The sequence below is a fragment of the Metabacillus herbersteinensis genome (genome assembly GCF_042433335.1).
Lineage (GTDB): Bacteria > Bacillota > Bacilli > Bacillales > Bacillaceae > Metabacillus > Metabacillus herbersteinensis.
Window position 1 is genome coordinate 1 of the sequence record NZ_JBHLVO010000018.1, and the last position, 57,671, is coordinate 57,671.

The following is a 57,671-nucleotide window of genomic DNA, read 5'->3' on the forward strand; positions in this document are numbered from 1 at the left end:
ATATTGGAAGGTTATTTGGCATGCCTAAATTTAGTTTAGCATGAAATACTTTAAGTTTTTATTGAAAAATGTTGACAAACTATTAGCTGGTTTAGTTTAAGTACATTTATTCACAATACAAAGTCTAAATAAGGGCTTATAATTTTAGAAACTTCATTGCTTGAATTAAAGTGTGACAATAATCGGACCTTTTTTAGTAAGGATAATCGTATGTTCTAATTGAGCTACATAGCTTTTTTCTGTAGCATAGGTCCAACCGTCTTCTTTTTGGAATACTTCTTCTTCAAAGGTTGAGATAAATGGTTCGAATGCGATAACCATCCCTTCCTTTAATATTTCATTATCCCATGGATCATTATAATTTAAAATATAGTCAGGTGCTTCGTGTATTCTACGTCCAACACCATGTCCTGTAAGGTTTTTGATAACAGTGAATCCATGCTGTCTCGCTGTTTCGAATACTGCTTTTCCGATTCTACTTTTTTTGGAACCGGGTTTTGCTTTCTTTAGACCTGCTTCAAATGCCTTTTTAGCAACGTCGCATATTCTCGTTAATACTTCTTCTCCTTCTCCTACTACAAATGAAATTCCTGTATCTGCGAAATAACCGTTCTTTGAAGCAGATACATCTATATTTACTAGATCCCCTTCATGAATAACCCGATGACCCGGAATACCATGTGCCACTTCTTCATTAAGACTAATGCAAGTATAGCCAGGAAAATCATATTCACCTTTTGGAGCTGAAACTGCACCTGATTTTTCTAAAAGTTCTCCGGCTATATCATCAAGTTCTTTGGTCGTTATGCCAGGAATTGTTCTTTGTGCCAATTCATCTCTAATGGAGGCAATAATTTTGCCAATTTCCTTCAAACCATTAAAATCTTCTTCTGTTTTTGCAATCATTTTTTTCCTACCTCATTATCTTTTATCATCAATAAACTATATAAGTATTAATTGTACCTTTACTTTTTCGAAAAATAAAACAAAGTAAATTATTTGGTACAATACCCCTCAGCTGAATTTTTCTTCGATCAAGAAAAAGACCGGCGTTGGCCGAATTTGAACGAGAAATTATTCACGAAAGAACACAAGCTGGATTATATGCTGCTTATGAATTGTTTCGCCGTGTTCTTGTCCACCTCCAGGGAAAAGATAAAAATATCCCTCATTATCTTGATTTTTTGTTAATAAAATCTAATCTCCACTAATTATAATAGCTTTTGCTGAGTTTCTAATACTCATATGTATCCCTCCTATATATCTCCTACATTTTACTATAAAATAACTTAAATCTTATTTAATTATCTGGCCCGTTCATAAAGAAAGACGCCGTTCTAATTAAAGAAAAGCGCCCGATTTGCGTAATATTGAAAATACAAAAGACTTCAAAAATAACTCCTCGAATATTTTCCAGGTTCCTATTTCCCCACTTCAATAATGCCCATTTGCTTTAAAGTTTCGAGTGTTATATTTTTTGCTTCGGTCCCAGAGCCGTTGATATTCACTGCAAATACCCAGGTATCCTTTTTTATATCAATAAATCCAACGTACCATCCCAGCCCAAGATCCGAAAGCCTTGTCCCTGTTTTTCCATGAAGCGTGTAGTCATCCTGTTCATTCTGTATCATCATCCGTTTGACCGTTTTTTGATGTTTTTCTTCAAAAGGTAGCTCTTCCTTTACTAACTTTTCCATAAAGTTTATTTGCTCAAGAGCTGAAATTTTCAGACTGCTGTCCAGCCAAAAGGATTGGATTCCCCCCGTTATATCCTGATTTCCATATTCCAGCATTCTAATCTTCTCTTGCATCCTTGTTTCCCCAATGTCTTTTGCCATATCCTGATAAAACCACATAGCAGACTCCCTCATAGCAGAAGCTAATGAGTGGTCACGGTTCCAGCTATCGAACTCTCTTACCACTCCATCCCAGCGCTTGACTTCATACTCATCCCTGACAGCTGATGTTTGCAGCCCAATTAATGCATTCGGTACTTTGAAGGTAGATTCAGGAGTGAACCTTTTTGAGACTCTTTCTTTGTTATATTCATAAACTTTATCGTTTTTGAGACTTTTAAGCACCATCGTGCCCTCTTTTCCATTAAATAGCTCATCAATTTCCAATTCCTTTGTTTGCTCCTGTTTTGCTTCTGTCACCGTGGTCGATCCTATGGAAGTCAGCATGACTGAGAATAATAAAATTACAGCAGCCTTAATCATCTTCATTTTTACATCCTCCTTTTTTAAAAAACTTTCAGTCTCAAGGTAAGTACCTCACAAATTTGTGTTTAATGATTACCCAAATAAGGTGAGCAGATCGTGACATAATAGCCCTCCAGATCACAACACTGTGAATTCGTTGTGTCCTGCTATAGGATTGAGATGAGGTTCTTCCACAATTGTCATTTTTAGCCCACGCTTAGTCCAGGTCGTTAATGCGAAAAAAGAGCAAGAGTCCGTTCCCTATTTCGCCCCTATTGGGCTCCATTAACGAAGGATGATTATGATTACCCCATTGAGGAAACAAAGTAGGACTTTTCAATCATTATCAATAAGTTGTTCAAAAACCTTACCACTTTCGTGTGTATTCTCACACTCCAGTAACAACTGATACCATTTAGAACTGGCTTCTACATCCTTCACCGCAATAACATGTTATGTACGTATCATTTTTATTTATATTCTCCTTTCAACATAACTGACAGTTGTTTATAATCTCAAAAGCATAGTAATAACTTCGATTTCCTTCTCAAAATTCCTGCTATGCAACAATCTGGCCCAATAAAAGAAGACGCTTTCTTATTGAAGAAAAGCGCCCGATTGTGGCATATCGAAAAATATGAAGGAGCTGCAAAAATGGCTTCAGTTATTTTACTAAAACATCGAGATAGTTAGGATTTAAACGATAAAATAATATTTAACCTTTCAATTAGTCCTTTTACTTCAGTCTTATCTATATCGAAAACTTTTTAAATACCAACACGGCATTATGTCCGCCAAAACCAAAACCATTTGAAATGGCATAATTTATCTCACATTCAACTGAGTGGTTTGGTACATAATCTAAATCACATTCTTCATCGAAATGTTCATAATTAATTGTAGGAGGTGCAATATTTTCCAAGATACTTTTTATAGTAATGATTCCTTCCACCCCACCAGCAGCACCAAATAGATGACCTGTCATTGATTTTGTGGAACTAACCTTTAGATTATATGCATGATCACCAAATACACTCTTTATTGCTTTCGTTTCTGATTTGTCGCCTTCTGGAGTGCTGGTCCCATGAGCATTTATATAATCAACATCAGCAGGATTAATTTTAGCCATTTCTATTGCAAGATTCATTGCTCTAAATGCACCCTGAAAATCTGGTGAAGTAATATGAAAAGCATCAATTGTTGACCCATATCCGATAATTTCTCCAAGAATAGTTGCCCCTCTATTTTTTGCATGCTCATATTCTTCAAGTAGTAAAATTCCAGCTCCTTCAGACATTACGAAACCATCACGATTTTTATCAAAAGGTCTACTAGCTGCTGTCGGAAAAACATTATTTGTTGACATTGCTTGCATTCTTGAAAAACCTGAATAGGCTAAAGGATTAATTGGTGCTTCTGCTCCACCTGCTAAAATGGCATCTGAATAACCGTGACGTATGTTCAAAAACGCCTCTCCAATTGCATGATTTCCAGTTGCACATGCAGAAACAGGAGCAAAACTAGTTCCTTTGAATCCTGTTTTTATTGAAATGATTCCAACCGCCATATTACTAATCATCATAGGTACCATAAAAGGAGAAACTTTTCTTGGTCCTTTTTCTAGAAGTGTTTTATGATTCTCTAGTACAGTGTCAATACCACCAATACCCGAACCAATGAAAACTCCAAATCGATTCGCATCGAAATCACCAATTGTTAATTTTGATTGATCCAATGCTTGTTTTGATGCGGCATATGCATATTGTACAAATTTGTCATACTTTCCTAGCTCTTTTTTATCAAAATAATTTTCGGGAAAAAATCCTTCGACATAACCACCTATTTTAGAATTAATACCTTCATAGCCCTCAAATTCAACCTTTTTAATTCCTGATTTTGAAGCCTTTATATTATTCCATAAAGTTTCTACATCACTACCTAAACATGAAACGGTACCATATCCAGTTATCACAACTCTACGAGTCATTGAAATCCCTCCTAAAATAAAGATAAAGATAAAGATTATCTGTTCTTTGCATTTTTCCCTTTTAAAGTCATACAAGTAGAACTTGCTTTTGCAATTAATGACATATTTTCATCATAAATAGAGCAATCAATAAGACCGATGGAACTTCCTTTTTTTACTACAACAGCATGGGCTTTTAAGGTCGTCTTCCATATGGGTTTTAAGTAGTTGATTTTCAATTCGACTGTTGTGAACGTTTCATGCTCATTCAACAATGTAGCATATGCAACTCCCATTGCTGCATCTGCCAAATCACATAGAATACCTCCATGTACGGTTCCCATCGGATTGAAATGCGCTTCCTTTGTCTTTAATGTGAATACGGTCTCTCCATTCTTAACTTCTACTGGCTCAAATCCAATTAATTTTGCCACAGGTGGGACTGAAATTTCCTTGTTAGCATTTAGTTTAATCGTATTCTCCATCATTCATCTCCCTTTACTATGTGTGTTTTATGGTTCAAGTACAACCTTCTCCTTCTCACTTACAAAGGAAGTGATAAAAAGGGCAGTAACAAATATGAATACGGCAAAGACATACGCCTCTCGAACTCCCCCTAACTGCTCAATAATTGCTCCTGCCAGAAAGGGGCCAAGTAATTGACCCGTTGCAAAGAAAATGGTTACAAAGCCCAAGACGGCCGGTACTAGATAAGGAAGAGAGCGCTCTGCTGCCATGGCTTGGACGAGGACCATTAGACCCCCTATGGAAAAACCAAATAAAATAGCAGAAGCTATAAAACTAATTATGTGATCATTGACGACTGGAATTATCCCTCCCATGACGCAAAAAGCCAAGGCAACGAGTAGAGATTTTTTTCTCCCTACTTTATCTGAAACCATTCCCCAAATTGGACCACCAATAATAGTAAATAATCCAGATATTGAAAATAGACTTCCGGCCACTTTTTCACTGATCCCGGAGTGTATCATAAAAGATGTTTGAAAAAGGATTGGGATGAGATAAGCCACTCCAACTAAAAAGTAAATGATGCCTACCCTAACGATTTTTTGATTTTTGTAGACATGAGCGACTCTTAGATTCCTATCATCTTTGTTGGACGCTCTGTTTCCTGGTTCTTTCAATACGATCCATGAGAGAAATGTGACTATAATAGAGATAATGGCAAAAATTATCCAAATAGCCCTCCATTCCCATACTGGAAAGTACTGAATTAAATAGGTGGTCATTAGACCACTAAGAAGCATCCCTGAACCCACCCCGCTCAATAAAACCCCAAGCACTAATCCTTTTTCCTTTTGGAATTGGATCACTAGTAAAGACATAATCGGGGAAAATACAAAAGCACTTCCTGCCCCACAAAAAAACATGATAAGTGTGTATAGATAAAAGGAATTCGAGAATGAAAGTAAAATGAAGCTACCAGTGACGAGAAAGCCACCTGCCATTATGACTTTTTTCATTCCAAACTTCAGAGCTAAAACACCAGCTACAGGAGAAATTGCCAGAAACCCAAGCGAGATCGTTGTTGCTAATAATCCTGCTTGTGTGTAGTTCATATTTAAGTCGGCTTGCATAAAAGGCATTAACACACCATAAGCCAATCTTGCAAAGCCAGTAGTCGAAATAACCAATAAGAAACCCGACATAAGCTGAGTCCACATAGGCCATCTTTTATGTGCTAGAATATAAATCCCTCCATTAAAAGACCGAACGGTCTTTTTTTATTCAAAAAAATAATAAATAAAAGAATTAGAAAAGAATGGCTTTTATCTGAATGATGACCATGTCTAAATATCGCTTATCCTTATACAATCTGCTAAGGGCCAATGCACCTTCCATGGAAGAAATAATGAACACCGCCATCTGTTCAGAATCAACATGTTTGTCAATTTCATTTTGACTCTTTCCAAACTCAATTATGGCTTTAATCATCTTGATTAAGCCTGCAAAACCTTCCTTAATTGAATCTTCAATCAAAATTTTTGAATCATCTGCTTCAATGGCCGCATTCATTAAAGGACATCCACCTACTAAGATGTCATTGTGGAACAAAGTCATAAAAATATCAGTAAAAGCTTGAAATTGCTCGTTTGCATTTTCCTTGGATTTGATAGCTTGTAAATAGTTTTCTTTTAGTGTGATTAACGAGTATGAAAACGAAGCTTTGGCCAAATCCTCCTTACTATCAAAATGATAAAATATACCTCCTTTTTTTAATCCTGTGGCCTTCATTATTTCAGAGATAGAAGTGGATTTATAACCATTTGTGTTGAATAAAGACGATGATTGCTCAATAATAAATTTTTTCGTTCGCTCCCCTTTATTCATCTTTTCTAACCTCCTTTTTAAAAAAGAACAATTGGTCTTTTTTATTATTTAAAACCATTGGTACCGTTTATGTCAAGTAATGAACATGATAATAGAGCCGATTGCCAAGATATCTCCCCTTTTTGCCTATTTAGCTTTCTAAGAAATCATTATCTTATTAAACAATCCTGCTCCTTTAGCTGAATAAGCTCCTATACTTTTAATACCATAAAAAGAAAGTTATCCTTATCTTATTTAAAAGGAACAATCATTGCGAAAAGAGCGAATTAATAAGACTGTTAGAGGAATTAATAATTATTCTTCAACCATTTTATGTACTTCCTCTGTTCTTTTGTTGCATATTCAACAGTAATTATGTTCTGACTTAACCAATATTTAGCAAGTTCTATAACTAATGGATGAAGAATTCTATTATGAGAAACAAGCAGTACATGTTCCAATAATACATTTAAGACACCATTATTAAGACCTATTTCCTTCAATTCCTTTATCATTTTTAAATCAGACTCTGACACAATATGTCCATGATATGTGAGTAACTCTACAGGTGTTTTAGCTTCAATCCTTTGTTCATATTCCATTTTCCTTTTCTCATAACTTTTTTCTTGCAATTCTCCATCCCCCCGTTATTTAGACTATAAAATTCGAGTAACTACACATTTTCCCCTCTTTTCTAATTAAACTGCTCGATTTCTTAATACCAATTATTTCTAAATCAGGTGATTTTCTCAATCTTTTATTCCATTAAAAAGGGCACTTACCTTATTACAGATAAGCGCCCTTTCGTATTATAAGGTCAACCAGTAGTGATCTTCCACAATCTGGCCCTTTAATTGAACAATACAGCTGGAATTTAAGGGTCAAAAGAAAACCCTATATTAATACAGGGTTTATCAAACTTTGTTTTAAATTATCAATCTTTTTTATAAATTATCGAACTTTTTTACAAATTATCAAAATTTATTTTAAATCAACAACTGCTTTGTCTTGTTAAACTAAACGGGGGCTTTAGTTAAACAATCCAATCTAAAAAGTCGGTTCCTTAGTGTACAGGAATTTGACCATTTTTAGGTTGAATTTTACAATTCGTGTTTCTTTAATGCTATTTTTGATATCCTATAATTTGGAAATAAAAGTAATACTATGACCCGTTTTTACACGTGTCTCGGCTGAATCCACGGCAAATAAAATTGGTACCAATTGGTTGGATTCACCTAGTGGGAGAAAAACTTCCTAGTGTTGCCGACCAAAAGCCGTAATTTTATAAAAATAATTTTAATCTTTAATCAATATTTTTATTAGTTCTGTAAATTCAAATTATCCGCGGTGGCCTTTAACTGGTCAATAAACATACGTGTAGCAGCACTTAAATATTTATCTTTTCTATAGACCACCCCCACTTCCCGAGCAAGATTAGAATTTAAAATTGGAATGACCCTTATATTATCATTGTTAAGGTTCTCTAAATAAGGCTTAGGCAATATGGTCACTCCTGCTCCTTTTGCTACTATGTTAACTAAAGATTCCATGGTTGTTATTTCAAAGATTGGCTGGGGCAGAAATCCCAAGTCATTACAAAATTTATTGATAAGTTGTCTTACAAAGAAGTTTTCTGGAGGTAAAATGGAAGGTGTTGACCGCAACGCTTCTAAAGATATCCCATCTTGGTCCTCAAATGGATGCCCAATGGGTACCGCGAAGGCCATCTCCTCCCTGAGATAACGTACATCACTGCGGATGACACGCTCATATGCTTCGTCTACTTGATCAGCACGGATTACTTCAATCATAGGGGCAATGCCGTGTTGAGCTGCGAAATCGAGCATCTCCTGTTTTTCTCGGATTCCACCAACAAGTGAACCGGCAATGCTGCAGCGGCCCATGATTAATGAAAACACATGATACTGATCTGGCTCAGCTGGTGCACCCACATTAACAAGTGTTCCGTCTACGCGAAGCATAGATAAATATGCATTAACGTCAAGATTGGCAGACACTGTGTTTAAGATGAGGTCAAAACGGCCAGCCAACGCAGTGAATGTATCGGGATCACTGGTTGCAAAGTAGATCATTTATAACGGATTTTCCATATATTCCATGCTTTAATCCGATACCTCTTTTTATAGAACAACCATTTATTCTCCGATAATTAAATTAAATTCGCAGCGTTTAAATAGCCATTTCCTTGAACATTAGGTAGTTGTCCCAAATCTTCACATGCACTGATAAGCTGTTGTTTTACTTGGTCAGGGGTTAGTGATGGGTCTTTTTGAAGAAGTTGTGCAGCTACACCTGCACATATCGGTGTGGCCATTGAGGTTCCTGATAAAGAAACATAGTTTGTATCAACAATTGCGCCTGAATTGATTTTATCAAGGAAAGATCCTGGGGAGCGTAATGAAATGATATTCACACCCGGTGTTACAAGGTCAGGCTTTACTAGTCCATCAATTGTTGGACCGCGACTTGAAAAATCGGCTACTGAATCATCGGAACGATCAACAGTATTCGTATCATCGGCAGCCCCAACAGTAATTACTTTAGGGCTTATTCCAGGGCTAGCAATGGTTTCCTCCGATGGACCAGAGTTACCTGCTGCTACACAAACAACCAATCCATTATCCCATGCCGTTTCAACAGCTCTTACGACGGGATCATCTGCGGCAGGTTGCGTTGCATCGGATCCTAGTGATAAAGAAAGAATGTCAATACCTAACTGTGATTGATTTTGGATACACCATTCAACACCAGATATTACGGTAGAAAGTGAACCAGACCCCTTTTTATCTAGAACTTTAACCCCGACTACGTTAGCCTCTGATGCAGGCCCTTGATATTTCCCATTGGACAATAACCCGTTGCCTGCTGCATCTCCTGCACAATGAGTCCCATGTCCATTATCATCATATGGATCAGTTCTGTTATTAACAAAATCCATAAAACCTGTGATCCGCCCTTGTAAATCTTGATGTGGATGGATGCCTGTATCAATAACAGCAATTGTTACATCTTTTCCTGTGAAGCCATTCTGTTTTAATTGATCAGAGTGGATCGCTGGAGTAGCTACATCGAGTAATGCCGTTACTTTTCGATCATAATAGATCTTTTTGATGTGACTGCAGTTTTCAAGTAATTGCTCGATTTTTCCTAATGATAATTTAGTAGAGCAACTAGAAATGGATGGAAACTCATTAAGTGTACGACATTTTGTATTCTTTATATCACTTAAGCCAGCCTCAAAAGCATCTTGTTCAAACTCAATGATTAATGGTAAGCTCTTTGTCTTTTTTCTTATATATTCTAAGGGACGATGCAAAAAGCATGGAACAGCACGAAAAGGGTAATAAGTTTGAACTAGTTCATGGCGCATGTCTTTATCAAGTTTATTTCCCATTCGACGAACCAACTGAATCATAGAAAAACCTAACATAGACTCTCATTCCTCTCTTATTTTTTTACGTAACAAGATATAGTACGTAAAATAGGAGAAGATGGAATGATTATTTCGTACAAAAACTAGCAAAAGGGTAAAAAAACTAGAGAAAGATAGAGGAAGAACCTTTTTTGAATAAGATTATCTACATTTACAACAGAACATTAGAAAATAAATAGAATCTCTAAGTTACTCAATAACAGGGTAGCTAAAATTAAAAAAGCTATTTGTGGGAAAAAGGAGAAAATCGTTATTGTATAGGTGGTTTTTTTGAAATGAAGTCCCCTTATATACAGGTATCAGCGACAGAAGATCGATAGAATGCACCTTTTATCTTCGTGTACAGTTTAGAGATAAGTGATTAAGGACTTATCATGGAGCCTCTGTGGATACGATTGGTCTTGAAAAGCTTAAGCAGTTGTTTCTTAAGGTAACCAAGCCAATCTTAGGTTTAATATGCTTTGATGAGTATATGTTTTATATAGTGGGGGAAATTTACTGCTTATCATCAGATGATCAACTTCCCTTGTATTAGGACCAATTACTACTATTACATAATCTAACAAACTATTATCCTTCTTTCTTAAAATAAAAAAAGCCCACCAAATTAATGAGGAGCAAAGAAAAAGTTGTAAAATTCCACCCCGAAACTTTACTTAGGGTTAGTGTATCCTCTAGCTTGATTACTATCTGAATAACCTTTAGTCGTTGGATCTTGAACAATTCCTAACGAGGAGAGAGCAACTAATATAGCATTAGCAAAACCTAAAACCCATCCGTTGATTTCATCTGTCCAAACAAAGTCGATAGCTCCTGTTTGATTTAAGCCTACAGCTAACATTTGAGCTATAATTAATAATTGAGATACAAATCCAATAACCCATTTAGTATTTTTAAAGCGCACTTTCCAGTTGATCATTTATCCTTCCTCCTTCCTCACCTCTTCCCATGTATGATATGTTTAGATACCAACTCTGAATAATAAATAAGCCTATACAAATTAAATTACATTTTCAAACAATTCACCTATATCAATTACTCGATTAATTTCTCTCTAATGTGACAACGAAGGTAAAAGGGAAAATAACAAATATAAAGAAGCTTTTTTGGCCAAAATCCCTTTATCCCCTGTCTAAGAAACAAAAATCTTTTCTGAATAATATAGTTTACCACAATTTTTTTTCGTAGCTTTATTTTAAAAGGACGCTTCATTCGAAGCGTTCTTTTTTTGTCACGCCTAAATTAAATTCAATTGGACGATTAACCATTTCTCGCGCGCCCGATTGTTGAATATTAATTTTCTATTGCATAGTATCGTTGTACTGTGCAACAATAACATTTTTGTATTTTCGTTATACTTATTCAACGTAAATGCCCGATTGTTGAACAGGGATTTTATAGCTAAAATTAGTTATGAACTTTTAGCCCATTTAATTAACAAATTCTCAAGTATATCTTCTGAGCTTAACTTACTTTTAATACCTTGTAGATAAAATTTCTTTTCATCTGCTGGAAAATTACTACAAGCTATTAAAAAAGCTCTCTGACTCCATACATCTAATCTTGGGTGGTCTTCTTTTAACTCTCTTAACCAGTCTGTTTGCTTCGAGACATTAGCACAAAGTATAACTTCTCTTTTTATATTTTCGGATGAAGTATTATACTTGGAAATAATTTTTTGAATATGATTAAAGTGAACTGTATTTGCAAATAGACTTAAAATAGATATTTGAAAAAAATCATTAACTTTAAAAATATCTGTATCCATTAATTTAATAAGTTCTTCTCCAACATCATACATTTTTTTGTTTTGTTTATTTGCTACTGAAATGAAGTACCTAGAAATATCACTGATAGCTGGAATAAGATTATCAAAATTCCTTGAGACATATCCAATAGCATTAGGAGTGCCAATTAGTGAAATTCTTCTAAATAACCATCTAATCCTACTATAATTGGGCTCATCTTGTTGTAGATATTTATTCAATAACTGTTCAATATTTTGCTCTGAGAACAGTTTCATCTTTTCATCTGGTATCATTTTAGCTCGAATTGCCCCATACCCACCAGCTGTATATTCTCTTAAGACCTCCGTTATTTCTTCTTCTAATTTATTGATCGGATTATCCTTTAGGTTTTTATCACAATGGGTAATAAAATCTGCAGAGGAATAGATTTTTGTCTTTTGGTTTTGTAGGATTAATCTTTGTTGCTTATCTAATATGGTCGCTATCTCATATACTAGTTTTTTTGCACGTATAGGATCATCACAAAACATAACAATATCATCAGAGTAGCGGCAAAAATCAATACCTCTTGTTAACAAACTATTATCTACAGGTATTAAAGACATTTCAGCTAAGAGGTGAACTGAATGAGGACCAATTGGAATTCCTCTTGAAACACGTTGTGTAATCGATTCTAAAAGATTCATAATTGATTTCTTAGCAGGATTAGGTAATCCACAACTTATCAATTGATTTTCAATGGTATGATGATAAATTTGATTATAAAAATCCGCTATATCAACATATATTGCGAACTTATAAGTTTGTGCTTTCTCCCTACACGCGTTCCAAAACTGATTCCATGAATTATAATCATTGTAAAAATATCCATCTGAGCTTGGATTGAATCTATAATTAAATACCCTTTTGTCTTCTTTCGGTATTCTTTTAGCCTCTATTTCATTTCCGAACTGATACATTATTGATGCCATTAAAATACTATCCAGCGGGTCTAACTGAGTGGCTACTCTATAGGACAAATCAGTTTTAGGAATAATAAACCTTCTACAAGGTTTCCAAGAATAATTACTAATATCAATACTTGCTAGTTCATTCGCTATATTCTCTTTATCACTATAAATAATTTTAATTTCTTCTGGTTTAGGAAACAAATCTGTATCACTATCTTTAAAAATGTGCTCAATTCCCCATAGAATTGATTCCTTTTCTAGTTTCATAATTTCCTCCATCTGGTTATTAAAACCCAATTACGTTATAGGGATAGTTTACCATATAATAGAAAATTACCTTTAAAAAATATGTGCCTACATGTTTCCTCCACAATCTGGTCCTATTATTGAAAACCTACCAATAAAAAACTTCTTATTTTAAAGTACATTCTTTTATATACAAAGTTATTTATTGCGCAGGATTTAGTCAAATGAACAGCAGCTTACTGAATCAGATACTTTTTATGCTGCTCTCGCTTTCGCTCATGAGTAATCTTTGCATACCTTAGTGTCGTATCAGGTGAACTATGACCTAAGAGCTCTTGAATCGCAACCAATTCAGCACCATTATTTAACGTTAAAGTAGCAAAAGTGTGTCTTAAAACATGGGGACTTACTTTGTCTTGTCAACCTGCTTTTTGAGCGATTATATCTATTTCTCTTTGTATTCCTCGTTTAGATAATCTTCTATAAGGTCTTCTCTCTGTAACCATCAAGGCTTCACAATTGTCATTTCTTCCTTTTATATATTTACCTAAATGATACATTGCTCTAATTGAAAAATAGACTTCCCTTTGTTTATCACCTTTACCAATAACTAATGTGCTCATTTTTTGTAGATTGATATCAGCTTTATCTAATCCATGAACTTCAGACAATCTACAACCCGTTGCATACAATATTTCTAGAAAAGCACGCTGCCGGACTGTATCGCAGGATTCTCTTAACATTTCTAGTTCTTCGATTGATAATGATTTTGGAAGTCGGTATTCATCTTTTGGAGCTTTTAATTTGGTAGTTGGATCACGCTTAATATATTCTTCTGAAGCTAACCAACTAAAAAAACTCTTTAAAACAGATAATTTCTTTCTAATTGTGCTCATTTTTAAGGTCCCATCTTGACTTAAATACATTCGAACATCTGCTGTAGCTATGTCCTCAGCCTTCTTTTTTACAATATCAGCAAACATACTTAATTCCATGAGGTAGTTGTCTAGAGTAATAGAACTTAAACCTTCTAGTTTTTTTGCCGAGATGAACAATTGTATTTTATCCTCAAGGTCAGGATGTACCTCACCTAACTCAACTCTTTGAAAATAATACCCTGATAGAACAGTAGATAATTTATTCTTTGTACTTTCCACTTCAATATCAGGATACAAATCTTTTAAAGCAGCAACTAAATCTGATAATATTTGCTCACCTAGATTCATAATAATCAACTCTCCTTAGTTCTTATTAGTAACTAAGGATTACCTATACAAACAGCAAAAATACCAACTGAGTAAGTATGAACCGCTTTTTTGATCCTTTGAATAAGAAAGAGACGATTACTTTTGGGGTAATCGTCTCATAATGGTTGTTTATAGCTAGTATCGTTGTACTGTGCAGCAAAAGAACACTGTATTATTAATATCTCTTCTTCAGCATTATCCCCTATAGTTTTAGTAGATTTCTTCAAAAACTTACACCAAAAATTATACGAAAAAGAAGGGACCGTCAAATAACGACCCCTTCTTTAAAAATTAATTTGATTATTTCTCCCCCTTCTGATTCGTTTAATCTCCATCTTGGAGCACCTATAATACCTACACCAACAATTTAAGAGAATAAAGCATAGCCACTTGTTAAAATTCACTTAGTTTAGCTTGAAATCACTAAATTGCCATTACAGTTGTCTTGTTTTTATGCCAAATTACTTTGTTCTTTTTTTGATATCATTGTTCGCTTACCGATAAAAGTGACGAATCCTAAAATCAATAAAATAATCGATGGCATCGCTTCAACCATTTCCTCACCAGCATTAATATGCGAAATTGCCGCACCTGCCATAAGCAACACTGACCAAACGGAGGCATGGAAAGTAAATTGAGATTTCCCAAAACCTACTATAAACCCTATGGCTACTAAAATTTCAAATATGCCTGTTAAGTACATAAACCATAAGGAATAGCCAAAGGCTTCTGTAAACATCTGGACTTGTTGTTCATGTCCGATTAATTTCATGATTCCAGCAAGTGAAAAAACTATGGCAAGCAATCCTTGAATGATACGAAAAACCCATTTCATATAAATATCTCCACGCCTCTCCTTGTTTACTAGCTTAAACGCTCTCTTAAGAATTGTTTAATTAGATAAGCACTTGTTTCTACTTCTTCTTCTAAAGGAAAATGACCTGTATTTAGTAAATGAACATCACAATCTTTAAGGTCCTTATGAAAGGCTAATGCTCCTTCCGGTCCAAAGAACATGTCATTTTTCCCCCATATAACCAATGTAGAAGGTTGATAAGTTCTAAAAAACTCCTGCCAATCTGGATACTGTTTTACATTATTTCTATAATCATACATCAAAGCAAGTTGTATTTCTTCATTGCCAGGACGATCTAATGCAGTTTGATCGAGTTTCCAGGAGTCAGGACTAATTTTATTAGGATTACGTGTTCCATTCATATATTGATATTTAGTAAACTCAGCAGTTAATAATCCTTTTAGAGGGATCTTATTCTCTTCAATAGGATTTTCCCAATATGTACGAACAGGGTCCCAAGTAGATAACAGCCCTTCCTCATAGGCGTTTCCATTTTGAGTAATAATGGCTTGAATACGTTCAGGGTATTTCGTTGCCAATCGGAATCCAATTGGGGCACCGTAATCGTGAACATATAAACTAAATTTTTCTACTTTTAATTCTTCGATAAATTGATATATTAATAAAGCTAGGTTATCAAAAGTATATTCATATTCATCGATTCCGGGTTGATCGCTATTTCCGAATCCTGGATAGTCTGGCGCGACAATGTGGTAGTCATCCATAAGTTCATTTATTAAATTGCGAAACATATGAGAAGAAGATGGAAAGCCATGAAGTAATAAGATAGTAGGATTCTTCTTATCTCCAGCTTCACGATAGAAAATATTTATATTATTAATAGTTTTAGTGTTGTATTGTACTGACATATTTTCACCTCATATTCATTCTTTTTATTTTACAAAGCAATAATACGATATCATTTTGTATTTAGTTTTGTAACAGAGCATCCGAATTGGATTACTGGATGTACATCTCATAAATCTTTCCTAGCTTTTCCTCTAATATATTAAAGCGAACAAAACGATCCTCTCGTAAATATTCCTTTTGATCTATTATCAAAAGCATAATAGGAGCTGTTAATATTAAGAATTTTTCTGCTACTTCTTCTACCTTGGTAATATCTATGTGCCCCAGATGGATAAGCGGGTAATCATCCAGTAGTTCTCTTAACTTAGGTAATATAGCATGACACGTACTACACTCCGGTGTAGATACGTATAAGAAGCTCATTTCATGATTTTCAAGAAACTCTTCTACCATTTGCATTGCTGTTAGTTCATTTAGCTTTATCATCCTATTACTCCTTTAAAGGTTCTCTGAATTCACCATTTTGCTCCCCCGTTCTTTTCCTTCTGGGTTTTATAATCAAGGCCTGAAATATAACTGTCAACGCGTTTACGCTGACATGACTAATAATAATATAATTTATACCTTCCAGATTCGTTCTAGCACTAGCCTAGTTCGAACTTTTATACATGCAGTTACTAGATAATACCTTCCCCATAACCAACAGATACTTTACCTTCAATATTAATTTGCACATCTGCTTTTTTCAGCGTATTTCCGACTGCGCATCCTTTATCTGCAGCCACAATCGCACGATTAGCTGATTCAATTTGCTCTTCTGTTGCATCAGCAGACAAAACAATATTTGGATAATGTGTAATCTTGAATCCCTCTTCCTTTGAATTAGTTGCTTCGGAATTCATTGTAAGTCCTGTTACATTCAATTTTCTTGTTTCAAGCATAGCAACTAGAGTCATTGAATAACAAGATGCTGCAGAACTTACAAGTAATCCTTTAGGTTCTGCACCTTCCCCACTGCCACCCAATGATTCAGGGATTGCGATGTTTGTTTCAAATCCATTACCTTGAATTGTACCATTACCTTTTGTATTACCATGCCAAACAGTGTTTAAATTTACATTAGCCAATTGATTTCCTCCTCAATACCTTTTGTTATGTTATCTAGTTAACCAGTCATTTATATAATATTCAAAAATCAGTAGTAATGTCAACTATTTTTCTTATCTGTTGATCAAACTTATATTTAAGAACTTGATTTTTTACGTTACCTTCATTAAGCTAGACTTATCTAAAGGATTAGTTAACCCAGAAAGTTGGTTGTTTAAATATGGAACATTCAGGATTACTTTTTAAAATTGATTCCCACTCTCCCTTGCCCATCAACGTGCAAATTAAGGAGCAGATTAAATGGTTAATCGGAAAAGACTTACTCAAACCGGGAGATACTCTTCCTTCGACCAATCAGTTGGCGGATCAACTATCTATTAACCGAAATACGATTCAGGGAGTTTATTCTCAACTAAAAGAAGAAGGTCTTTTGCTTATACAAAAGGGACGGGGAACTAAAGTTGCTTGTGAGGATGAAATTGCGAGATTTAAACTACAAAATCCCTATTTTTCTTTTGTGGAACAAGCAATGAAGGATGCTTATGAGTTAGGTTTAAACATTGAAAACGTGTTGTTGTCCGGATTTGCCTACATGCAGCTGTTCGGACAACCTCTGAAACGGGAGATGCGCTATCTCTTTATTGAATGTAAGGTAAGTTCGTGCATCTTTTATTTAGATGAAATAAAACGTATTACATCCGCGCAAATTGATACAATCGATGTGTCGGAGTCGCTCGAGAGTATCATTATTGAGGCTATTCATAATGCAGATGTGATTGTGACACGATCCGATCTGGCGGAGAAGGTAAAGAAGTTTGCGGATGCAGCTCAAAAAACGGTCATCTCCGTTGGTTCCACGAAAGATGTGTCACTGTTACTCAACATGTTGAGGCCACAATGATATTTTCTAGGGACGTTAAAGTGGTAAGTCCAATACTGAAGAGAATTTGAGAAATGTACATTACCAATAAAGTGTAAAGAAGATAAATTCAACTTGAATTTGGACAGACTTCTCTATAAAAGAAAAATCTAATCCAATTGGAGACGGTACAAAATCTCCGATGGAAACGCAAATTATTAACAAAATAAATAACGTAAAGTTACCTTCCCGTTTTTACTTTGTCAGGGCTACTCTACAAACTTCTATGTTTGATAGGCGAAGATAGGAATAGTAACCATAATGCAAATACAAACGGAGAAAATTAAACGTAATAACACATGGCAAAGTTTCTTCAAACAAGCAATTAGATGTACATCCTGCTTCTCTAGTTTAGTTGCTTCTTGCTTTCATAAAAAAGTAGACGAGTTACCACGTCTACTTTTTTATTATTAAACAATAGATTTATTCTGTTTTTTTCAAACGGCATTAATTAAAGTGTTTTCTCTCCCCGTTCTCTTCATCGGAAACTAATCTCTTGTTCGCTTTTTCTTGATTAGTTGAGCGAATAAACAAAAGCGCCAATACAGCACCTGCAAAACCTACCATTCCAGACCAGAAAAATCCTTGTTGAAAGCCCTCATTCAAAGCAACAATCGAGTTTCCTACTGTACTAGAGGACGTTACTGCTGCAGCAATTACAACCATAATGGCTAGGCTAATTGCTGAGCCGATCTGGGAAGTAGTATTATATACTCCCGAAACCAACCCTGACTCTTCTGGCTTGGCACCCGATATAGCTGCCGTTTGAGCTGGGATATAGGCTACTGCCCTACCGAAAGAAGCCAATAGTAAAGGCGGTAGGACGTTAGCCAAATAATTCCCATCTACTGGTGTGTAAAAGGAAAGCAATAGATTTGAACCTCCAAGTGCGATAAATCCAACAATCAGAATCATTTTCAAACCAAATTTTTCAACTAATTTTCCAGTTATAAAAATCATCGTTATTGCCATCAGTACCGGTGCAGGAATTAAGAACACTCCAGCTGAAAATGGAGAATATTGCAATACCTGCTGCAAGTACAGAGTCATGAAATAAGTGAATGGAATCCACACACCATTAAGCATAACAAGCGCAACGTTACCCGCGGCCAAGTTGGAAATCTTAAAGATGCGCAGCGGCATAAGTGGCTCCTTCTTCTTGGCCTGAATAATAAGAAATATGATCAAGAACAAGGCCCCGATAGTCAATGTCCATATAGTAGAGGGTGAACCCCATCCATTATGTTCTGCGATCACGATGCCGTAGACCAACAGAACTATAGCAGCCGTAACGGAGATAGCGCCAGCGTAATCGATGCGGCCATTTCTTCGTATACCTTTTTGTAGAAGCCTTAGAGACAGAAACATAACCAGAATACCGATGGGAACGTAGATTAGAAACGTCCACCGCCAGCTCAACCACTCCGTAATAACACCTCCAAGGAATATGCCGGCCAATCCGCCCGCTGCCCCGGAAAGGCCCCAGAATGCGAGCGCCTTATTCATTTCCTTTGGGTTTGCGGCAAACAACGTCATTATATTAGCCATTGCTGCCGGCGTAATCAAGGCGGAACCTGCCCCCTGGAGTGCACGTGCAACGTTTAGCACCGAATCATTCCAAGCAAGTCCTGCAAGCAAAGACGCTAACGTTAGGATTGCAAATCCCCACATGAATATGCGCCGTTGTCCGAACAAATCACTCAACTTTCCTCCTAATAGCAAAAGTCCCCCGAAGAAAATAATATAGGCGTTCATCACCCATTGCAAATTCACCTGAGTATAGCCAAGCGCTTCTTTGATAACTGGCAGTGCAACCTGCATGATTGAGGTATCCATGATCGTTAAGAAACCCGCAATGCACAACAAAGCAAGTGCTTTCCAGCGCTTAGGGTCGGCTTGCGGAATCGTCTGTGAATGTGTTGTCATAATCCAATCTCCTCCAATTTCGGATTTATTTCCAGTTCATTAAATTACATGTGGCTCAGTAAAATTCGATTTAAAAATTCCCCTGAGTTTCCTTTGTAAATAGTACGGTTTTCAGAAATATTAATTTTGCACTCGACAACTTATATAATCGAGGTGAATGCTTTAACTTAACTACTTGATCACAACAATAAGATATAGAAATATATTAACTTATTAATTGATCTCTACCTATCCGTTTCACAAATTTATAGAACGTCTCCCGTTTTTTCCCCATCAGTGAATATACATCTATAATCTTTTCTACTATGTCGTATAATTCTTCTGGTGTTAGATTCTCCTTAAGCAAGGAACCCACCACAGCGTCTTTCCCTTTTGCTTTTCCTCCAACATATAAATTAAAATGATCTTTAAACTTCATAATACCGATGTCACTTAACATTGGCTCACCGCAACCAATAGGGCAACCTGTATAAGCAATCTTTAGGGTAAAAGGCACGGGTTTTCCTGCTACGCGGCGATTTACCTCTTTTGCTACCTGCATTCCTTCCTCTTCCTCCCCTTTGCAAAAATTACAGGTTCTCAAGCTCTTTACGAAGTTTCCAACCGGATAACAAGCTAAACCAACATCTTGGAATTCTTCTATAATTTCATCTTTTTTATCTTCTGGAATTTCTATATAAAGTTGTTGGAAGGTAGTTAACTCAAGTTCCTCATCTTCACTCATATATTTTGAAATGGTTAGCAGTTGTTTTAAGTTTAGTTTAGCTCCAAACCCAATTCCTCCATTTATGGCGACCTTAATTTTTTTATCATCATCATTCATATAAATTTTCCTCCTTTTTCAAACAATCTACCATACACCGGTACGGTATATGTTTTAGCGGAATTATACCTGCCACTAAATATAGCGACAGGTATATCAACTATTTATAGTTAATTTCCTTTCCTTATTTAAATTATATTTTATTCAGTAGAGGATTTCTCAAGAGATATCTCAACCTACATTATTGTATCCCTAATAATGGTCAACTTTTTTATCTTTATAATTTTACTCGTTGTAAACGCAATGCGTTTACAACGACCGACACAGAGCTAAACGCCATCGCTGCACCAGCTACCCATGGTGCAAGCAATCCTACTGCGGCAATTGGAATCCCAATAGTGTTATATGCAAATGCCCAGAATAAGTTTTGTTTAATGTTACGTATGGATTTACGACTCATTAAAATTGCATCAGCAATACTGTTAAGGTCACCGCGAATAAGAGTAATATCTGCTGCTTCCATTGCCACATCAGTACCTGTACCGATGGCCATACCGATATTAGCAGTAGCAAGTGCTGGCGCGTCGTTTATACCGTCACCGACCATTGCCACTTTTTTTCCTTGCTGTTGTTTTTGACTTCCTCTGCTTTCCCTTCAGGAAGGACTTCCGCAATAACCGAATCAACGCCTACCTCTTTACCAATCGCTTGGGCAGTACGTTCATTATCACCTGTCATCATGATTACGTTAATGCCCATTTCCTGTAATCGGCGTACAGCTTCCCGAGAGGTTTCTTTAATGGTATCCGCAACTGCAACGAGCCCTGCATATTTGCCATTAATTCCAGCTAACATCGCTGTTTTACCATTACTCTCAAGTTTTTCCATCGTTGGTAGAACGGATTGAATATCAATACCATACTGCTATGAGTTTTCGAGTGCCGATGACAACTCCTTGACCTGAAACTGTTGCTTGCACCCCATAACCTGGAATCGCTTCAAAGAATTGAACATTCCCAAGTTCAATGCCTTTTTCATGAATACCTTCAACGATTGCTTGTGCGAGTGGATGCTCAGATTGTTTTTCGGCTGCCCCAATTAGTGACAACAATGTCGCTTCATCTTGACCATCTGCTACTAAAACATCCGTTAGTACAGGTTTACCATGTGTGACCGTACCTGTTTTATCAACGACTACTGTATCAATCCCTTGGGTTTGTTCTAAATGTTCTCCACCTTTAAATAAAATCCCAAATTCAGCTGCACGACCGGAACCAGCCATAATGGAGGTCGGCGTTGCTAAACCAAGTGCACATGGACAAGCAATAACAAGGATTGCAATTAACACTTCAAGTGCTGGTGTAACCTCACCAGGTTGAATCCATATTATCCATACTAGGAAGGTAAGGATGGCAATCCCCACTACAATTGGAACAAAAATACCTGAAATTTGGTCCGCCATACGTTGGATCGGTGCTTTCGAGCCTTGTGCATCTTCTACAACTTTAATGATTTGGGCTAATGCTGTATCACGACCAACTTTTGTAGCTGTCATTTTGATGAAGCCATTTTTATTAATTGTTGAGCCATATAATATATCACCAGTTTTTTTATCGACTGGTAAACTTTCACCTGTTAACATCGATTCGTCAACAGCTGTTGTTCCTTCTAGTACCTCACCATCAACGGTTTTACTAAAAGAGTGTCGCCAATCATGACTTCTTCTAGCGGAACTTCTTTTTCAATTCCATCACGTAAAACAATCGCTGTCTTTGCTTGAAGCCCCATTAACTTTTTGATTGCTTCAGATGAACGACCTTTTGCTTTTGCTTCAAATAATTTTCCTAAAAGGATGAGTGTAATCAATACCGCACTTGTTTCAAAATACAAATGTGGTCCGTGGTGTGTTCCCACTGTAACAATCGATTGATAGACACTGTAAAAATAGGCCGCTGAAGTACCCATGGCAACGAGTACATCCATGTTTGCACTTCCATTTCGAAGTGCTTTATATGCACCAACATAAAACTGCTTCCCGATAATAAATTGTACCGGTGTTGCCAAGATCAGTTGGATCCAGGGATTCATTAAGAAGTCTGGTACATATAAAAAAGATGTAAAGGAAAAGTGACCTACCATCGTCCATAATAGCGGTAACGATAAAATCGCTGATATGATAAACTTTCGTTGTTGATCTTTAATGTGCTTTTCACGGTGGTCAACTTGTTCTTTATCCTCTTGCTTTTGATGTGCACCATAACCAAGCTTTTCTACCTTCGTAATAATGTCTGCGATTGTTACTTCCGAAGGGTTAAATTCAATCGTAGCTTTTTCAAGCGCTAAATTAACGTTTGCAGTTGCAACACCTTCCAACTTATTTAAGCCTTTCTCTATACGCGTTGCGCATGCGGCACAAGTCATTCCTGTAATATCAAATTCTGCTTTTTGTTTCACAACACCATAGCCAAGTGCTTGAATTTTCTTTTCAAAATCAGCTTCACTCAGTTTTGAAGCGTCATATTTGATAGATGACTTTTCAAGTGCTAAATTGACAGATGCCTGCTCGACACCTTCCAATTTATTTAGCCCTTTTTCAATCCGGGTCGCACACGCTGCACAAGTCATTCCTGTAATTTGAATACTCGCCTCTTTCACCTTACTTCCTGCTTTAGCGTCTGTACTCATGATTCTGTTACACCTTCCTATACCTATATAGGGTATAATTTGACGAAAATGAGAGAGTGCTATAGAAGCACTCTTATTCTACATCATATCCTTGATCTTCAATGGTTTCTTTAATTTTTTCGACGGACACTTGGGCTTCATTGAAGGCTACTTCAACCAAAGCTTCATCTAATTTGACACTAACTTGGTTAACACCTGCTAATTCACCAACACTGCCTTCTATAGCCTTCACACAATGTCCACATGACATTCCTTTTACGTTTATTGTTACATTTTTCATGTGTTCTCTCTCCTTTAAATGAAATTTTTTCTAGTTTAAAATACACCGGAAGGGTATATAAAAGATAAAGTTTTTTATTTTTTCATTAACTTTTGAAACGTCACTAGTAATTCGTCTAAGACCTCAACATCACCTTCTGAGAGGCGATCTACTACACAACCTTTTAGATGACCTTCCAAAAGAATTTTAGCAACACTGTTTAGTGCAGATTGTGTTGCAGAAATTTGTGTAATCACATCATCACAGTATACGTCTTTGTCTATCATTCCTTTGATTCCTCGAATTTGACCTTCAATACGATTTAATCTAGTTGTTAAATCCTTCTTTACACGCTCTGGATGATGACTTTTTCGACAAGAGGTACCATCTTCTGTATGGCAAGTTTCTACCTTCTCTGAGTTTTCCATAAACTCACCTCCCTAACTGATGATCAGTTTACCATACCCTAGCAAGGTATGCAAAGAGAAGAATCTTGATTTTTTTCAATACTTTAAATCTATATTTCAATAGTATTGAGCCTAATAATCAGTAATGTACTGATATTAAGATTCTCCTACTTTTGATGAAGTTGCCCTGGTTTAGGGGAGGCTCAACTTGGCCATCCTGCCGCCATCCACTGTATAGACCTGCCCTGTGATAAACCCAGCCTCATCGGCGGCGAGAAAGGCCACGAGCGCTGCCACCTCTCCAGGGGAGCCTGTGCGGGCCACAGGGTGGATGCGCCCTATGTCACGTCTGAACGACTCTGAATCAGGTGAGTTTTCGATGAAATCGAGGTTCAAATCAGTGTCAATCCAGCCAGGGGCCACCGCATTGCAGCGGATGCCTTCATGGCCATGGTCCACAGCCACCGAACGGGTCACAGCCCATGAAGCCCGGCCTTGGTGGCACAGTAGGCCGCATGCCCGGGGTTAGCGGCCAACCCCTCAATCGGGCCGGTATTGACGATACTGCCTCGCGTCTTGCGTAGGTAGGGTAGCGCAGCGCGGATCATTAGAAAGGGGCCCGTCAGGTTTACGTTGAGGTTGCGTTGCCAATCCTCAAGAGTCATTTCTTCAATCCTGGCTTCCTGCATCATACCCGCGTTGTTGACCAGCACATCAAGCTGCCCATGGCGGACGATAACTTCTTTAACAATCTGTTCCGGTGTATACGGATTGGAGAAATCAGCCGCGATTGATTCAAAATCCTCGTCTTCCCCGCGTTGCGCGGTGATCACGGTCGCTCCTTCATCGCGTAACCGGCGAGCAATGGCCCGTCCAATCCCCGAACGTCCTCCTGTCACTAGCGCCACCTTGTTTTCAAAACGCTTCATTTGATTTGTCATTATAATAACCTCCTTATTCAACAATCACTACCCTTATATACAATATCCCTTCAAAATTTTGATAAAGTGCACCCTTTATTGTTACCTTTATTGTTATTTTGTTCACTATTTACTATTAATAACAATTGATAATTTATAGCTTACATATTTACCTAAATCTTCCAAAAATTCTTCAAGTTTATCATTAGAGGGAAATTTACTTTCTAGAAGGTAGTAACTTTCTCCACTAACTATGTAGTTGTTTATCACATAATCTTTTTGTTTCTTTAAAAAGGATAGATAAGGTTGATGATGAGTATCCTTCATATAAATTTGTATAATTACGTGAATAGAAAAACCCATTTTTTCTTGATTAACTTTAATGGTGTACCCCTGAACAACTCCATTTTCTTCTAATTTCGCCACTCTAGCTGAAGTAGCTGGTCCAGTTAAATGGACTTTCTCGCCCAATTCTTTCATCGTAATCCGACTGTTTTTGGATAGTTCGTCTAAGATAAGAAGATCCGTTCTATCTAACTTGTTAACTCCTTTCATAAATAAAGTTAAATGGCCAAAAGACTTTATTTAATCTATGTATTCCTTATTGAGTCATAGTATAGAATATACATTGTTCGAAGCAATTTTTAAAGAAAAGGAGTTTTAATAGATGAATATACAACTGATTCGAAACGCAACACTTGTCGTTGAATACGCAGGAAAAAAGTTTTTAATCGACCCTATGTTAGCTGATAAAGGGACTTTGCCTGCTTTTGGACCTGCGGTAGGTTTACCTGAAGCACCAAGACAAGATCAGAACAATCCTTTGTTAAGCTTGCCAACATCCGTTGACAATATTATTCAAAATATTGATGCAGTCATTGTCACTCATCTGCATCCTGACCACTGGGATCCGGCAGCCATAGAAGTATTGCCAAAAGACATTAAACTTTTTTCCCAGAATGAAGAAGATACAACAGTTATACGCAACGCTGGTTTCCAAAATGTAGAAGTTTTACAAGAGGAATCCGTTTTTGAAGATGTTCAATTGATTAAAACAAAAGGAGAACACGGAAGAGGCGAAATTTTAAAAGCTGCTGGTCACGTTTGCGGAGTTGTTTTTAAACACTCCTCGGAGAAAACATTATATGTTGCTGGAGATACGGTTTGGTATGATGCAGTTCAGGAAGTAATTGACACACATAAGCCTGAAATTATTGTCGTAAACGCTGGTGATAATCAATTCTTAGTAGGCGGTTCTTTAGTAATGGGGAAAGATGATGTCTATGAAGTTTATAAGGCTGCTCCTAACGCAAAAATTATCACAGTCCACATGGAAGCTGTGAATCATTGGACATTATCAAGAGAAGAATTAAAAAGTTTTGCTAATGAAAAAGGAATCTCCCCTAATATTTTAGTACCAGCTGATGGTGAATCATACTCATTTTAAATATAATGAACTATATTAAGGAGAGATAATTTTGTCGGTTGAGGCTAATAAAGAATTAGTTCGTCGTTTTTATGAAACGATTGAACAAGAAAACTATGAGGAACTTAAGGATTTTTGCCATGAAAACTTTGTATTCTACCCGCAATTGGATACACCCTTTTCTGGTTTAAAAGGCCTAGTAGAATCAGAGAAGAAAAACTTTGATGCATTTCCAGGTTTTAGAATGCCTATTCATTCTATAATAGCTGAAGGTGATCAAGTAGCAGTATATCTCATTTTTGAAGGAACTCATACAGGTATCCCATTCTTTGGTGTTCCTGCTACTGGGAAAAGTGTTAGATTCTCTCTTATGATGAAGCTGCGGATTGCTGATGGTAAAATCATTGAGAAAAGATCACATGTTGATGTAAATGATATTCTTCGACAACTTAATGCTTAAGTATTTTTGATATAAATCAAATTTAATATTATCAAATTGACCCTTTTGGGGTCTTTTTCTTGTTTTAAAGTCGTCTACGTTTCCCTACACATTTTTGTTGCGCAGTATATGTCTAATACGTACTACAAGAGTTATTCCACAATCATGGCTAGACAAAAAAGATGCGATCCTTACCATAGGAAAGCGCCAAATTTTTGCATAACGTTAACTTTTTCAATTGTAGTTTCCATTTAGAACAATCTTATTTCCAATTACTTTGGCAATACCAGGGCAATACATAGAAGTGAATCATGGAGGACTATTCTAACTGATTAGTTCAAACTACCCAAAGCGCCTCTCCAAATTATTTATGTCATCTAACGAACGTTACGTTTGCGGTGACAGCTCACCCTCACTTAAGACATTATAATAGTCCCCGCACTTTTTTCGAAACAATTCTTCAATAATTGAACTCTTGATTTGTAAAATTACTCAGAATTTCTAGTCGTATTTTTCGTACAAAAATTGGTGCCAAGTTTGGTGCCCATTTCAAAAAATTTAGTGATACTGCGTAAGACTCTCTATCATAAAATCCTTATTACATAGCACCTTACAGCACTTAGTGATACTACAAAATACATACCACCAAGAACTTCAAAACCGCTTGGGAGGCGCGTGCCGTCTCCGGTAGGTTCGATTCCTACACAGTCCCGCCATATTAAGGTTTTTAACTATCTTACATATAAACGGGTACCACGGTTTCATTGTCGGTTTTGAGGGTGACCTCGGCAGACCGTTTGACGAGACCGTTATGGGAAAACGTCGTCTTTAGCCTTCTACTAATAAATAAGTAGGAGGTTATTTTTATTTATGTCCAAAAAACCTGATATGAGAAAATTCCGACGTGCTTCTACAAGTCGCAGTACACTTAAAAGAAATGATGTAACATTTTCACTCTCTGAAATGTTTGAACGGTTTATGTTGTACAAAGAAACGGAAGGTCTGACAAAGCGTACACTGGATGATTATTATACTCATTTCAACTATTTAATGGAGTATCTTGGTGAAGACATAGTTGCAGAACAATTAAATTCGGACTTATTTCGGGGTTATATAGGCTTCATGCTTCACGACAAGGAATCCATCACTAGTAACCGCTAACGTTCGAATTAGGACCATTCGTGCATTCCTACGCTATTGTTTTATTGAAGGGTGGATTGACGACCCTATTCATGAACGGTTTAAGCCTGTTAAAACAAAAGAAGACACACTAGAATCCTTTACACCTAATGACGTTAAGCAGCTCCTACAAGCAATTGATGATGCATCTTATAAGGGATTTCGTGATAAGGTTATTGTCTACGTATTACTGGACACCATGGTCCGCTGTTCTGAGTTGATTTAAATTAGAAGAGAGAATGTTGACTTAAAGGATGGTACGATTCAATTGGAGCCGCACGAGACCAAATCAAAACGAGCACGTATTGTTCCCCTCTCATCAAAAACACTACGCTTATTAAAAGAATATATGTCGATTACTGAAGATTTTGAAGCAGAGCATCTCTTTTTATCAATTCAAACCAAACCTCCGCATCCGAACGACGTTGAAACGCTACTAGCGGATTTTCATCATCCTTATCAATAAGGAGTACGTTTATCCTTTGCGTTCGTCCCCTTCATACATTCATTCATCCGGAAGTTTGTGCCCGCTTCCTCATATTACCGTCACCACTTACGGAGCTATATCCTTAAACCTCAATTGGCTTTCGGCCCACAATCTAACTGTCTACGCTTAAAAGAGTAGGTTACCTGACACCCTCCAAGACTTGCTACGAGTGAGTGGCTAGCTCTTTCTCGACGGGAATCCCACCCGCTATATATGATGACCTAAGCTTGGCCGCACGGTCAGGCACCTTTTCTTCAGTAAGGTACGTACTCTTTCCCTCCATCTATTTGCCATATATACACCGTATAATTGTTGTAGTCATCGGTTTTTAACTTCTTTTGCAGTTTTGTCCTCATACGTTGCCTCTTATATGATTTCTGTTGGTCAGACTAGAGGTTTGCCTCGGGCTTCCTTCAGATTCCACGTCGCCATGGACACCTTGCCTTTAGCTATGTACTCACACAAGGTCGTACTCGAGACTTTCACCCGTTAGTGTTCGCCCATGCTGGGCGAACAAAAAAACTGCACCTCCAGTTGAGGTGCAGTTCAAGTGTCAAAGTGTCTTTAACATCTATTTTTATTCTACTTTTCTAAAGCCCTTCTTAACGCTGATGCTACCTGCTCAATGCATTTTTTCCCTTGATCTAAAACACCTGGCATCCAGAATAAGCCATGGATCATCTCATCGTAACTCGATTCTTCAACTTCTACACCAGCTTCTTTTAATCGTTTGGCATAGGCTACCCCTTCATCACGTAATGGGTCATATCCAGCTGTAACAACCAAAGCAAGAGGCAATCCACTAAGGTCCTCAGCTTGTAGAGGGGAAGCATACGGATTTTTGCCATCTTCTTCATTTCGTAAATAATGATTCCAGAACCAAGCCATTGAATCCTTCGTTAACAAATAACCATTTGCATTTTCTGTATATGAAGGCGTCTCATAAGAATGGTTTGTTACTGGATAAATCAGCATTTGGGAAGAAATTGATCAAATTCTTCATTGGTTGAAAGTAGAGCCAGTTAACGAAAGAGTGAAACACGGGACTAAGTGGCTCAGTTTTCTTTTAATGAACGGAACATTAGTTTTATTGAGTATATAGAAACATTGATAAGAATACCTATTTAAAAGATATACCTGGCTTAGCAATATCAAAACCCATTATAAACATACTTTAGGATCTAAATGAAAAATTTTTTACAGGTAGATAACCTAACTTGCGCGCTTCAAACTCTAGTTCTTCACGGAATTTCGGATGAGCAATATTTATGAGTGCTTCTGTTCTTTCACGTATCGTCTTTCCTTTTAATTGAGCTACCCCATATTCCGTTACTACCATATCAACATCGTTTTTTGACGTTGTGGTCACAGCACCAACTGAGAGAGTCGGAACAATTTTTGAAATGGTATCATTTTTTGCAGTTGAATACAGACAGATGATCCCTTTACCGTTCTTTGTCAGGCGAGCCCCTTTTGCGAAGTCACCCTGTCCTCCTGTTGATGAATAGTAACTTCCTTTTACAGTTTCAGAGTTACATTGCCCTAAGAAATCTATTTCCACAGTTGAATTAATAGAAACAAGGTTATCAAACTTCGATATTGCACGCAAATCATTTGACTGATCACATGGTAGGAAGTAAAGATCTTCATTCTCATGCATAAACTCATAGAGTCTTTTTGTCCCAAAAGCAAAAGTCATTGTTGTTTTCTCTTTAAATAGAGGTTTATTTTTATTAGAAATAGCACCCGCTTCATACAAATCTATGATTTTGTCAGGAAGCATTTCAGTATAAATCCCTAAATCTCGATGATCAGTTAGAAATTCCATTACTGCATTAGGCATTGCACCAAAGCCTATTTGAAGTGTATCACCATTATTGATGATTCCAGCTATTATTCGCCCAATTTTCTCATCTTTACCTGATAAAATTGGATTAGGGACAGATGGAAGTTCTTTATTATTTTCTACTAAGGCTGTCACTTGACTAATATGGATTTTATTTTGTTCACCATATGTTCTTGGCATCATTTCATTCACTTCAACAATGATTTGTTTCGCATCTTCTATAAGAGGTGCCGTATACGATGGGCTTACTCCTAGAGAAAAATAACCCTCTTCATCCATTGGTGAAACAACAGCCATAATGACACGGTCAGTGGTAACTTGTTTTAATAATGCTGGGATGTCAGAAAAGTGATTGGGTAACAAGTCAACTTTTCCCTCATGAAATCCAGACCGATCCTGACCACTTAAGAACAATGACACTTGTTTGATACGATCTTCATCCACATTTAGGATTGGATAGGCAGGTAACATTCGATAAAGACGGTTTCCTCTTAGTTTTGTGTGCTGAGGAAGTGATTCCAGTAAAGCTGGTGGTTCACCCGCCATTATAGGCAGAATGATATCAGTATTTGGTTCGATGAACTGAACGGCCTCTTCTGGAGTTCTTAGTTTTTCTTTGTATTCAACTTGAAAACGCATAGAAATTTCCTCCTCCTAAACTATCTTTAGTTAAGTTGTTTATAAAGCTTCTACAATCGCTGCGATTCCTTGCCCACCGCCAATACACAACGCAGCTACTCCGTACTTCTTATTTCGTCGCCTTAATTCTATGATTAATGAATAAAGAATACGCGCTCCACTTGCTCCAACAGGATGGCCTAGAGCGATTGCTCCTCCATTAACGTTTGTAACTTCTCTATTTAAATCAAGTTCTTTTTCCACAGCCAAGTATTGAGCTGCGAAGGCCTCATTTATCTCGAATAAATCAATTTCGTGTATCGACATATTTGCTCGTTTTAAGGCTTGCTGAATCGCTGGAACTGGTCCTATTCCCATGATTTCTGGTTCAACTCCAGCAATTCCCCACGATACGATACGTGCTATGGGTTTTGAATTATTTTCGTTTATATACCTCTCACTCGATAATACAAGTGCAGCTGCCCCGTCATTTATTCCACTTGCATTACCTGCTGTTACGGTTCCGTCTTTTTTAAAAGCAGGCGTAAGACTTGATAAACTCTCTAAGGTTGTAGTGTCGCGAATGTGCTCATCAACTTTAATTACCTTTGAACCTTTTCTCGTTTTAATTTCAACAGGTACAATCTCCTCGGAAAAAATTCCTTCTTTTCTTGCTTTTGATGCCCTTTTATGACTTTCAGCAGCAAATTCATCTTGATTTGTTCTAGAAATCTCATACTTCTTTGCTAGGTTTTCAGCCGTTACACCCATGCCGAAACCACAATATTCATCTGTCAGTGTAGCCCAGAGCATATCGTCTATAACAGGAGAACTTAACTTTGTTCCAAACCGACTGCCTCTTAGGGAAAACGGCGATAAGCTCATATTTTCCGTCCCACAAGCAAGCCCAATCTGTCCCTCATTTAACTTAATCGACTGAGCCACAGACACAACTGCTTGAAGGCCTGATCCGCATAAGCGATTGATTGCTAAAGCCGGACTAGTAATAGGAACTCCTGACCTTAAGGCTATATGACGTGCTATATATGGTGAGTTTTTAGCTGAATCAATAACATTACCTGTTACTGAGAATTCGATCTCTTCTGCTTTTATCCCACTTCGCTTCAGGGCTTCCTTACTTGAAAGTATCCCTAACTCTGTAGGGGGAATATCTTTCAGTTCACCACCGAACGTCCCAAAGGGTGTTCTTGCCCCCTCTAAAATAAAAATATCACTCATTATGGTTCACCTCCATCCTACTTATTTAGCCTTAAATTGGGCCTTACGTTTATCTAAAAAGGCTGCCATTCCTTCTTTTTGGTCTTCCGTTGCAAACATCATTCCGAATGTTTCAGCCTCTAAAGATAGAGCACGCTGTATATCCATTTCGAAACCTTCATTTACAAGTTTTTTACTCGCTTGAATTCCAATAATCGAATTTGAAATCATCTTTCTTGCAATGGACTTTGCCTTATCTAGTAAGGCATCACTTTCCACAACATGATTAACTAAACCAATTTGATAAGCACGTTCTGCAGTGATCATCTCACCAGTCATTAAAAGTTCTTTCGCGATACTTGGACCCACAAGTCTAGGCAGTCTTTGTGAGCCGCCAAATCCTGCTACAATTCCAAGAGTTACCTCAGGCTGGCCCAATTTAGCATCTATACTCGCAATTCTTAAGTCACAGGCCAGAGCTAATTCACTTCCTCCCCCTAACGCATATCCATTAACTGCAGCAATAACTGGTTGGGGCAAATTTTCTATTTTAGACATCAATTCATTTCCTATTGTTGAAAATCCCTTTGCCTCAGGTGCTGTTTTTGATTGCATTTCACTAATGTCTGCTCCTGCTACAAATGCTTTCTCTCCAGATCCTGTGAGCACAACTGCTTGAATAGAAGCATTATTCTTAATGTGATCAAATAATTGAGTTAACTCTAATAGTAATTCCATATTGAGTGCATTTAACGCTTTAGGACGATTGATCGTTACTGTAGCAATCTGTTCCTCTACTGAAAATAGCAAATGTTTAAATTCCATGTTACTTACCTCCCTCATATATATAGAATCCTCTTCCAGTCTTTTTGCCGAGCCATCCAGCTTTTACGTACTGCTGCAGAAGAGGACATGGACGATATTTTGGATCGCCATACCCATCATGCAGGACTTCCATGATCGATAACACTGTATCAAGACCAATAAAATCAGCTAATTGAAGCGGCCCCATGGGATGATTCATCCCGAGCTTCATTACATTGTCAATTTCCTCAGATGTTGACACCCCTTCGTATATACAAAAGATGGCTTCATTAATCATTGGCACTAATATACGGTTAGCTGCAAATCCTGGAAAGTCTTTTACACCAACTGGTTCCTTTTCGATGGTTCTAGTTAAAGATTTGATCATTTCATAGGTTTTGTCAGATGTTGCTAATCCGCGGATGATTTCAACTAGTTTCATTACAGGGACCGGATTAAAAAAATGCATTCCAATCACGAGTTCTGGTCGTTTCGTTACAGCCGCAATCTCAGTTATCGAAATCGAAGAGGTGTTTGAGGCCAAAATGGCCCCATTTGGCACAATCTCATCTAAATATTTAAAGATTTGCTTTTTTACCTCTAATTTTTCTGTTGCAGCTTCAATTACAAACTGAACATCAGTAGCCTCTGATAGATTAGAAGAAAGCTGAATCCTCTCTAGAATTTCTTGCTTTTCTTCTTCTGTTTTTCTGCCTTTCTTAACATCACGTTGTAATTGGTTGTAAATTACACCCAACCCCTTTTGTACATGTTCATCACTTAGATCATTAAGAATGACATGTAGTCCCGATTGTGCCATCACTTGTGCAATACCGGTGCCCATTTGTCCAGCACCTATTACGACGACTTTTTCGATATTCATTGCAACCCCCTGATAAGTCTTTAGATATTACTAGAATTAGCTAGCCTTTTCTTCTTCTGGTTCTTGACCCTTAGTAGACTTGTTAAAAAAGCTAGTTTTTTCTATTAGGAAATATAAGACCACTCCCGCAATAAGGCCAAATGTTGCACCATGTACCGCTAAGACAACAGCCATTATTCCAGCAACTCCGCGCTCTGTTGTAGTATGAACCTGTTCAACACCAACACTAATACAAACATAGGCTGTTATAATTAACGTTAATGATAATGCAATTGGGAGAATTGGTTGGAATAAGCTAACAAGCGGCAAAATAAATAGTCCGAGAAATCCAGCAATCCAGAACGTCCCCATTCCACTATGAATTGAGTCCATTGCTTTACGACCATATTTATAACGTTCAACCATTGTTGCATGAACTGGTGTCCAAAGTGGTCCCGCTAACCCTGGGTATGGAGCAAAAAAAGCATGGATTAGGTTTCTTATTGCCGTAACAATGTGTACTCTATTTACATTTGTATCAATTGCTTCATCCTTTCGCACTTTATCCGCTCGCTGTAAAAGTGTCTTACCGACAATGATGTCACCAAATGCAATAATATAAGCGATTATTGCTGTGGGTACCGCTAATAAAAACACTTGAAGTGGAGGAAAACCAACAGTAAACGGTAGATAGCTCCACATTTCTATAAAAGCTGGTTGAGTGATTCCCCATTCAATATTTGCTAACGGATATTCACTAACGATCCAACCAATGATCATCGCAGTAACCATGGCTGGAACAAGACCATAATTCGCAATAATTTTTGCGATTTTGTGTTTCTCTACTAGGTGTTTAAATGATAAGGAGAATAAGATATAAAAGGCAACTAAACTACCAATTATTAAAGAGCTAGGAGTATTCATTAAACGACCACCATGTTGAATTTCTCCCATTAATGCAGCAAGCCCCGCACCAACTAAAATACCTGCCTTCAGAGAATTAGGGACAATTTCAACTAATTTATCACCTAATTTAGTTATTCCTAAAATAAAGAAGATGAGAAAAACAAGAAATTGTAATGCAAACAATGCTTGAATTGCTTCAGGGCCAGGTTGAAAATCACCTAAAAATAAGAGAACAACAGGGATTGCTGGTGTAATCCATCCTGGTACCATCGCTACTCCTAGCAAACTAGGAAGCATAAATCCAATTCCACCAATAAATACATAGGCCAATGCAACTTGATATGGTAAGCCTAAGTACTCGATTAATAGCGGAATCATCCCAAGAGGAACTACAAACATAATTAAAGCTTGAACAAATTCCGCTGACTCCCAGCGGTAGTGAATAAATGGCAACCTCACCTTAAATGGTCCTGCTGGCCAATATGGTTGTTCTTGACCCTCTTTACGCTTGTAAATTGGCATCCTACTCCCTCATCTCCAATAAATTTTTAAAGCGCTTTCAATTTTAATGAAAAATTTTGCACCTCCTAGTAGTAGAAGAATCACTTTCAACTGTTATGCTTATTTACATAGTACGAAACTTTAAGAAAGTCTAGTTTTAGATTCTTTTGACGTTCACTTATATTTTTTTGCTTTATTCATTTTTTTCGTTTAATTTTGAAAACAAATTTCTATAGACACTAGGAGTTACTCCCTCTATTTTTTTGAAAGTTGTTGAAAAATGAGCCGCACTAGAAAATCCACAATTACTAGATACCACTTCCATTGGCAACAACGTCATTTTTAATAACCTTTTTGCTTTTTCAATCCGAAACTTTATCAAATACTCTACAAAATTTAAACCCATTTCTTCTTTGAACATACGACTGAAATGCGAAGGACTTAGATAGACGAGATTAGAAAGCTCTTTTAAGGTTAGTGGTTCATGAGAATTTAGTTGTATATATTTAATTGCCGTTTCCATAGGGTTAGTTGGATCGGCTTCAAAGGATTTTCCAGCTGAGGTTGTACGTTCTAAGATTTCTTCACCTTTTAGAACAAAGCCTTTTGTTATTAAACGTTCGAACAGCGTTAGTACTTCACTTTTAAAAGTTGGCTTTAAAAGATATCCTGAAAAACCCGCATTAATACAGTTTTGAACAGTGTCAAACATTTTAAGATGTGTAAGAACCGCAACCGGTAAATGCGGATAAATTTCAAGAGATCTTTTCCCTAGCACAAACCCGTCCTCATCCGGAAGTGAGAGATCAAGTAACATAATTTGGGGCTGCTTTTGTTTTAAATAATTAATCGCTTTTTCAGCAGTTTCTACTTCATAGATTGATAAATAGTCAAATTGGTTTTCCGACACTACTGACCTAATTAATTGTTTAGTTTCAATATCATCATCTACAAATAAAATCTCACCCATTATCACTTTCACCTCTTCTCGATTTTATTTATCATTTATTAAATGACCTTTCCGAAGGGTATTCCGTAAAATTTTCCCTCCTGAACTTCTTGGAATAGTTTCTACGAATTCATACTTTCTTGGTCGTTTATAACTCGGGATTTCATGATTATATTTACAATACCGATCTAACTCATGAAAAGTTAGAGTTTGATCTTTAGATACGATATAAGCAACTACAATTTGCCCCATTCTCTCATCTAACTCTCCAATAATTGCTACTTCATTAACTTGCGGGTGTTCCATAAGAACCTTTTCAATTAATTCTGGATAGATATTCTCTCCACCAGATATAATCATATCATCTGCTCGTCCGACGATTGTTAAATCTCCGTCCTGATCAACGACACCTAGATCACCTGTAAAGTACCATCCATCAAATATATGATCTCTTGTTAGATCGGGACGGTTCCAGTATCCCTTAAATGCTTCTGGAGATTCCATGTTAACAACAATTTCACCAACTTCTCCTTGAGAAACAACGCCTTTCACTGGTGCTTCTTTATCGGAAGCAACGGGAATAAGTCTTATATTCTGGTGAAAACCGGGCTTCCCAGCACTTCCTGGTTTTTCTCTTACATCACGGCAATATGCGAATGTGTAGATCTCTGTACTTCCATACAGATTTATAAACCATTTCGGCCTTAACACTTCATCACATTTTTTTATTAACTCTTTTGACATCGGTGATCCAGAATAAACAATTGTATGTAAATGGGGAAAATCAACTTCTTTTGCTGTAGGATGAAAGACTAAATCGTGATACATCGTTGGTGTTAAAAATAGACAACTAATCTTTTCTTGGTCAATCATCTGTAATGATTCAAAGCTATCGAAATCTGCTAAGACTACAAATACGCCGTTTAATGCAGTCATTGCTTGTAATGAACGTAATCCAATAACGTGATATAAAGGAGCTGCTCCGAGAGTCTTATCAAAAGGTTGGGTACCAAATTGTATTACATGAGCAGTTGTTGCTGAGTACTCATTATTATGCGATCTTGGTACTCCTTTTGGTACACCCGTAGTACCAGATGTATAGTAAAGAATCGATATGTCCTGATCTGTAATGCTTTCTTCGCGATAAGATATTGATCCATAATTCACTAATTCATTGTAACCTACATCAGACAATTCACTTTTATTGGAAATTCCAATAAAAATCGGTCTTTCTATAAACGTTTCTTTCGTAATCAAATGCTCACTAGACTCTTCAAATATTACAATTTTAGGTTCAACATCATGGATACAATATTTTATGTTCTCTAAAGATAGCCGGAAATTAACCGGCGTAAAAATGGCCCCTAACTTTTGTACAGCCCAATATAAAACAACTGTTTCAATCCTATTTTTTAGTAGGACCATTACTCTCTCCTGTTTTCTTAACCCTAACTTTTGTAGTGCTGAAGCAACTCGGTTTACTTTCTCATTTAATTCAACATACGTTAACTGTTTATTCCTATCAATTACAGCTACCCTATCCGGGTTCCTCTCAACACAAAATTCAAAAAAAGTTCGTTGATTCATAATTCCCCTCCTACTACGATTGTTGATTTCGAATTTGTAATTTTCATATTTACAACTCGCTTTCTATTTTTATTTGTATTATTTGACAGAGCTAAGTGTATAATATCGGCAGGGTTTAAATACATAGATAAAATAATGTATTTTAGCGCTTTAACTTTATTTTCAAAGGAATTAACGTTCAAATAGACCAAACAGATAAAAAAATTATATACAAAAGCCCTAGCTGGTAAGTTTCACGTCCAAGCTAGGGCTTTATTATAGAAGATATGACCAAACATCTCCGTTTTATTAAGTAAACTATACACTAATAACAATCGACACTTTATAGTTTGCAAATTTATTTAAGTCTTTTAAGAATTGATCTAATACTTCATTAGAGGGGAATTTACATTCAAGCAAATAGCAACTGTCTCCACTAATTTTGTAATTGTTTATTACATAATCATCTTTTGTTTTTATAAAAGCTAAATAGGGTTGATGATCTATATTGTTGATATAAATATTAAGAAATGCATGTATAGCAAGTCCTAACTTCACATGATTCACTTCGATACTACATCCTGTTATTATACCGTTGTCTAATAACTTCATTGATTTCCACCGGTTATAAGCATTCTTAAACTCTTCTGTCACAGTAGCTTTAGGTCGGCCAAAAGCAACTCCATTTTGCAGAGCCACATCAATTCCTTCACGTTGTCGTTTTCGGATTCTCTCTCTCTTCTTCTGCCATCCAAGAAAGAATTTGCAGGACAAATCCTTTTTGAGCATGCTAAACGGATATTCGATATTTTAGTAAAGGTGATGAATCAGCGTACTTTAGAGAATCGATAATTGTTAAATACAAAAAAATTGTTTACTAAATCCTTTTCTTGTACAACCCGGTGTGACAGCCACAAAAATGAACCATCTCTGCCATGTTTTTCACCAGCAGTTTCCACGAAATTTATCACTTGCTGTCAACGTGTTTACCAACAGAAAAAAATCAAGGATTCTGAAATAAAAAAGCCTAATCCTCCTTTTTTACCGAGGAATTAGGCTTATTGTCTACCGCAATCGTGCCCGATTGTGGAAGATCATTTTCTATTGAGTAGTATCGTTGTACTGTTCAGCAATAAATGTTAATTTATCAACTTTTTCAGAATAGCACCCTACCCCTGTTGAAGATAATTCATTCACTTTTAAGCGAAAATGCACATAATGTTTAACTTTTTAAAATAACATTTCATAAGTAAAAAAGAGAACAATTATATGTCCTCTTTTTAGTGTTTACTTGGTATTGGAATATACTAGTTTCACTCATAAGCAAAATCTTTGTGCTACCTGCTTGTTTTCTCTAAATATTTCCACTACCCAAGCTCATTATAAGTAATTAACCTGTGTATATGTACTGCGAGATAGGCTAATTCCTCATTTGGAATATCTTTTCCATTAACTTGTTTTATATATTCTTTAATTTTAAATGCACCATCCATAGCTTGAGGATACAAGCTAGCTAATTGTTCGAATAATATATTATCCTTATCATCTAACATTTTATCAGAATAAAATCGTTCTACAAAAAATTTAACATGAGTGATAAATCGAGTATAGTGAATATTTTCTGTATCCATGTTGATATTGAAAGAATATCTTGTTAAATTCACGATACTTCCGATCATCTTAGCATACCTCATGCCCTCTCCAGACTCTTTCTGTTCTCCCTGAGCGTTAATAATGTGGAATGCAATGTTTGCTGCTTCTTCAATTGGTAAATCAATTTGAAACTTTTCGTTCATTAGTTTTAGCGCGTATACTCCAACCTCAAATTCTTCTGAATAATAATTTTTAATTTCCCAATATACTCTGTTTGTGATGTTAATATTTTTTTTATATCTTTCTACAGCAAAATTTAAATGATCCATTAACATAAAATAGATACTTGTATTTAGTTTCGTATTTAGTTTATTTTCAGTATAATTTACAATTTGCTGGGTCAGTTCAACATATTCAAGTGGTATACTATCCAATAGACCAATAAATTCTTTAACTTTAATATTTTCAACGGGTATAAACATTTGATCAGCTTGATTTTCTTTTATGATATTACCTACTTTTTGCCCAAAACCAATACCTTTACCTAATAGAATGAACTCTTCTTTTTGTTCATCTTCTGCCAATACCACGCTCGAATTTAGGACTTTTTTTATTTTAATCACAATATATGCTCCTTTCCTCTAACAAAGTTTTAGAAAATTTGTCCAAACTTACCAATAGTTCAAAAACATTCATAGACCTGTTTTTTGGTAATCTAAATTTCCTCTTTTACTTAGTCCTAATAGACACACTCATATGCATTTATGAAGGCATTTTGTTAGCTAATAACATTATGGGTAATTCGGTGTAAATGTAGCAGCGTGCACTCAAGTTTTGGGATTCCTTTTGCAAAGAAGATAGTTTTACTTTAATTTAACAAGCCAGTTTATTAATTTTTAGAATTACAGTTAATCTCTTTCATAGAAAAAAAAAATGTAGCTACTATTATTCCTTATAAATCCTCATACCGGACTAATAGCTACATAGATAATAGTATATCGAGCAAATTAATTAAATTTAATAGTTTTATTTAATCTAAATCTTCACCATTTGTTTCAATGACCTTTTTATACCAATAAAACGAATCTTTCTTTATACGATTAAATGTACCCTTTCCATTATCATCTACATCTACATAAATGAAGCCGTATCGTTTTTTCATTTCACCTGTACTAGCGGCAATGATATCCATTGGACCCCACATGGTATACCCCAAAACAGGAACACCATCGATCTCAATTGCTTTTTTCATCTCGTTAAGATGATCTCTTAAATAGTCAATACGATACGAATCATGAATACTTCCATCTTCTTCAACTTCATCAACTGCTCCAAGACCGTTTTCTACAATCATTAGTGGTATTTGATAGCGATCATATAATAGATTTAATGAATAACGGAGACCCATCGGATCAATTGTCCATCCCCAATCACTCGTCGGAAGGTAAGGATTTTTGTAACCTGTTTTCACACCGTTAAGTCCTTTAAATTCTAAATTTGTTTCTTTACCAACTACATGTGTTAAATAATAACTATATGAGAGGAAATCTACTTTCCCCTTCTTCAGTTCTTCTAGATCACCATCTTGAATAGGTAGTACGATTCCTTCACGTTCAAACTCTTTTAATTTATACGCTGGATAATATCCGCGGCATTGAACATCACAATAAAACAGCATTTTATGCATAAAATCAGCCGTTTTCTGTACATCTTCCGGGTCACAGCTATCGGAATAAGCAAAATGTCCGGCATACATCATTCCTACTTTATTATTAGAATCAATTTCATGAGCCATCTGCACAGCCTTAGCACTAGCTAAAAACTGATGAAAAGCGGCAGTCATTCTTGTCTGCTCATCATTTGAATCAATTCCAGCGGCCATCCATGGCTTTGTAGACATGACATTGATTTCGTTAAATGTAAGCCAATATTTCACTTTTCCTTTATATTTGTTAAATACAGTTTCACAATAGCGTAAATAAAAATCAATTACTTCACGATTTTCCCATGAACCATATTTTAGTAGACCAAGTGGTGTCTCAAAATGTGAAAGTGTTACGATTGGTTCAATACCGTATTGTAGACACGTATCAAACACTTCATCATAATGCTTTAAGCCTGCCTCGTTAGGTACCTTTTCATCACCATTTGGAAATATTCTTGACCAAGCAATGGACATACGGTAACTTTTAAATCCCATTTCAGCAAATAATGCAATATCTTCCTTAAATCGATGATAGTGGTCAACTGCATTGTGGCTAGGATAGTAGTTTCCTTCCACAACACCATCTGTAATTTCTCTAGGAACACCATGCACACCTGCTGTCATGACATCTGCTGTGCTTAATCCTTTTCCATCACTTAAATAGGCACCTTCAGCTTGATTAGCGGCGGTTGCACCGCCCCACAAAAAGTCCTCTGGAAATCCTTTCGTCATACCTAATCTCCTCCAATTTAGTTTCCTAACGCAGCTACAGTCATCAATGAATCATTATCAGCAGTTAAATCCGTCACTTTTACTGAAAATTTATCTTTATTCGTGACTACTGCAATTGTGACCGGATCATATCCTTCATCAACAATTTTTTGCAAATCAAATTTCACCAGTAAATCCCCAGACTTTACTTTGTCCCCAACCTTCACAAAAGATTCGAAGTATTTCCCCCCAAGGTTCACTGTATCTATACCGATATGGAATAATAATTCCGCTCCATTGGCTGTTTCTAATCCTAATGCATGGTTTGTATTAAACACCATTTTAATTTCCCCATCAGCTGGTGCGTAAAGTTCTCCTATTGAAGGAATAACTGCAATTCCGTCACCCATCACTTTTGTTGAAAACACATTATCATTTACTTCAGATAAAGGAATTACTTCACCTAGAACTGGTTGTTTGATTTGAACACTCTCATTAACCATTACGCCGCTATTAGCAGTTTGACCAACAACTGTTTGTTCAATATTTTCTTTATCTTCTTTCCACAAAATAAGTGTAATGATAAAAGCTGATACAAAAGAAATAACTAAACCTAAAAGAGCGAAAATAATATTTTTTCCGTTAGTTGGATCTATAAACATTGATATACTTGCAACACTTGGGCTTACAGGTGTAGATCCTCCTACAGCAAATAGGCCAAGACTTAAACCGCCAATTAAACATGATATTACAACACTTATAAGTACACGTTTCCTTTGTAATGTAACTCCATAAAGTGCAGGTTCTGAGATACCAAATAATGCAGAAATACCAGCAGATAATGCAATAGATTTAAGTTCTGTTTCCTTTGCACGTAAAGCAACTGCAAAATTCGCACCACTTTCAGCCATATTATGCGCTAATAACGCTGGTAATAGAAGAAATTCCCTTCCAGTGGAAGAAATTGTATTAATCGCATATGGAGTTAATGCCTTGTGCATACCAGTAGCAATCATAAATGGCAGTATTGCTGCAAGAAGACCTACTGCAATCCATCCAGCTTTATCAAATACAAACAAAATAATAGTCGTTAATAATGTCCCAGCCTGAAATCCAATTGGTCCTAAAACTAAAAGTGTCATTGGAACAGTTATAAGCATTGACATCATTGGTATAAAGAAAACTCGAATAGGCTTTGGTGAAATCTTGGTAAAAAATCTTTCCATATAAGCGTAGAAAATAACACCTAGTATAGACGGAAAAATCTGTGCTGAATAGTTAACATTTGTTAATGGAATTGTAAATAGACTTGCACCCTCAGCTAAAAGCTTGGTCATGTCAGGGAATAAAAGAATACTCATTGCTGATGCGGCAACTAAATTATTTACCTTCAATTTATTTGCCGTAGTAATAGCTACTAATATTGGTAAAAAATAAAATACTGCACCACTAATGGACGTTAGGATAATATACGTCTGTCCAGTCTCATCTATCAGGTTAAGAACCGATAATAGCAATAGCATTGATTTTAAAATACCAGCACCTGCCATTGCAGGAATTAAAGGCTGGAATACACTAACTAAAAAGTCTAAAATTGTTGCCCCAATTTTTTGCTTAGCTTTTGCTTGGTTTACGTTATTATTTTGCTGTCCAAACTTACCAAGTTTAAGCAATTCTTCATACACTTCAATCACATTATTCCCTATAATTACTTGAAATTGTGCTTTATTAACTACCTCTAAAACTCCTTGAATTTTTTTAAGTTCATCTATATTTACCTTACTATCATCTGCAAGTGTAAAACGTAATCTTGTTGCACAGTGTCCTAGATGAACCACATTGTCCTCACCACCAACATATTTTAAAATGTCAGTTGCTATTTTTTTGTAATCCATATTAAATCCTCCTCAGGATAAATTAAATGCGCTTACATTTTGGCCAAAACAATAAGCTAACAAAAAAGACAGGACCCCTAAAAACAATATCATATCATTAGATAGAATATCGTCTTTATGGATCCTGCCTGCATTACCAGTCACATGTCCGGTTTGTTTATTTTGTTATTTGAACTTATTATATTGAATTTAAATAATAATTACAAGGGTAAAAATAAATCCAAATGTTGGTATATAACATTTGGATTCATACATGATATGCACTTGCCTCCATATCTTATTAAATAGGATTAGGATAATCTCTAATATTTTACTAATACTTAAATTACTTCATTTAACCATCAATTCTCCTTGCTTCGGCATGTGGACAAATAAGAGCGCCAATATAGCACCTAAAAAAGATTTGAAACTAATAAGGTAACTATAGAATCTGACTTTATTTGTTGCACAGTATATGTCTACTACGCAGTATAAGAGTTACTCATACAGATAGGTAAGGGTTTGAAGTTCTGTAGACCTATTAGCTAAGAAATGCCTATAACATTACATTGGATTTTCATAATTGCGATTTTTACTCACCCACAGCCAACCTCACATTCGGTGATATACACATTTCTGCGTATTGCCAGTATAGATCCTTACCTTCGGAAATTCGTCAGCTTACCCTTTATTCTTGTAGGGTTATTGCATTCTCACCATGTTCATTCAGCTCAAGCACCATGATTTACACCACTCCTTCGGGTAGGATTTCGTCAGCCAGAAAAACTGTTACGGTAAATTCTCACGCCTTTTTGCCGAGCTTATAACACTTTCATACTTGCTAAATCAAGTGCTATTCGACTAAGAGAGAGCCCTTCAAGACGTTACTCTATCATTTGACTCTTCAATATAACCCTTCAATTCCGAGAGGGATTGTCTAACCTTTACCTGAATAATGTGTCTATTCTCAATTTGAGTTAGAAACGTTTCGCACAACAATCTGGCCCGATTGCTGAACATGGAAAAAAATCCTGCATTATCACATCAGGACTTTTGATCAAACTTTATAAACGATCCGACTTTTCTATAAAATATCGATCTTTATTCAAAAATCTAGCAAAGAAGATAGAGGGTTATTCCATTGGGAAGATGCTTTAAATAGAAAACTGTAAACTCTTGTTCCAATAAGTGGCTTAGCCTATATTTTCATTAAAATGTTATCCCGTCATCCCCAGATTTTAATTTATATAATCAGAAAACTCCCAAGACACGATTTCAGTAAACAAAAGAGAGGCCAACCTATCGAATTGGTTAACCCCTCTTTCATCAAAGCCGATTCAAGATGATAGAAAGTATCATTACTGCTTATAAGGTAGATATGTCAATAACGAATCGATAACGTACATCACTTCGGAGGACACGCTCATATGCTTCGTCTACTTGATCAGCACGGATTACTTCAATCATAGGGGCAATGCCGTGTTGAGCTGCGAAATCGAGCATCTCCTGTGTTTCTCGGATTCCACCAACAAGTGACCCGGCAATGCTGCGGCGGCCCATGATTAATGAAAACACATGATACTGATCTGGCTCAGCTGGTGCACCCACATTAACAAGTGTTCCGTCTACGCGAAGCATAGATAAATATGCATTAACGTCAAGATTGGCTGACACTGTGTTTAAGATGAGGTCAAAACGGCCAGCCAACGCAGTGAATGTATCGGGATCACTGGTTGCAAAGTAATGATCTGCGCCAAAACTCAGGGCTTCACTTTTCTTATCCATAGACCGGCTCAGGACAGTTACTTCAGCACCCACGGCATGTGCAAATTGGATCGCTACGTGGCCAAGGCCCCCCATCCCCACAACAGCAATTTTCTTGCCTGGACCAGCGTTCCAGTGTTTCAAAGGGGAGTATGTAGTGATGCCTGCACACAACAGCGGGCTTGCCACATCCATTTCCAGACTGTCTGGAATACGGACAACGAATCCTTCCGTTACAACGATTTTCTGGCTGTATCCACCGTATGTTGGGTTACCATCGTAATCTAATGAATTATATGTGTTGATAACACCTTTCGTACAATACTGCTCCTCGCCACTAAGGCAGTACTCACATTCTCCGCAGGATTCAACAAAGCAGCCAACGCCAACACGATCACCAACAGCAAATTTTATCACTTCTGATCCTACTGCTGCCACAATTCCGGCAATTTCGTGGCCAGGAACCATGGGGAAAATTCCGCCGCCCCATTCATCGAATGCACTGTGAATATCGGAGTGGCAAATACCGCTAAACTTAATATCGATTAAGACATCATATGGCCGTAATTCTCTCCGCTCAATAGTGGTCTTTTCAAAGGGTGCTTTTGCACTTGGGGTACTTAGAACATGGGTCGTAGTCATATTTTTATGATTATTACACATAAGAGACAACACAATCCTTTCTTGTTAATTCTGAATCCTTGAGATGAACATGAAATGATTTTTCCATCTCCAGTTGAATCCGCATAACAACATTTATTGATAAGCCAACAACTGTCTATAATTATAAAAAGAAACAAGATACTTACAATGGTTAAATCAACGTTATTTGTTGATTATTGAACAAATCAATTGAAATTGTTCATTATAATAAAAACTGACCAGTTTACGTTAGAAAAATGAAGTAGCTGCATTAGATTGAGCTACTTCATTCTTTAGAGCTTTATTAGTCTGTCGTAAAGTGTTTGGCTATTATAACGAACCAACGCTTAAAAACTGCGCAAAATAAAATCAAAATTCACAGAAATACTTATGTAACTAAATGATAGTTTATTAAAAAACGACACTGTAAATTTCCGTATTCTCCTTATATTTCTCCAATATAATTGAATTTTCTTCATTCGTAATGATTTTAGCTTGATTTAGATCAGCAAATTTAGAAAATGAAACTTCACCAAATTTCCGATGATCAGCAAGTACAAACGGTTCACGAGAAAGATAGATAGCCTTTGCCTTCATTTGAGCTTCTTCTGGATCTGGAGTAGTAAAACCTAATTCATGGTGGATTGCATTCGTGCCTATAAAGCATTTATCAAATCGATAATTTTGTATGCTTTCGTATGCATTGATACCAATCATCGCTCTTGTTACTTTTTTTACATATCCTCCAATTATATAGGTATTTAAATCTCTTTCCTGAAGTGCAGCCAAATGGTCAATCCCGTTCGTAACGACAACAACATTCTTCTGGTCTAAAAATTGAATCATTTGATAGGTTGTTGTTCCGGCATCAAGGTATACACAGTCTCCATCTTCAACTAATTGTGCAGCATATTTTGCCAGCATCGTTTTTTCTTTAAGATTCTGCGTTGACTTTTCAATCATGCTTGGTTCTTCACGTTTTCTTTGTAATAATGAAGCTCCGCCATGTACACGTTTTATATAGTTCTGTTTTTCTAGCTGATCCAAGTCGCGTCGCAATGTCGATTCTGAGCTCTTTGTTAACTCTACTAATTCTTGAACCTTAACATTCTCTTTTTCCTTTACAAAATCTAAAATCAACCGATGGCGCTCAGAAATAAGCAAACGATCTCCCCCTAAATTGATAAGCCTTACTTCTTTTAGCCTAGTATAGTACAGAAATGGATATAAATAAAAGACATACAGGAATGAACGGTAATGCAAGGTACTCAATCCTAACCTGAAATTCGTATCATTCGCTAACTCGAAGGAATAAGAAACCGTAAAGATAACCGAAAAAAGTCAACAAACTATAACTTTTCCCCAGGCGTATCCTTCACCTTTAACAGCCCAAATATGTAAAAAAACTACTTATAAGTCAGTCAATATAACTACTACTTTATACATTGATATTTCCATCTACTCAAAAAGGGATTGAAAAAGATACGCACAAGAATAGCCAAAGGACTACGTAATACCAGCATTTCTTAGACGTTTTAACACCTGTAATTCTTTAAATGTCGATGTTAGTTCATTTGGTAGTTGCTTACTTTGGTCATTATTCGCTATCATATAGGACACACCTTTTCTGTATTGGTAGTGTTTTCCAGTCAAATTCACTATACCTATCATTAGGGTGTTTTATAATGCCTATTTTTAAGGTCAAGTACCATACTTCTATTTCTCTTTCATAAAAAGGCATGTTCATTTGGACGCCCTGAACGAAAGGAGCATCTTCACGTGAAAAGCATTCAAAGTCGCTTATTTCTTATGCTTCTTACTTTTATCATCCTACCGTATTTTTTATCTGTTCTTTTCATTTATGGGTATACGAAAAATAGTGTGGAACAGCATGAGCTCGAAACCAGTCACGAACAAATGGAGAAATTGTCGGAAGAGCTGGAGCAATACTTTAATGACTTGATCAATCTTCCTTATATTTTATACCGAAATCCTGATTTATTCCGAATTTTTAATAATGGTTTTGAAGATTCGATTTATTTAGACCAAATTGCGATGGAAAAAAGCATAGAAACTTTTTATCTGATGCGAAAGGAAATCCGTCAGGTTCGCTTTTATCTTGATAAGGATAAAGAATCGTTTACTGTTTATAATGCGACGATCAGTGCTCGTAAATCTCGACCGGATTTAATGAAGCAAGAAGTGCTTAAAAAACTTTATAACTCTAACAAAAAGTTCATAATTGAGCCACCCCATCAGATTGAAAATTATAATAATGCTGCGATTGTTCCCAAGTCGGACAAAACAGTGGTTATGACGATTCACCATAAAGTTGTAGACGTGCTTTCAAACGAATTTCTTGGCATCATTTCGATTGATATCGATTTAGATGCTTATGCTCGCATATCTAAAAGCCTTGTTCAGGACAATGAAGAATCAGTATTACTTATTAATTCAAATAATCGAATCATGTATGCAAGTGATCCATCCCTTATCGGTGAGTCCATTACACGTAATTTACACAAGTTGATCTATGAAGGCATTGAAACTGGTGAAGATATTGTTATATCCAAAACGCTATCAGGACCACTTAATCAATGGAAATTAGTGAAGATAACCCCTAGTCATCTATTATTTAATGATGTTAGGCAGACCACATATACAAACATATTTGTTGGGATAGGAGTAGGATTTCTCGGGTTATTAATGATTGGTATTATTTCATACAAAATTACTCGTCCAATTAAACTTCTTAGCAGCAAAGTGCGAACAATTGAGGGTGGAATTATCGATGTCCCCTTTACTGACAACAGAGAAGACGAAATCGGTCATCTCGAAAAACATATGAAGGATATGATGAACCGAATCAACCTTCACATTGAACGTGAATATAAACTGGAAATAGAGAATAGGGAAAATCAACTCAAAGCGCTAAAGTCTATGGTTAATCCTCACTTCTTATTTAACGCATTACAATCCATAGGTGCAGTTGCCCTAAGATCTGATTCTCCAAAAGTCTACCAATTGGTGACGTCCTTATCCAAAATGATGCGCTATTCCATTCGGGCGGATCAATGGGTCTTGGTTCGAGATGAAGTGGATTATATAAAAACATACTTATCTCTTCAAATGGAGCGTTTCGGAAACAATGTTAACTATTCTATTAAAATAAATGAGACGATTCTTGATATGACAATTCCAAGTATGATTCTTCAGCCGCTCGTTGAAAACTTCTTTAAACACTGTTATGAAGTAGGTTTCTATGATGCTCACTTAACCATTTATGGAGATATACGAGGAGAATTTTTAAACCTTGTTGTAGAAAATGACGGTTCTAGTATGACACTTACTGAACTACAAACACTAAGAGAAAATATCTATACGCCTCCTTATGAAGGAACATATGCACACGAACATATCGGTCTAAAAAATATTCATGACCGATTAGTTTTAAATTATGGACCAGGAGCTGGCTTAGAATTGGATACGAATCAAGGAGAGGTTTTTTTAGTTCGTATTTTCATTCCTCTAGACCCAAAGGTTACTGATGATTAAATTGGTTTATTTAAATTGCTTTCCAAAATCATATTGTTGAACGAGAATTTCTACTCACATCATTGAAGGAGGAATGCTGTATGAAGACTTTAATTGTAGATGATGAATTCAATGTAAGAGATGTCATACGGCATTTGGGACAGTGGGAGAAATACGGTATTACCGATATCTTAGAAGCAAGAAATGGAGAAGAAGCAAAAAGAATCATAGAAAGAGATATTCCGGAAATCATCTTTACAGACGTAAAAATGCCTGGAATGAGCGGTATAGAACTAATCGAGTGGTTAAATACCATTTCTTATCCTGGCAAAGTAATTTTAATCACAGGGTTTGACGACTATTCGTTTATGCGTAAAGCAATTCAATGCAATATCTTCGATTATTTAATGAAACCGATTGAAGCTGATGCATTTAATCAAACATTGGAGGCATCTGTTAAATCCTGGGCAAACGAAGAGGAGGATCGTCACTACAAAGAAACAGGCGTTTATGAAGATGTTAAAAGGTTGCGTATGAATCAGTTAGTTACGAAAGCTTGCAGCGGGGAACTTTTCGACACAAACGAAATGACTTCATATCTTCCTCAAGCTGATGAATACGATCTTACACTAATTTCCTTTTACCAAATGCACCATTCTGAACCTTACATTCAGTTACTAGCTGACGATCTTGTTGATCGGGAATTGGGAAATGCATTTGCGCTTCAGAACGATCATAGTCTTTGTCTGGTCATTACCGTAAAAAAACAATGGTTATCGGTTGAGGAATGGATCAGTCAACAATTTGATATCCCTGTACGTACTGTTAGCGGTGATCCACTGAAATCATTAGAAGAGATTCCGCAATCCTTTCAGTCTTTGCAAAAAGCAATGGAAGAGCAAAACTTCAGATCTATACACCGTTTGAACAATTTGGATAATGCACGTCGTATGCAGGACATTGTTTCCTATGTAGAAATGTATTACATGGAAGAATTGAGTTTGGAAAAACTTTCAAACCGGTTCTTCTTAAGTCGTGAACATATCTCAAGAAAATTCAAACAAGAAACGGGCATGCCCCTGTCCAAATACGTCATAAAACTCAGAATTGACCAGGCAAAATATTGGTTAAATGAAACGGATGAAAGTATTTACTCCATATCCTTAATGCTCGGCTATCAGGATGAAAATTACTTCTCGAAACTATTCAAAAAAGTGGTTGGGATGACACCTTTTGAGTACCGAAACGTTGAAAAAGCAACAAATTAGAAATAGAAAATAGATACACTTTTCTGCCTTAAATCTATCATTTTAAATTACTGGGGTGAAGCGATGAAAAAAGAGCTACTACACATGGTTTTGATCGGAATACTGTGCCTGTCTCTTTCGGCATGTCAAACAAATAAAGATACCGTACCAAAAGAAAAGGAAATTGCAGAGAAAAAAATCTCGTTGAACATACGGAATCCGAAAGTTGAAATTTCCACGCAGTTCGAACAAATGGTAATCGCTTATGAAAAGGAAAATCCAAACGTCGAAATTAACATTCACACCGTAGGAGGAGCTTCTGATGACCTTGCCGATCTGAAAGCACAGATTGCTGCTGGTACTGGCCCTGATATTTTTACGAACAGTGGATACGAAAGTGCCAAACTATGGAGTAAATATTTAGAGGATCTTACGGACCAATCATGGGTTGAAACTGCATATGAAGATGCGTTATTACCGATGAAATTCGATGGAAAAGTATACGGAATGCCACTTAACCTGGAAGGATATGGACTCATCTATAATAAGGATTTATTTACTAAGGCAGGCATTGATACGTTACCGAAAACGCTGACTGAATTAATAACAGTGGCAGAAAAATTGCAAAAAGCAGGCATTACTCCTTTTGCAACCGGATATTATGAAGAATGGAAATTGGGTGTCCATTTAATGAATATCGCTTTTGCACAACAAGAAGATCCATCTGCCTTTATAAAAGGTCTTAATGACGGGACGGAAACAATCGATAGCAATCAAAAGTTCAAAGACATAATCAACTATTTGGATGTAACAACAAAGTATGGAAACGGTAATCCACTAACAACGGATTACAATATGGAAGTGAATTTGTTTGCCAAAGGAAATGCAGCCATGATTCAACAAGGTAATTGGATTCAGCCGATGATTGATCAATTATCACCAAAGATGAACATCGGGTTTCTGCCAATACCTATAAATGATGAACCTATCAAAAATGCCTTGGTAGTCAGCGTACCGAATTATTGGGTTGTAAACAAACAATCAACACCAGAGAAGAAAAAAGAAGCGAAGAAATTTTTAAATTGGATGGTTTCTTCAGAACAAGGCAAAACGTTTATGACAGAACAATTCAAATTTATTCCTGCGTTTGAAAACATAAAGGCTGACAATTTAGGACCACTCGCGGATGAAACGATATGGTACTACAATGAAGGGAAAACGCTGCACTCTAATTGGTTTAATTTCCCTGTTGGAGTACGAGAAGAGTTCGGATCTGCCATGCAATTGTACGTGGGAAAACAACTTAATCGCGATCAATTACTGCAAGAGTTTCAGAAGTCTTGGGAGAGGGCATCGAGCAACTAAATCTATAAACGAAAGTTCTCTCACACTGTCATTGCAATATTCTAATGAAGCCCACTCCCCCACTTTTACTTGAATAAAAGTGGAGAATCCCTCAAAAAAACTGGACTAGTCTTGGCTCAGCTTTTTATCAATAAATAATTACTACACTTTTTGCCTCCTTGTTGGGGCAATTTTTTTTATTGACCTGTCAAAAACCACCAGATCAATATAAGACTAAATTCCAATCAATATATGCCATGTCCATAGAATCAGGATTAACCTATAATTTTATTTGTAGATCAAACACGGTGGGACTGTTACTAGTTTTCTATTATTCACACAAAAAGTAACCGTACCACTCGCAAGTCTTTTTATCTCACTAAAATAGATTATAGGAGGAAGAAAGAGTATGAATTTTAACAAGCTTTCAAAACAAGCAACAGTAGTAACGCTTAGTACAGCTATATTATTAGGAGGTAGTGGATCAACTTTTGCGAAACAAAAAGACACATTAGATCACAGAGAAACGTATGACACTTCACAAATCACTCGTTCAGACATGCACAAAATGATTGATCAACATGGCGATTCAAAATATACAGTGCCCGAGTTCGACGAATCAACAATAAAAAATATTCCTTCAGCAATAAAGTATGATGAATCAGGTAACAAAATCGATTTAGATGTGTGGGATACCTGGCCATTACAAAACGCTGATGGAACAGTGGCAGAATATAATGGATATCATATCGTTTTTGGATTAGCTGGAAAACCTAAAGATGCAAGTGACACGTTTATTTACATGTTCTACAAAAAAGTAGGCGAAACATCGATTGATGCTTGGAAAAATGCTGGTAGAGTATTTGATGATGGTGATAAAAACGTGCCAAACGATCCTTATTTAAAACATCAATCAGAAGAGTGGTCTGGTTCTGCAACCTTCACATCTGATGGAGAGGTTCGCTTATTCTATACAAATCGCGAAGCGTTTACACCAGATTCTGGGCATTACGGTAAACAAACCTTAACAACAGCTCAAGTAAATCTTTCCGAACCAGATGCTAAAACACTAAAAGTGGACGGCGTCGAAGATTACAAATCGATCTATGAAGGTGGAGACAGCTCAGTCTATCAAACAGTTGATAAAGCTTTCGGTGAAGGGAACTTCGCGGATAATCATACACTAAGAGATCCTCACTATGTTGAAGACAAAGGTCGTAAATACCTTGTGTTTGAAGCGAATACTGGGACAGAATATGGTTACCAAGGTGAGGAATCGCTATACAATAGTGCATACTATGGCAATAGCAATAAATTCTTCCAAGATGAAAAAAGTAAACTTTTAAAAAGCCCTAAAAAGGATTTAGCTACGTTAGCAAACGGTGCACTAGGTATCATTGAAATCAATGATGATTATACGTTGAAAAACGAAATGAAACCGTTGATTGTATCGAATACGATAACAGATGAAATTGAACGTCCGAACATCTTTAAAAAGGATGGAAAATGGTACTTATTCACAAGTGCAAGAGGATCAAAAATGACCATTGATGGAATTGATGATCAAGATATTTACATGTTAGGTTACGTGTCAAATTCTTTAACTGGACCTTACAAACCTTTAAATGAAACCGGAATTGTCTTACACCAAGATCTTGATCCTAATGATATTACTTGGTCATACGCTCACTATGCAATCCCGCAAAAGGATAGTGATAATGTAGTTATAACAAGTTATATGACAAATAGAGGATATTTTGAAGACCATAAATCTACCTTTGCGCCAAGCTTCTCACTTAACATTAAAGGGAAGAAAACATCGGTTGTAGAAGATAGTATTCTTGAACAAGGCCAAATAACGCATAACGAATAATCTAATGTTATCCGATATTTTAGCGGGGAATGTTGAAAAAGGAAAATGTCAGTACGTTGGCATTTTCTTTTTTCTTTACTAAAATAAATCAAAAGTGCGGTGAATCTACTTGAACAAAATACTTTTTAATAAGAAAGGATTTAAGCTGTTGGGTTTATTACTACTTGGATTATTTATCGTTACGATTATCGGATTATTAGCCCATTTAGACTCTAAATCGCGGGAACCAACAGTGGAGCCTGAAGAGCAATCGTATCGAGCTAACTACCATTTCACTACGCCCGAAAAATGGAAAAACGATCCTCAGAGGCCGATTTATTTTGATGAAAAGTATCATTACTATTACCTCTATAATGGGGATTATCCGAATGGAAATGGAACAGAATGGCGGCATGCAACATCAGAGGATTTAGTGCACTGGACTGATGAAGGAATAGCCATTCCGAAATATACAAATGAAAATGGTGATCCATGGTCGGGATCAGTCGTTGTGGACGAGGAAAATACAGCAGGATTTGGAAAAGACACCCTTGTGGCGATTGTGACACAGCCCTCTATGGATGGCGGCAAACAGGAACAATTTCTATGGTACAGTACTGACAAGGGAAAAACGTTTACCTCCTACAGTGACGATCCTATCATGCCAAATCCAGGCACAAAGGATTTTAGAGATCCGAAAATTATCTGGGATGACAGTAATCATAAATGGATAATGGTCATGGCAGAAGGAACAAAAATAGGTTTTTATGAGTCTCACAATTTAAAGGATTGGCATCATACGAGTAGTTTCTTTCCGAAAAATATCGGACTTGTGGAGTGCCCAGATCTTTATGTGATGCGTGCAGATGACGGGACATTAAAATGGGTACTAGGTGTTAGCGCAAATGGGAAATCGATTGGTAAACCGAACACTTACGCCTATTGGACTGGAAACTTTGATGGAATGGAATTCATCCCAGATCACAATGAACCGCAATGGTTAGATTATGGCTTCGATTGGTATGGTGGCGTAACGTTTGAAGATGGAACAGAAAACGATAAATACAACAAACGTTATGCTCTCGCTTGGATGAATAATTGGGATTATGCTCATAATACCCCGACGCTACAAGAAGATTTTAACGGAATGGACTCCATTGTTCGTCAAATTGAACTAAAGCATGAAGGCGACACTATCTATCATTTAGTCTCACAGCCTATTGAAGGATTGAATGAATTGACTAATTCAACGGATTATTATGAACAAATCGAAGTGAATGGTTCCGAAACACTTGATGTAACAGGTGATGTCTATCAATTAGAGACGGATATCTCTTGGTCAGAGATCAATAATCTAGGCTTAAGACTTCGAGAATCAGCAGATCAAAAACGCCACGTTGACGTAGGAATTTTTGTAGGAGAAAAATACTCTTATGTCAATCGAGCTTTTACAGAACAACCTGACAAAAGGAATCAATATATTGAAAGTAGTGCACCATTTGATGCTAGTAAGCAACTTGTTCACTTGAAGATCCTCGTTGATAAAACAAGTATTGAAGTTTTTGTGGATGATGGAAAGGTCGCATATTCAAGTTTAATATTCCCGGAATCTGATGATAAAGGAATCACCCTCTTCTCTGAGGGCGGCAAAGCGATCTTTAACAACGTTAAAATCAAACACCTCGGTTCGATCAATTGAACTGAGGTGTGGCGGGCAATTGGGGAGATTAACTTGAAGATTAAATGAATCGAAATTATTTTTGTTTCCTTTTTATACGGTTAAATTTCATAACTTCAGCCCTTGTCATACAAGGTTGACAAATCTATCAACAGACAGAGGAAAAAAATAAAAAGCACGAAAATGTATCCGTGCTTCTCTCTCTAACCTATCAATTTGGAAGGTTAAGCTGACATGAAACACCGAACTGATCGACTTTCCAACCAAATTTTTTTAAACATACAACATTTCGATAATTTCAATTACTTTAGAAAGTTCTTTTTCTTTCATACTGTTTATCCTCATATGAAAGTTTTCGAATTCAAGATTTACGGTAATTTTATTAGGGACGATGACACAATTTATTCCTGCTCCTATTGCCGCTTTAGAACCATTTACAGAATCTTCAAATGCGATTGCTTCGGATGGTTTTATTCCGAAATGGGTGATCACATTTCGATATAAGGTTGGATCTGGTTTTACTTTCTCTACATCATCTCTTGTTTGAATGACATCAAAATATTCGAGTAGATCGAGTTCTGATAGAAAATGTGTTACCCATTTTCTATCAGAACTAGATGCTAAACCAATTTTTAATCCCTTACTTTTTGCTTCTTTTAAGTAATCTTCAACTCCATCACGAGCAATAGGATATTTCAATTTTTCCTTGTGTAAAACAGATGATTTTTCGATTATTTCTTCATGGGTCATTGATATATTTGCCTTGCTCAAAATAAAGTCATATAGATCACTAGAATCCGTTCCAATGTAAAATCCATATTCGTTAATTGGTAGTTCACTAGGATCAATTTTTAACAACTCACAAAAAGCCTCATAAAGTGCGAATTCTGTATCAATAATTAATCCATCAAAGTCAAAAATAACCGCCTTTATCACGTTATCACCTTCCATTCCTTTAGAATTAAAGTAAAATCATTTTGTAGAAAGTAGGTTAACAATTTCCTCACCGAACTGATCAAGCCATTCTTTTCTAAATTGCATCACATTTGCTTCGACTGAAGGGTTTTCAATCAATAATTCGATTAATTCTGGAGAAGCAGTCACTCCATGAGCCCCTGCTAAACAAACATTGTGTATTTGTTGAACATTTTTAAAGCTTGCTGCCAATACTTTACACGGTAGATTATGTTGTGAAAAAATCTGTATTATTTCAGATATAACATTGACCCCATTGCCCGTTAGGTTATCAATTCGATTAACATAGGGTGCTACATATTCAGCACCAGCTTTAGCGGCTAAAAATGCATGCATTGGAGTGTATACTGTTGTAGCTAATGTTCGAATGCTGTCATCCTTTAGTAGTCTTATTGCTTTAATTCCTTCACTGGTAACAGGAACTTTCACTATCACATTTCCAGATAATGTGTCACAAATAAAACGGGCTTCCTCCACTATATCTTCTGCTGCTTTAGCGATGGTTTGTACAAACAACTCTTTTTCATCACCAATAACACTTCGTATTTCTTTTAATAATGGCAAAAATGGTTTTCGCTCTTTTACAATGAGACTAGGGTTCGTTGTTACCCCATCTATCGGGAAATATTCGTTTAATTTTTTTATTTTCTCAATGTTAGCTGAATCAATAACTAATTGCAAAAGCTCCACTCCTCCTCTATAGAAAAAAATAAGGCAATAACATTACTTTTACTGTCCCCTATCAACAAGACCCATCAAAAGTTAAGCTATCATCCTTTGTTATTTTGCAAAAATCCGAATAAGATCTCCAGCTTCGACTTCACCAATATCCGTATCTTCCAAGTAAAGTGTCCCAGGTAACTCTGGAGTTTGAGAACCATCGAATTTTAATGTAATGTGTCCAAGACTTGTTAAATTTTTCTTTACAGCATCACCTACAGCTGTAATTTTGTATTCTCTTTCACCAATTTGTAATGTGTCTCCACTATCTATGGTACTTTCAACATCATTAATAGTGATTAACAAGCAGTATTCAGCTAATTCAGCTGGAGCATTTTCTCCAAAAAGGATAAGCATTTTCTCACCAAGAAAATCTACTACTGAGGGACCAATATTATTTACCTGTGTTTTATATTTTGTTTTCATTGTGAAATCT

The 57,671-nt window shown here is 36.4% G+C and carries 48 protein-coding genes and 5 pseudogenes; 10 read left to right on the forward strand and 43 right to left on the reverse strand.

Going from position 1 to position 57,671, the window contains the following annotated elements; genetic code table 11:
- Positions 1-165: 165 nt before the first annotated feature.
- From map to ACFFIX_RS17725, 18 genes and pseudogenes are all read right to left on the reverse strand, one after another.
- On the reverse strand, positions 166-906 hold the full coding sequence (gene map, locus ACFFIX_RS17640; RefSeq protein ID WP_378936312.1) for a type I methionyl aminopeptidase: 741 nt from the start codon (positions 904-906) through the stop codon (positions 166-168).
- A gap of 210 nt (positions 907-1,116) precedes the next feature.
- Positions 1,117-1,197 (reverse strand): annotated as a pseudogene (locus ACFFIX_RS17645) (NUDIX hydrolase); the annotation flags it as partial.
- 224 nt (positions 1,198-1,421) lie between these two features.
- Positions 1,422-2,225, reverse strand: a complete 804-nt coding sequence (gene blaOXA, locus ACFFIX_RS17650; RefSeq protein ID WP_378936314.1) for a class D beta-lactamase — start codon at positions 2,223-2,225, stop codon at positions 1,422-1,424.
- Between the two features lie 727 nt (positions 2,226-2,952).
- Positions 2,953-4,188, reverse strand: coding sequence for a beta-ketoacyl-ACP synthase II (gene fabF / locus ACFFIX_RS17655; protein WP_378936316.1), 1,236 nt, complete (start codon positions 4,186-4,188; stop codon positions 2,953-2,955).
- 35 nt (positions 4,189-4,223) lie between these two features.
- Positions 4,224-4,652, reverse strand: coding sequence for a PaaI family thioesterase (locus ACFFIX_RS17660; protein ID WP_378936318.1), 429 nt, complete (start codon positions 4,650-4,652; stop codon positions 4,224-4,226).
- A gap of 27 nt (positions 4,653-4,679) precedes the next feature.
- Positions 4,680-5,852 (reverse strand): MFS transporter, encoded by a 1,173-nt coding sequence (locus tag ACFFIX_RS17665; RefSeq protein ID WP_378936320.1) that lies wholly within the window; start codon positions 5,850-5,852, stop codon positions 4,680-4,682.
- An 88-nt stretch (positions 5,853-5,940) separates the two neighbouring features.
- Complete coding sequence (locus ACFFIX_RS17670; RefSeq protein WP_317122742.1) at positions 5,941-6,519, reverse strand: TetR/AcrR family transcriptional regulator; 579 nt, start codon at positions 6,517-6,519, stop codon at positions 5,941-5,943.
- Between the two features lie 287 nt (positions 6,520-6,806).
- A complete protein-coding gene (locus ACFFIX_RS17675; protein WP_378936323.1) occupies positions 6,807-7,130 on the reverse strand; it encodes a DnaD domain protein in 324 nt (107 codons plus the stop codon).
- A 687-nt stretch (positions 7,131-7,817) separates the two neighbouring features.
- The gene (locus ACFFIX_RS17680; RefSeq protein WP_378936467.1) at positions 7,818-8,225 is read right to left on the reverse strand and encodes a LysR family transcriptional regulator substrate-binding protein; all 408 of its coding nucleotides are present in this window, start codon (positions 8,223-8,225) and stop codon (positions 7,818-7,820) included.
- A 12-nt stretch (positions 8,226-8,237) separates the two neighbouring features.
- Positions 8,238-8,585, reverse strand: a pseudogene (locus ACFFIX_RS17685) (zinc-binding dehydrogenase); the annotation flags it as partial.
- Between the two features lie 83 nt (positions 8,586-8,668).
- Positions 8,669-9,949 carry a S8 family peptidase gene (locus ACFFIX_RS17690; protein WP_378936325.1) on the reverse strand — a complete coding sequence of 427 codons (1,281 nt, stop codon included), beginning with the start codon at positions 9,947-9,949 and terminating at the stop codon, positions 8,669-8,671.
- A gap of 655 nt (positions 9,950-10,604) precedes the next feature.
- Positions 10,605-10,871 carry a phage holin gene (locus ACFFIX_RS17695; RefSeq protein ID WP_378936327.1) on the reverse strand — a complete coding sequence of 89 codons (267 nt, stop codon included), beginning with the start codon at positions 10,869-10,871 and terminating at the stop codon, positions 10,605-10,607.
- A 492-nt stretch (positions 10,872-11,363) separates the two neighbouring features.
- Positions 11,364-12,917: an RNA-directed DNA polymerase gene (locus ACFFIX_RS17700; RefSeq protein WP_378936329.1), complete on the reverse strand. Its 1,554-nt coding sequence runs from the start codon at positions 12,915-12,917 to the stop codon at positions 11,364-11,366.
- 215 nt (positions 12,918-13,132) lie between these two features.
- A pseudogene (gene xerA, locus ACFFIX_RS17705) lies at positions 13,133-14,122 on the reverse strand (site-specific tyrosine recombinase/integron integrase).
- A gap of 472 nt (positions 14,123-14,594) precedes the next feature.
- On the reverse strand, positions 14,595-14,978 hold the full coding sequence (locus tag ACFFIX_RS17710) for a DoxX family protein (protein WP_378936331.1): 384 nt from the start codon (positions 14,976-14,978) through the stop codon (positions 14,595-14,597).
- A gap of 29 nt (positions 14,979-15,007) precedes the next feature.
- On the reverse strand, positions 15,008-15,868 hold the full coding sequence (locus tag ACFFIX_RS17715; RefSeq protein ID WP_378936333.1) for an alpha/beta fold hydrolase: 861 nt from the start codon (positions 15,866-15,868) through the stop codon (positions 15,008-15,010).
- 91 nt (positions 15,869-15,959) lie between these two features.
- On the reverse strand, positions 15,960-16,295 hold the full coding sequence (locus ACFFIX_RS17720) for a thioredoxin family protein (protein ID WP_378936335.1): 336 nt from the start codon (positions 16,293-16,295) through the stop codon (positions 15,960-15,962).
- A gap of 191 nt (positions 16,296-16,486) precedes the next feature.
- Positions 16,487-16,936 carry an OsmC family protein gene (locus tag ACFFIX_RS17725; RefSeq protein ID WP_378936337.1) on the reverse strand — a complete coding sequence of 150 codons (450 nt, stop codon included), beginning with the start codon at positions 16,934-16,936 and terminating at the stop codon, positions 16,487-16,489.
- Positions 16,937-17,136: 200 nt separating this feature from the next.
- Between ACFFIX_RS17725 and ACFFIX_RS17730 the strand changes: the two genes are divergently transcribed.
- Entirely contained in the window at positions 17,137-17,817 is a 681-nt protein-coding gene (locus ACFFIX_RS17730) for a GntR family transcriptional regulator (RefSeq protein ID WP_378936339.1), read from the forward strand.
- Between the two features lie 465 nt (positions 17,818-18,282).
- Here the strand turns inward: ACFFIX_RS17730 and ACFFIX_RS17735 are convergent, their stop codons facing one another.
- The 8 genes and pseudogenes from ACFFIX_RS17735 to ACFFIX_RS17770 all read right to left on the reverse strand — a co-directional run bounded on the left by ACFFIX_RS17735 (position 18,283) and on the right by ACFFIX_RS17770 (position 25,350).
- A complete protein-coding gene (locus tag ACFFIX_RS17735) occupies positions 18,283-19,761 on the reverse strand; it encodes an MFS transporter (RefSeq protein WP_378936341.1) in 1,479 nt (492 codons plus the stop codon).
- Between the two features lie 205 nt (positions 19,762-19,966).
- A complete protein-coding gene (locus ACFFIX_RS17740; RefSeq protein WP_378936343.1) occupies positions 19,967-20,584 on the reverse strand; it encodes a nitrite reductase in 618 nt (205 codons plus the stop codon).
- Between the two features lie 217 nt (positions 20,585-20,801).
- Positions 20,802-23,209, reverse strand: a pseudogene (locus ACFFIX_RS17745) (heavy metal translocating P-type ATPase).
- Positions 23,210-23,282: 73 nt separating this feature from the next.
- Entirely contained in the window at positions 23,283-23,489 is a 207-nt protein-coding gene (gene copZ / locus ACFFIX_RS17750; protein ID WP_378936345.1) for a copper chaperone CopZ, read from the reverse strand.
- Positions 23,490-23,563: 74 nt separating this feature from the next.
- The gene (locus ACFFIX_RS17755; protein ID WP_378936347.1) at positions 23,564-23,896 is read right to left on the reverse strand and encodes a metal-sensitive transcriptional regulator; all 333 of its coding nucleotides are present in this window, start codon (positions 23,894-23,896) and stop codon (positions 23,564-23,566) included.
- A gap of 171 nt (positions 23,897-24,067) precedes the next feature.
- Positions 24,068-24,352 carry an SDR family oxidoreductase gene (locus ACFFIX_RS17760; RefSeq protein WP_378936349.1) on the reverse strand — a complete coding sequence of 95 codons (285 nt, stop codon included), beginning with the start codon at positions 24,350-24,352 and terminating at the stop codon, positions 24,068-24,070.
- On the reverse strand, positions 24,349-24,816 hold the full coding sequence (locus tag ACFFIX_RS17765; protein ID WP_378936351.1) for an SDR family NAD(P)-dependent oxidoreductase: 468 nt from the start codon (positions 24,814-24,816) through the stop codon (positions 24,349-24,351). Before ACFFIX_RS17765 ends, ACFFIX_RS17760 begins: the two co-directional genes overlap by 4 nt.
- Positions 24,817-24,921: 105 nt before the next feature.
- Positions 24,922-25,350: an Lrp/AsnC family transcriptional regulator gene (locus tag ACFFIX_RS17770; RefSeq protein ID WP_378936353.1), complete on the reverse strand. Its 429-nt coding sequence runs from the start codon at positions 25,348-25,350 to the stop codon at positions 24,922-24,924.
- A gap of 112 nt (positions 25,351-25,462) precedes the next feature.
- On the opposite strand from ACFFIX_RS17770, the gene ACFFIX_RS17775 reads away from it, so the two are divergent.
- The 4 genes from ACFFIX_RS17775 to ACFFIX_RS17790 all read left to right on the forward strand — a co-directional run bounded on the left by ACFFIX_RS17775 (position 25,463) and on the right by ACFFIX_RS17790 (position 28,305).
- Entirely contained in the window at positions 25,463-26,242 is a 780-nt protein-coding gene (locus ACFFIX_RS17775) for an MBL fold metallo-hydrolase (protein WP_378936355.1), read from the forward strand.
- Positions 26,243-26,273: 31 nt separating this feature from the next.
- Positions 26,274-26,681, forward strand: a complete 408-nt coding sequence (locus ACFFIX_RS17780) for an ester cyclase (protein WP_378936356.1) — start codon at positions 26,274-26,276, stop codon at positions 26,679-26,681.
- Positions 26,682-27,530: 849 nt separating this feature from the next.
- On the forward strand, positions 27,531-27,821 hold the full coding sequence (locus ACFFIX_RS17785) for a hypothetical protein (protein ID WP_378936358.1): 291 nt from the start codon (positions 27,531-27,533) through the stop codon (positions 27,819-27,821).
- Positions 27,822-28,107: 286 nt separating this feature from the next.
- Positions 28,108-28,305 (forward strand): hypothetical protein, encoded by a 198-nt coding sequence (locus tag ACFFIX_RS17790; RefSeq protein WP_378936359.1) that lies wholly within the window; start codon positions 28,108-28,110, stop codon positions 28,303-28,305.
- A gap of 603 nt (positions 28,306-28,908) precedes the next feature.
- Here ACFFIX_RS17790 and ACFFIX_RS17795 read toward each other — a convergent pair.
- The 14 genes and pseudogenes from ACFFIX_RS17795 to ACFFIX_RS17860 all read right to left on the reverse strand — a co-directional run bounded on the left by ACFFIX_RS17795 (position 28,909) and on the right by ACFFIX_RS17860 (position 47,049).
- Entirely contained in the window at positions 28,909-29,301 is a 393-nt protein-coding gene (locus ACFFIX_RS17795) for an alpha/beta hydrolase fold domain-containing protein (RefSeq protein ID WP_378936361.1), read from the reverse strand.
- 199 nt (positions 29,302-29,500) lie between these two features.
- On the reverse strand, positions 29,501-30,811 hold the full coding sequence (locus ACFFIX_RS17800) for an acetyl-CoA hydrolase/transferase family protein (RefSeq protein ID WP_378936362.1): 1,311 nt from the start codon (positions 30,809-30,811) through the stop codon (positions 29,501-29,503).
- A 39-nt stretch (positions 30,812-30,850) separates the two neighbouring features.
- Positions 30,851-32,029: a thiolase family protein gene (locus ACFFIX_RS17805; RefSeq protein ID WP_378936364.1), complete on the reverse strand. Its 1,179-nt coding sequence runs from the start codon at positions 32,027-32,029 to the stop codon at positions 30,851-30,853.
- 21 nt (positions 32,030-32,050) lie between these two features.
- Complete coding sequence (locus tag ACFFIX_RS17810) at positions 32,051-32,833, reverse strand: enoyl-CoA hydratase-related protein (protein WP_378936366.1); 783 nt, start codon at positions 32,831-32,833, stop codon at positions 32,051-32,053.
- A 1-nt stretch (position 32,834) separates the two neighbouring features.
- Positions 32,835-33,695 (reverse strand): 3-hydroxybutyryl-CoA dehydrogenase, encoded by an 861-nt coding sequence (locus tag ACFFIX_RS17815; RefSeq protein WP_378936368.1) that lies wholly within the window; start codon positions 33,693-33,695, stop codon positions 32,835-32,837.
- 36 nt (positions 33,696-33,731) lie between these two features.
- Positions 33,732-35,102 carry a solute carrier family 23 protein gene (locus ACFFIX_RS17820; protein WP_378936370.1) on the reverse strand — a complete coding sequence of 457 codons (1,371 nt, stop codon included), beginning with the start codon at positions 35,100-35,102 and terminating at the stop codon, positions 33,732-33,734.
- A gap of 172 nt (positions 35,103-35,274) precedes the next feature.
- Positions 35,275-36,051 (reverse strand): helix-turn-helix domain-containing protein, encoded by a 777-nt coding sequence (locus ACFFIX_RS17825; RefSeq protein WP_378936372.1) that lies wholly within the window; start codon positions 36,049-36,051, stop codon positions 35,275-35,277.
- A gap of 24 nt (positions 36,052-36,075) precedes the next feature.
- Positions 36,076-37,617: a class I adenylate-forming enzyme family protein gene (locus ACFFIX_RS17830; RefSeq protein ID WP_378936374.1), complete on the reverse strand. Its 1,542-nt coding sequence runs from the start codon at positions 37,615-37,617 to the stop codon at positions 36,076-36,078.
- Between the two features lie 297 nt (positions 37,618-37,914).
- Positions 37,915-38,208, reverse strand: a pseudogene (locus ACFFIX_RS17835) (Lrp/AsnC family transcriptional regulator); the annotation flags it as partial.
- Positions 38,209-38,963: 755 nt separating this feature from the next.
- Positions 38,964-39,812, reverse strand: a complete 849-nt coding sequence (locus ACFFIX_RS17840; RefSeq protein ID WP_378936376.1) for a PRD domain-containing protein — start codon at positions 39,810-39,812, stop codon at positions 38,964-38,966.
- Between the two features lie 407 nt (positions 39,813-40,219).
- Complete coding sequence (locus ACFFIX_RS17845; protein ID WP_378936378.1) at positions 40,220-41,626, reverse strand: glycoside hydrolase family 1 protein; 1,407 nt, start codon at positions 41,624-41,626, stop codon at positions 40,220-40,222.
- Positions 41,627-41,643: 17 nt separating this feature from the next.
- Positions 41,644-43,500, reverse strand: a complete 1,857-nt coding sequence (locus ACFFIX_RS17850; protein ID WP_378936379.1) for a beta-glucoside-specific PTS transporter subunit IIABC — start codon at positions 43,498-43,500, stop codon at positions 41,644-41,646.
- Positions 43,501-44,844: 1,344 nt separating this feature from the next.
- The gene (locus ACFFIX_RS17855; protein WP_378936381.1) at positions 44,845-45,906 is read right to left on the reverse strand and encodes an NAD(P)-dependent alcohol dehydrogenase; all 1,062 of its coding nucleotides are present in this window, start codon (positions 45,904-45,906) and stop codon (positions 44,845-44,847) included.
- Between the two features lie 390 nt (positions 45,907-46,296).
- Complete coding sequence (locus ACFFIX_RS17860) at positions 46,297-47,049, reverse strand: DeoR/GlpR family DNA-binding transcription regulator (protein ID WP_378936383.1); 753 nt, start codon at positions 47,047-47,049, stop codon at positions 46,297-46,299.
- A 615-nt stretch (positions 47,050-47,664) separates the two neighbouring features.
- Between ACFFIX_RS17860 and ACFFIX_RS17865 the strand changes: the two genes are divergently transcribed.
- The 5 genes from ACFFIX_RS17865 (at position 47,665) to levB (ending at position 55,561) form a co-directional block, all read left to right on the forward strand.
- Positions 47,665-49,440 carry a sensor histidine kinase gene (locus ACFFIX_RS17865; protein WP_378936385.1) on the forward strand — a complete coding sequence of 592 codons (1,776 nt, stop codon included), beginning with the start codon at positions 47,665-47,667 and terminating at the stop codon, positions 49,438-49,440.
- Positions 49,441-49,520: 80 nt separating this feature from the next.
- On the forward strand, positions 49,521-50,687 hold the full coding sequence (locus tag ACFFIX_RS17870; protein ID WP_378936387.1) for a response regulator transcription factor: 1,167 nt from the start codon (positions 49,521-49,523) through the stop codon (positions 50,685-50,687).
- A gap of 63 nt (positions 50,688-50,750) precedes the next feature.
- On the forward strand, positions 50,751-52,031 hold the full coding sequence (locus ACFFIX_RS17875; RefSeq protein WP_378936389.1) for an ABC transporter substrate-binding protein: 1,281 nt from the start codon (positions 50,751-50,753) through the stop codon (positions 52,029-52,031).
- Between the two features lie 388 nt (positions 52,032-52,419).
- Entirely contained in the window at positions 52,420-53,883 is a 1,464-nt protein-coding gene (gene sacB, locus ACFFIX_RS17880) for a levansucrase (RefSeq protein WP_378936391.1), read from the forward strand.
- Positions 53,884-54,031: 148 nt separating this feature from the next.
- On the forward strand, positions 54,032-55,561 hold the full coding sequence (gene levB, locus ACFFIX_RS17885; protein ID WP_378936393.1) for a 2,6-beta-fructan 6-levanbiohydrolase: 1,530 nt from the start codon (positions 54,032-54,034) through the stop codon (positions 55,559-55,561).
- 252 nt (positions 55,562-55,813) lie between these two features.
- Here the strand turns inward: levB and ACFFIX_RS17890 are convergent, their stop codons facing one another.
- From ACFFIX_RS17890 to ACFFIX_RS17900, 3 genes are all read right to left on the reverse strand, one after another.
- A complete protein-coding gene (locus ACFFIX_RS17890; RefSeq protein ID WP_378936469.1) occupies positions 55,814-56,473 on the reverse strand; it encodes an HAD family hydrolase in 660 nt (219 codons plus the stop codon).
- A 39-nt stretch (positions 56,474-56,512) separates the two neighbouring features.
- A complete protein-coding gene (locus tag ACFFIX_RS17895) occupies positions 56,513-57,196 on the reverse strand; it encodes a transaldolase family protein (RefSeq protein WP_378936395.1) in 684 nt (227 codons plus the stop codon).
- Positions 57,197-57,295: 99 nt separating this feature from the next.
- The gene (locus ACFFIX_RS17900) at positions 57,296-57,661 is read right to left on the reverse strand and encodes a PTS glucitol/sorbitol transporter subunit IIA (RefSeq protein ID WP_378936397.1); all 366 of its coding nucleotides are present in this window, start codon (positions 57,659-57,661) and stop codon (positions 57,296-57,298) included.
- Positions 57,662-57,671 lie beyond the last annotated feature (10 nt).

Bases quoted from the DNA above. Each gene is read 5' to 3' on its own strand.
- map (WP_378936312.1), bottom strand. From the start codon at position 906: ATGATTGCAAAAACAGAAGAAGATTTTAATGGTTTGAAGGAAATTGGC.
- blaOXA (WP_378936314.1), bottom strand. From the start codon at position 2,225: ATGAAGATGATTAAGGCTGCTGTAATTTTATTATTCTCAGTCATGCTG.
- fabF (WP_378936316.1), bottom strand. From the start codon at position 4,188: ATGACTCGTAGAGTTGTGATAACTGGATATGGTACCGTTTCATGTTTA.
- ACFFIX_RS17660 (WP_378936318.1), bottom strand. From the start codon at position 4,652: ATGGAGAATACGATTAAACTAAATGCTAACAAGGAAATTTCAGTCCCA.
- ACFFIX_RS17665 (WP_378936320.1), bottom strand. From the start codon at position 5,852: ATGTGGACTCAGCTTATGTCGGGTTTCTTATTGGTTATTTCGACTACT.
- ACFFIX_RS17670 (WP_317122742.1), bottom strand. From the start codon at position 6,519: ATGAATAAAGGGGAGCGAACGAAAAAATTTATTATTGAGCAATCATCG.
- ACFFIX_RS17680 (WP_378936467.1), bottom strand. From the start codon at position 8,225: ATGGCCTTCGCGGTACCCATTGGGCATCCATTTGAGGACCAAGATGGG.
- ACFFIX_RS17690 (WP_378936325.1), bottom strand. From the start codon at position 9,949: ATGTTAGGTTTTTCTATGATTCAGTTGGTTCGTCGAATGGGAAATAAA.
- ACFFIX_RS17695 (WP_378936327.1), bottom strand. From the start codon at position 10,871: ATGATCAACTGGAAAGTGCGCTTTAAAAATACTAAATGGGTTATTGGA.
- ACFFIX_RS17700 (WP_378936329.1), bottom strand. From the start codon at position 12,917: ATGAAACTAGAAAAGGAATCAATTCTATGGGGAATTGAGCACATTTTT.
- ACFFIX_RS17710 (WP_378936331.1), bottom strand. From the start codon at position 14,978: ATGAAATGGGTTTTTCGTATCATTCAAGGATTGCTTGCCATAGTTTTT.
- ACFFIX_RS17715 (WP_378936333.1), bottom strand. From the start codon at position 15,868: ATGTCAGTACAATACAACACTAAAACTATTAATAATATAAATATTTTC.
- ACFFIX_RS17720 (WP_378936335.1), bottom strand. From the start codon at position 16,295: ATGATAAAGCTAAATGAACTAACAGCAATGCAAATGGTAGAAGAGTTT.
- ACFFIX_RS17730 (WP_378936339.1), top strand. From the start codon at position 17,137: ATGGAACATTCAGGATTACTTTTTAAAATTGATTCCCACTCTCCCTTG.
- ACFFIX_RS17735 (WP_378936341.1), bottom strand. From the start codon at position 19,761: ATGACAACACATTCACAGACGATTCCGCAAGCCGACCCTAAGCGCTGG.
- ACFFIX_RS17740 (WP_378936343.1), bottom strand. From the start codon at position 20,584: ATGAATGATGATGATAAAAAAATTAAGGTCGCCATAAATGGAGGAATT.
- copZ (WP_378936345.1), bottom strand. From the start codon at position 23,489: ATGAAAAATGTAACAATAAACGTAAAAGGAATGTCATGTGGACATTGT.
- ACFFIX_RS17755 (WP_378936347.1), bottom strand. From the start codon at position 23,896: ATGGAAAACTCAGAGAAGGTAGAAACTTGCCATACAGAAGATGGTACC.
- ACFFIX_RS17765 (WP_378936351.1), bottom strand. From the start codon at position 24,816: ATGACAAATCAAATGAAGCGTTTTGAAAACAAGGTGGCGCTAGTGACA.
- ACFFIX_RS17770 (WP_378936353.1), bottom strand. From the start codon at position 25,350: ATGAAAGGAGTTAACAAGTTAGATAGAACGGATCTTCTTATCTTAGAC.
- ACFFIX_RS17775 (WP_378936355.1), top strand. From the start codon at position 25,463: ATGAATATACAACTGATTCGAAACGCAACACTTGTCGTTGAATACGCA.
- ACFFIX_RS17785 (WP_378936358.1), top strand. From the start codon at position 27,531: ATGTCCAAAAAACCTGATATGAGAAAATTCCGACGTGCTTCTACAAGT.
- ACFFIX_RS17795 (WP_378936361.1), bottom strand. From the start codon at position 29,301: ATGCTGATTTATCCAGTAACAAACCATTCTTATGAGACGCCTTCATAT.
- ACFFIX_RS17800 (WP_378936362.1), bottom strand. From the start codon at position 30,811: ATGCGTTTTCAAGTTGAATACAAAGAAAAACTAAGAACTCCAGAAGAG.
- ACFFIX_RS17805 (WP_378936364.1), bottom strand. From the start codon at position 32,029: ATGAGTGATATTTTTATTTTAGAGGGGGCAAGAACACCCTTTGGGACG.
- ACFFIX_RS17810 (WP_378936366.1), bottom strand. From the start codon at position 32,833: ATGGAATTTAAACATTTGCTATTTTCAGTAGAGGAACAGATTGCTACA.
- ACFFIX_RS17815 (WP_378936368.1), bottom strand. From the start codon at position 33,695: ATGAATATCGAAAAAGTCGTCGTAATAGGTGCTGGACAAATGGGCACC.
- ACFFIX_RS17820 (WP_378936370.1), bottom strand. From the start codon at position 35,102: ATGCCAATTTACAAGCGTAAAGAGGGTCAAGAACAACCATATTGGCCA.
- ACFFIX_RS17825 (WP_378936372.1), bottom strand. From the start codon at position 36,051: ATGGGTGAGATTTTATTTGTAGATGATGATATTGAAACTAAACAATTA.
- ACFFIX_RS17830 (WP_378936374.1), bottom strand. From the start codon at position 37,617: ATGAATCAACGAACTTTTTTTGAATTTTGTGTTGAGAGGAACCCGGAT.
- ACFFIX_RS17845 (WP_378936378.1), bottom strand. From the start codon at position 41,626: ATGACGAAAGGATTTCCAGAGGACTTTTTGTGGGGCGGTGCAACCGCC.
- ACFFIX_RS17850 (WP_378936379.1), bottom strand. From the start codon at position 43,500: ATGGATTACAAAAAAATAGCAACTGACATTTTAAAATATGTTGGTGGT.
- ACFFIX_RS17855 (WP_378936381.1), bottom strand. From the start codon at position 45,906: ATGTGTAATAATCATAAAAATATGACTACGACCCATGTTCTAAGTACC.
- ACFFIX_RS17870 (WP_378936387.1), top strand. From the start codon at position 49,521: ATGAAGACTTTAATTGTAGATGATGAATTCAATGTAAGAGATGTCATA.
- ACFFIX_RS17875 (WP_378936389.1), top strand. From the start codon at position 50,751: ATGAAAAAAGAGCTACTACACATGGTTTTGATCGGAATACTGTGCCTG.
- sacB (WP_378936391.1), top strand. From the start codon at position 52,420: ATGAATTTTAACAAGCTTTCAAAACAAGCAACAGTAGTAACGCTTAGT.
- ACFFIX_RS17900 (WP_378936397.1), bottom strand. From the start codon at position 57,661: ATGAAAACAAAATATAAAACACAGGTAAATAATATTGGTCCCTCAGTA.